The following is a 57,671-nucleotide window of genomic DNA, read 5'->3' as shown; positions in this document are numbered from 1 at the left end:
GGTAGGGACGAATGTGCAGGTCAGAGACCTGTTTCAGGGGAGCTGCGATATCTCTTGCAACGTCTCGCCAGGTTTCGCCTTCCTACCTCGGGCGCCTGCGAGCCACCACCCACTAACCAAGGGCACCGAGTGGGCGGAGTCGCCAGCCGCAAACGATTCTGAACCCTGCGGTCGCAGACCCGCCGCCCCACCCGAGGTAGCCACGGCTAGTTCCCATGGCTGCGTCATGAGTCGAAGCCCAGTCCCAGTCGGTCGAGAACTCGCAACCACAGGTTCCGCCTTCCGGTGGCGTCGTGTCGGCGCATGGCCCATTGGGTGACCTGGATGCCTAGCCAGGCAATTGGTTCGGGTGGGAAGGGCAGTGGCTTGGTGCGAACCATCGCCAGTTCGGTCCGTTCGGTCAGTTGGCCGTCCAGCAGGTCCAACATCACGTCCGCGGCGAACCGCGACGCTCCGACGCCCAAACCTGTGAAACCCACGGCGAAGGCGGTGCGGCCACGGTGCACCCTGCCGAAGAAGGCGCAGAATCGTGTGGAGGTGTCGATGATCCCGGACCATCGGTGGGTGAACTTGGTGCCGGCCAGCTGGGGAAACGTCTCGAAGAAGTGTCGGGCGAGAGTCTCGAAGGTCTCCGTGCGGTCGTAGTGCTCTTCGCGGATGGACCGGCCATAGTGGTAGATCGCGTCGTATCCACCCCACAGGATGCGGTTGTCGGCAGTCTGTCGGTAGTAATGGAACTGGTTGCCCGAGTCTGCGACGCCGATCGCCGGATCCCATCGGGTTTTCTCGAGTTGGGCGTTCGTGAGTGGCTCGGTTGCCAGGACGTAGTCGAAGACAGGGACCACAGACCAACGAAGGCGGCGTAACGGACTGGGGAACGCGTTGGTCGCCAAGGCAACCTTGCCTGCGCTGATGACGGCCTCACCGGTCTTGACGACAACTCGGTCGCCCTGCTGACGCCGCGTCTGGGAGTCGATTCGTGCAGTCGCGCAACTCGACGCGGCGGGCGAGCTCAACCTCTTCTACGAGGGCTCAGTCCGGTTCCGCACCCCCGACGATCTCCCCGATGCCATCCACACCCTCCGCGAGTACCAACGAAAGTACGGCAGCGACCATGTGCGACTTCGGACGGTGAAGCTATTCCTTGACGGGACGAACGAGCTCGGAAACAGTGCGACCCTAGAACCCATGCTGAGACACGGCCGCAACGACAGCTGCGGCGAGATCCAAATGGGCACCGACGAACTCGCCGACTGCCTGCAGACCTGCAACGACGCCGACATCGACGTGCATATTCATCTCGTGGGCGACCGTGCCTTCCGCGTCGCCTGCGATGCCGTCCAAACGGCCCGAACGCACTTGTCGACGTCCGGAGAATCGTGGCGGATCCAGGTGACCATCGCGCACTGTGAACTCATCGACCCAGCCGACATGGGTCGACCCGAACAGCTCGACATCATCGTCAACTGGACGCCGCATTGGTCGGGCGGCTACTTCGGCGAACAGGCCAAGACCCACCTCGGGATTGAGCGCTGGAACCGGATGTACGATTTCAACCCGGTCGTTCGCACCGGCGCACGTGTCACCTTCTCCAGTGACGTGGTCACGGCCTAGGAACTAGCTAGAGCCGACCCATTTTTCGGCATGCAGGTCGGGAAGACCCGTGTCGACCCACAGATGCCACTGGACCCAACCAAGCATCCGGGAAGCGTGAGGCCCGACTCCACTGCCAGCCTGACGATCGACGTGTTGGTGAAGGGCTACACGATTGACGGCGCGCGCCAGCTACGACTTGACGACCGGGTCGGTTCGATCGAGGTCGGCAAGCTTGCGAACTTCATCGTCCTCACTGACAACCTGTTCGAGGTCGACCCGCTCGAGATCAGCGACCTCAAGCCTTCGGCCGTCTTCTTCGAGGGTGAACTGGTGTCAGGCTCAATCTCCTGACCTGGCAGCGTCTGAGGGCTTCAGGCGCGGGTCGCGCACCAGGGTGGTCCGCTGGGCTCGCCGTGGCGCAACGCGCAGTGCTCGACACACCCCCACAGTCCCAGCCCACGCGGTAGGCGCGGGCTCGCCGCCCAACGATCAGCTCGCCCCACCAAGCGGCCCGCGCGTGCGCGGGCCGGGCCGGCCGACATCGAGCTGATCGTCCCCCGGCACCAGTCGACCACCAACAGACACTGGTATGCCGCGGACGCGAGGTGCGTCCGCGGCATACCGAAGTGCGGTGGTGGAGTAGGGAAGTGGTCAGTCCTCCTTGCCGGAGGTCATGCCTTCCTTGATCAGGTTCATGACCGAGGAGTCGGCCAGCGTGGTGACGTCGCCGACCTCGCGGTTCTCGGCGACGTCGCGCAGGAGGCGGCGCATGATCTTGCCGGACCGCGTCTTGGGCAGCTCGGAGACGACCATGATGGAGCGCGGCTTGGCGATCGGCCCGATCTCCTTGGCCACGTGGTTGCGCAGCTCCTGCACCGTGTCGTCGCCGTGGTCCTCGTGGCCGCCACGCAGGATGACGAAGGCCACCACGGCCTGGCCGGTGGTCTCGTCGGTGGCGCCCACGACGGCCGCTTCGGCCACGGACGGGTGTNGAGGGCGGACTCGATCTCGGCGGTGGAGAGCCGGTGGCCGGAGACGTTCATGACGTCGTCGACCCGGCCGAGCAGCCAGATGTTGCCTTTCGCGTCGTACTTCGCGCCGTCGCCGGCGAAGTAGTACTTGGGTCCGAACCGCGACCAGTACGTCTCCTTGTAGCGCTCCTCGTCGCCCCAGATGCCGCGCAGCATGCCCGGCCACGGCTTGGTCAGCACGAGGTAGCCGACCGCCTCGGGGTCGTGCAGCGGGTTNCTCGAGGTCGGTGACGCCGGGCAGCGGGCTGATCATGATGCCGCCGGTCTCGGTCTGCCACCAGGTGTCGACGATGGGTGCGTGGCCGCCGCCGATGTTCTTGCGGTACCAGAGCCACGCCTCGGGGTTGATCGGTTCGCCGACCGAGCCGAGCAGCCGCAGTGACGACAGGTCGAACTTCGCGGGGATGTCGTCGCCCCACTTCATGAAGGTCCGGATCGCTGTGGGCGCGGTGTAGAGGATCGTCACGCCGTACTTCTGCACGATCTCCCACCAGCGGCCCTGGTGCGGGGTGTCGGGGGTGCCTTCGTAGATGACCTGGGTGGCGCCGTTCGCCAGGGGCCCGTAGACGATGTAGGAGTGCCCGGTCACCCAGCCGATGTCGGCGGTGCACCAGTAGACGTCGGTCTCGGGGTGCACGTCGTGCACGATCGAGTTCGTGTAGGCCGCCTGGGTCAGGTAGCCGCCCGTCGTGTGATAGATGCCCTTCGGCTTTCCCGTGGTGCCGGAGGTGTAGAGGATGAAGAGCGGGTGCTCGCTGTCGTGGGCCACGGCCTCGTGCTCGTCGCTGGCCGAGTCGACCACGTCGTGCCACCAGACGTCGCGGTCGTCGTTCCACTCCACGTCGTCCTTGGTGCGCTGCACGACCAGCACCTTCTCCACGGTGCTGTCGCCGTCCACTGCGGCATCGACAGCGGGCTTGAGCGGAGCCGACTTGCCGCGCCGGAACTGGCCGTCGGCGGTGATGACGAGCTTGGCCTCGGCGTCGGCGATGCGGGTGCGCAGGGCGTCGGCCGAGAAGCCTCCGAACACCACCGAGTGGGGGGCGCCGATGCGCGCGCAGGCCAGCATGGCCGCGACGGCCTCGGGGATCATGGGCAGGTAGATGGCGACCCGGTCGCCCTTGGCGACGCCGAGTGACTCCAGCGCGTTGGCGGCCTTTGCCACGTCACGCTGCAGCTCGGCATACGTGATGGTGCGGCTGTCGCCGCCCTCGCCCTCGAAGTGGATGGCGACCCGGTCGCCGTTCCCCGCCTCGACGTGGCGGTCGACGCAGTTGTAGGCCGCGTTGACCTCACCGCCGACGTACCACTGGGCGAACGGCGCATCGCTCCAGTCGAGGGTCTGGTCGAAGTCCTTGGCCCAGCTGAGCCGCTGCCGCGCCTGGTCGGCCCAGAAGCCCTCGAAGTCCGCCTCGGCGGCGTCGTAGAGGTCGGCCGTCCCGTTGGCCTGCGCGGCGAACTCGGGTGTGGGCGTGAGGTCCAGACCCTCGGTCTGGCTCGTGGACTGGCTCGTGGACTGGCTCTCGGACGACTCGGACACGGTGGTTCCTCCTTTGTTGGCATACCGCGTATGCGACGAGACGTCGTCAATCGACAGCTGGCTGGGCCGCAATACGATTCCGGACTCCCGCCAGGTCACGTGGTCGGAACTGCGTCTCGGTCGCGACCAGCTGCGAGAAGGCACCTGGCAGTTACATCGGCAACGTCCCCGCGACCATCCACGATCTTGAGGATGCCGCGGGCGTGATAGATCTCCATGAGTGGCTCAGTCTGTTCGCGGAACACTTGCTGTCGGTGTGAGATCACGGCCTCCGTGTCGTCCACGCGACCTTCAGACGAGGCGCGCTCGAGCAGCCGTCGCACGAGTTCTCGCTCGGGCACACCCAGAACGATGGCTAAGTCCAGCGTGTGGCCGCAGTCCCGGCAGAACCTGTCCAGTTCGTTGACCTGGGATGGGGTCCTCGGATAGCCATCAAGTAGCCAGCCGTGGCGTGCATCGTTCTGGGCCAAACGATCCCGAACCATGTCGTTGGTTACCCGGTCAGGCACGTAGTCGCCCACGTCGATGTACCGCTTGGCCTCTCGTCCCAGGCCGGTGAGCGCGGCGACGTTGGCGCGGAAGATGTCACCGGTGGAGATGGCTGGGACGCCAAGTCGCTCCGCGAGTCGGACTGCCTGGGTGCCCTTTCCTGCTCCGGGGGGTCCCATCAGAAGGAGTCTCATGGCATACCCACCCAGAACAGTTCGGCGCGCACTGTGCTGTCAACACAGCTCGCGTCATTGCCAATGGGTGACCGATGCCACGATCTTGCCTGCCCACCGGATCGACGCAACTGCGGGTCTCTATGGCCGAAGTTGCCCCGGCCGGCTGGGCGTTCAGTCGTCACCTGACTCGTCATGCGATCCCCACGTAGGTCGTCTCGAGGTATTCCTCGATGCCTTCGAACCCGCCCTCTCGCCCGAACCCTGAGGCCTTCATCCCGCCGAACGGGGCAGCCGCGTTGGAGACGATGCCCTGGTTGACGCCGACCATGCCAAAATCCAGACTTTCGGCGAGCCGCAGCACTCTGGACAGGTCACGGGTGAAGACGTAGGCCGCGAGCCCGTACTCGGAGTCGTTGGCTCGCGAGATGGCCTCGTCCTCGGTGTCGAACGTGGCGATCGGCGCGACGGGGCCGAAGATCTCCTCGCGCAGGAGACGCGCATCGGGAGGGACGTCCGTGAGGACGGTGGGTGTGTAGAAGTAGCCCTTCTCCCCAAAGGCTTTGCCTCCACACGAGATTCGGGCTCCACGCAGGACCGCGTCATCCACCAGTTCCTCGACCTTGTCTCGGGCCGAGGCATCGATCAGTGGCCCCACGTCGACGCCGGCATCGGTGCCCCGCCCGATGGACAGCTGCTCCATTCGTGCCGTGAACCGGGCAGCGAACTCGTCAGCCACACCCGACTGCACGAGGAACCAGTTGGCCGCCGTGCACGCTTCGCCCATGTTGCGCATCTTGGCCAGCATCGCGCCATCCACCGCTGCGTCGAGGTCGGCATCGTCGAACACCACGAACGGGGCGTTGCCACCCAGCTCCATGGAGACCCGGAGCAGCTGGGTCGCGGACTGCTCCACCAGCGTGCGCCCTACGGGCGTCGACCCGGTGAAGGTGAGCTTGCGGGCGCGAGGGTCGCGCACGAGCGGCTCCACCACCTGCGCTGTCCGGGTCGTCGTGATGACATTCAGCACCCCCTGTGGGAGCCCTACCTCGTCGAGAAGCGCGGCTAGGGCGAGCATCGTTAGTGGTGTCTGCGTGGCGGGCTTGACGACCATGGTGCAGCCGGCGGCGATGGCAGGCCCGATCTTGCGGGTCCCCATCGCGAGCGGGAAGTTCCACGGCGTGATCATCAGGGTGGGCCCGACCGGCTTCTTCATGGTGAGCAGCCGGGTGGCGCCGTTGGGTGCGGTCATCCACCGTCCGGAAATGCGCACGGCTTCCTCGGAGAACCACCGGAAGAACTCGGCGCCGTAGGCCACCTCGCCCCGAGCCTGCGAGAGGGGTTTGCCCATCTCGAGGGTGATCAGGGTCGCGAAGTCCCCGGCTCGTTCGGTGAGCAGCTCGTATGCCGCGCGTAGCAAGTCGCTGCGTTGACGCGGCGCGGTGGCGGCCCAGCTCGCCTGAGCCGCCGAGGCTGCGGCAAGGGCGTCGCCTCCGTCGGTCACGGTGGCGTCGGCGACGGTAGCGAAGGCCACGCCGGTAGAGGGGTCTTCCACCTGCACACGAGCGCCATCGGAGGCCTCGCGCCAGGTGCCGTTGATGAACAGGCCGGTAGGGACCGAGGCGACGAGCGTATTCTGGGCCGAGGTCAGTATCACTTGTTGAATCTCCCTGTGCTGCAGCGGTTGTCAGGCGTGAGCTGCGAAGGCCTGCTCGAGGACGTCGAGACCTTCGTGCAGCAGCTCGTCGGGGATGGCCAGGGGCGGCAGGAAGCGGAGCACGTTGCCGTAGGTCCCTGCCGTCAGCGTGACCAGGCCCTGCTGGTGACAGGCCGCGTTGATCCGCGCGGTGAGACCGGGGTTGGGGGTGTCGTCGCCCGCGCCGGTGACGAGCTCAACGGCCAGCATCGCGCCACGACCTCGGATCTCCCCAACGACGTCGAACTTCTCGGCCAGCGCACGCAGCCGCCCCGTGAACAGGGCCTCGACCTCACGGGCGCGACCGCACAGGTCTTCCGCCTCCATGGTCTCGATCGCGCCGAGCGCCGCGGCGCACGCCACTGGGTTGCCTCCGTAGGTGCCGCCGAGGCCGCCTGCGTGCACGGCATCCATGATCTCGGCACGACCGGTGACCGCCGCGAGGGGCAGGCCGCCCGCGATTCCCTTTGCTGTCGTGATGAGGTCAGGGACGACACCCTCGTGGTCGCAGGCGAACCAGTCACCCGTGCGGCAGAAGCCGGTCTGGATCTCGTCGGCGATGAAGACGATGCCGTGTTCGCGGCACCAGTCGGCCACTCGGGGCAGCCAGCCCTCGGGCGGCACGATGAAGCCGCCCTCGCCCTGGATCGGCTCGATGATGACGGCCGCGACGTTCTCCTCGCCTACTTGCGCGTGCACCTGCGCAGTGAAGGCCTCGAAGGCCTCGTCCGCCACCCGCGTGCGGTCGCCGGCCCAGCGGTACGGGTAGGCCATCGGGACCCGGTAGACCTCGGAGGCGAACGGCCCAAAGCCCTGCTTGTAGGGCATGTTCTTCGCGGTCAGGGCCATGGTGAGGTTGGTGCGCCCGTGGTAGGCGTGGTCGAAGGCCACGACCGCCGTCCGGCCGGTGAACACCCGCGCGATCTTGACGGCGTTCTCGACGGCCTCGGCGCCGGAGTTGAACAGCGCCGACCTTTTCTCGTGCGTGCCCGGCGTCAGTGCCGCGAGCTTCTCGCAGACCGCGAGGTATTCCTCGTAGGGCGTCACCATGAAGCAGGTGTGGGTGAACTCCTCCACCTGCCTCTGCACGCGCTCGACGACCCGCGGCGCCGAGCTCCCCACGGTGGTCACCGCGATGCCGGAGCCGAAGTCGATGAGGTGGTTGCCGTCGACATCGACCAGGACTCCCCCGGCAGCGCGCTCGATGTACACCGGCAGACCCGTGCCCACCCCAGCGGCCACGGTCGCCACCTTCCGCGCATGCAATGCCTGGGACCGCGGTCCGGGGATGGCCGTGATGAGGCGCCGATGCTGCTCGACGACTGCGGACATGGAATCTCCTTGGGAGACAGGCGAAGGGCCGAGGCATGACGGGTGGTCGCCTTAGAGCCTCAACCCCGCGTGCCATGCTGTCCAATACCTATTGGGCCTTAGTCCGATGCCTTGGAGGCATGTCATGGAGATCCGCACCCTGCGATACCTCGTCGCCGTGGCCGACAACGGATCGGTGACGGCGGCCGCCGCCGCTGTGCACGTCACCCAGCCCTCGTTGTCGCGTCAGCTGCGCCAGTTGGAGCGTCACCTGGGGGTCGACCTCTTCCTCCGTGACGAGGGTCGGCTGCGGCTGAGCGCCGCCGGTGAGGAGTTCCTCCCCGTCGCCCGGTCGCTTGTCGCCCAGGCCGAGACAGCACTGGACATCGCCGCGGCGCTGGCCGCCGGTCGACTGCAGCGGGTCACGATCGCTGCGCCAGGAACCACCCTCACCGACGTTGTGGCTCCCTTTCTCGCCACCCTGGAGGCGGACGACCCGATGCCCGCCGTGCTGGAGGAGGTACCGGGGTCGGTCTACACGACCCTCACCCTCGGGGCGGACCTGGCGATCGGCACGACACCGCCCCCACCGCAGTTCGCCGGAATGGCCCTCGCCGACCTGCCCGTGTGGGCCTACGTCCCGCCCACCCACGACTGGGCTGGTCGCGGCAAGGTCCCTCTCGCAGAGCTGGTCGAGCGACCCATCCTGACCCAAAACCGCGACTACCACCCGCGTCGCGCCCTCGACAGCGCGATGGCGACGGCACACCTCGGCTACACGCTGCTCCACGAGTTCGGCTCTCCGGAAGTAGCCCAGGCGGTTGCTGCCGCAGGCCGCGGGGTCGCGGTGGTCTCGGACGACCCGCGCTTCGGCCTGCGACCGCTTGGGATCGACGGCCCCACCGGCCCGTTGGGGATCAGCCTGTATGCCGCGTGGCACCCTGACCACCACGCTGCGGCGACCATCGAGCGGCTGGCCGAGCGACTGGCCGCCTTCTGCGTGACCCGCTACGGCGAACAGGTGACGCCACCAGGACGCGGCGCACAGCGGCAGACACCTGCCCCCTGAACGCTCAGAACGCCTTCCTTCGACGCACCATCCGTACAAGTACGTATTGATGGCGCCTTGGACACCGCCGACACTCGGAAACCAAGGCACTCCAGCCCTAGGTGCTCGTCCCATTGTTGGCACGAACGGCTGCAGACATCGAGTCCCCCCGGCTCCGAAAGGTACACGCCATGACTGAGCGAACTGATGCGAAAGCGGTCGCAGGAGAGCATATGGACACTGAGAACGCGAGGCTGAATGAGTTGGGCTACAAGCCCGAACTCTCCCGATCTCTCAGCCTGGCCGATGTGGTCATCTACGGCCTCATCTACATGGTGCCGATTGCGCCGATCTCGGTCTTCGGTGTCGTCTACAACCTCTCGGTGGGGGCAGCTGGTGCGGTGTACCTCATTACCGCCCTGGTCATGACATTCAGCGCCCTCAGCTACCGGGAGATGGCACTGCAGTTCCCTGTTGCCGGCTCGGTGTACTCCTACGTCCGCCTGGGCACCTCGACCTTCGTCGGCTTCATTTCAGGGTGGGCGATACTCCTGGACTATCTCCTGCTCCCTGCATTGCTCTGCGTCTTTGCCTCCCTCGCCATGGCCTCCCTGGTCACCTTCGTGCCTGGCTGGGTGTGGGTGATCCTGTTCGTTGCGGCAACGGCGCTCATCAACATCATGGGTGTCTCAGTGACGGCGCGGATGAACAAGATCTTCCTGTGCATTCAGCTTGCAGTTCTCACTGTCTTCGTCGGATGGGCGATCGTGCTCATCGCCTCCGGCGACGCGCATCTTTCGCTCGACGTTCTCATTCCCTCCTCGAATTCCTCTTGGGCTCTGGTGGCGTCGGCGGTCCCCATCGCGGCTCTGAGCTTCGTCGGTTTCGATGCGATCTCGACGCTGAACGAGGAGGCTGAGCACGGGGGAGCCACCGTCGCACGCGCCACGATCTTGGTGATGTGGTGTGTCGGCGTGCTGTTCGTTCTTCAAGTCTGCCTGGCCGCCGTGCTCGTTCCCACCGGCACCACCTTCGCTGAAGGCGATGACACCAACAATGCCTTCTACGACATCGTGAGCCATTCCATGTCGTCGTGGTTCGGCACCGTCGTGCTCCTGACCAACGCCCTCATCGCCCTTTTTGCCAACGCGATCGCGTCCAACGCCACATCGTCACGCCTCGTGTTCAGCATGGCCAGGGATGGCCAACTGCCCCGGTTCCTCTCGCGCGTCAGCGACCGCATGGTGCCGAGGAACGCGATGCTCTTTATCGCGGTGCTGTCGGTCGGAGTCGGCGTGCTGGGCGTCGAGCAGGCTGGCCTGTTGATCACCCTGGTCACGTTTGGCGCCCTGACGGCCTACATCCTGTTGAACGTTGCGGTGGTTAATCACTTCGTCATCCGTGGAAAGAGCCGCCGTATCTTCCTGCACCTGATCTCCCCGGTTGTGGGAACCGCGATCCTGCTCTTCGCCCTCTGGAGTGCAAATCCTCACGCGAAGATCTTGGGCATCAGCTGGGTCGTCGTCGGGCTCGGAGTGGCCGCGTACTTGAAGGCCTCTGGTCGTTCCATGCAGCAATCGGACCTCTGACGCGACTCCAGGCGGCCATCGTGCGAACTCAAGAGATCCCTCGTGCCACGTGCTCCGCACCCGTCATCCCTGGCCAGTACCTCGTGACGGGGCAGGCGATCGCATCGAAGCTGCTGAACCCGCCAAGCGAGTCGTCGGTCGGGTTTGGCCCTCACGCAACATCTGACCGTCAGCTGATCACAGGAGAAAACCAATGACGCGTACGGCGGCAGACAGAGTCGCAGAGCTGCTCGAGGTCTTCACCCAGCGGAGCCTGACGCGCCTCCGCGCCGAGTTCACCGAGGAAGTCGTTGCGCAACATGACGCCGACCCACTCTGGATCTTGCAGGACGGCGCGAACCGAGTGCTGAGGATCTTGCGTAGTCAACCGATCCAGGGCAAGCACCTCATCTACGCCAATGGCCCTGACGGGCCTTGGTCCCTCGGCCTGGTAACGCACGGAGTTCCCGGGAACCTGGTCCTCCAGCCCGGTACGTACCAGGACTACGAGGACGCGATGAGGGCCGTCTTCCACGAGCGAAGGGCGAAGTACCTCGAGGCCAACGCCGTTCCTGCAGAGACCCAAAGAATTGGAACAGGATCATGAACTCGCCAATCAGCAACAGCCAGAAGGTGTTCGGCTACACCGATCGCTTGTCGGCCCGGCCCGGTGAGCAGATCCAGCTCCACGTAAGCTGTGAGGACATCGACTCGTACGTCACAAGCGTCGTCCAGCTACATCACGGGTTCGACGGTTCCGCAGGCCCAGGCTTCGAAGAATCGCATGTCCCTACAGCGGTCGAAGGTACCTATCCAGGACAGCGATACGTCTGCCGGCCCGGATCCTTCGTTGAGGTTTCAGACCCGGCCGGAACCCTCAAGGATCCGGCAGGTTTCCAAATACGTGTAGCCGTCTTCCCCACGCTGCCGCGTGACGATCGTGCGGGGAGTCTGGGCGCCTATCGGGTCAGCCACAGTTCCGTCGCGTTCCGCGGCGAGCATCAGACTGTGTTGGGAACATGGGACGCCGAAACGACGACGGGTTGGGCGCTCACCATCGAAGAGGGTCGACCCACGTTCATGTGGAGTGAGTGGGGACAGCCCTGCACCCTTCAGCTCGACACCGCCCTCATCGCACACCATTGGTACGAACTCGTTGTCGACGTACCGCCCAATGGCGGAGATGTGACGCTGCACTGCACGCCCTTGAAGCATGCGTCGGATCTGGTCGCACCAGCCTCAGCACGACTCGCATCGGAGTCCGCGACCTTGCAGACGACGAGCGCCTGGGTCGCCTCCCAGATGCCTTTCCGCATCGGCGCGCTGGCTGCTCGTGCGGACACGCGGCTCGTCGCTGCATCAGCCTTCAACGGAAAGATCGGAGGCGTCACGATTCGACGGCAGGACGGCGGTGGCAACCGTACGGTGGCCAGATGGCACTTCGGTCGAAGCGACCGTGACGATGGCCTGCTGCTCTCCACTGTCGTAGACGAGTCACCCAACGGCCTAACCGCCCACTGTGTGAATGGACCAGTGCGTGGCGTGACCGGGCCTACATTCCAGGGTCACGTGGAGGATTTTCGCCTTGCCCCGGACGAGTTCGATGCCATCCACTTTCACGACGACGACATCTCGGACGCCGAGTGGCCCGTTGCCCTGACATTCGATATCCCAGAGGACATGCCCAGCGGGGTGTACGCGTTCCGCCTGAAGGCAGACGGCAGGGACCATCATGTGCCGTTCTTCGTGGGGCCCGGCCAACGCTCGCGCGACGTGGCCGTCCTGTTTCCCACGGGGTCCTACCTCGCATACGCGAACGACCGAATCGCCTTTGAGGCCGACGGCATGGAGATGCTGCTCGGACACACACCGATCGTTCACTCCGAAGACCTGGTCATGCAGGACCACCCAGAGTTCGGGCGCTCCTGCTACGAGATCCACAACGACGGTTCCGGCGTCATCTTCAGCACTGCGCACCGCCCCCTCATCACCATGCAGCCCCGGTACCGAGCGTCCTTCATGAGCGAAGGACCGTGGGGTCTCCCCGCCGACCTATGCCTCACCCACTGGTTGGAGGAGGTCGGCTGTGAGTTCGACGCACTCACCGATGAAACCCTGGACCTCGAGGGCTATGACCTCATCTCGAAGTATCGCGTTGTCATCACGGGCAGTCACCCGGAGTACATGACCCGAGCTGAGCTCGATGCGCTGGCGGAGTTCACCGCGGCCGGCGGGCGCCTGATGTACCTCGGCGGCAACGGGTTCTACGCCACGGCGTCGTTCGACCCCGATAACCGACACGTACTCGAGGTCCGTCGCGCTGACGGAGGTACGCGACCGCACCAAACCCCGTTCGCGGAGCGGCGCCACACGACCTCAGGCGAGTCCGCCGGCCTTTGGCGCAACAAGGGAAAGGCGCCGGAACGGCTGGTAGGTGTCGGGATGTCCGCCCAGGGCTTCGATCGCTGTACCTACTATCAGCGACTCGAGGACAGCTTCGACGCGCGTGCTGCCTTCATCTTCGAAGGGATCGGAGCCGAGGAACTCCTCGGAGACTTCGGCATCATCGGCGGAGGCGCGGCGGGATCCGAGATCGACTTCTACAACCCGAGCCTCGGATCGCCTCCGGACACCCTCGTGCTGGCCACGTCCGGACCGCTGTCGGACGCTTACCTCCTGGTCACAGAGGAGCTGTTCGAGCAACTCCCCGGTCTGGGAGGAACAGAGCAACCCTCGGTTCGCTCTGACGTCGTCTACGCGGCCCTCGACGGCGGCGGAGGCATCTTTTCGGTCGGTTCAATCGCGTGGACCGGATCGCTCTCATACAACGGATACGACAACAACATCGCCCGTTTGACCTCCAACGTGTTGACGCGATTCAGGGACCCTGAGCCACTCAAGTAGGCCTGTGAAGGCTGCCCCGCCCGGTCAAGGCGGTCGTATCGACCTCCAGATGACACAGGTATTTCGATGGTCTGTCCGGGGGCAGCCAACGACAGTGCCCGTGCCGAACACGACGGCAGTGCCCTGACCGGCTGGGAGTTTCCCGCTGCCCGCTCGACGCGCGATCACCACCAACACGAAGGAGGTAAGGCCATGGAGGAGTATGCGGTCATCGATGACTACGCCGTCATTGACCCAGCGACCGGCGAGCGGCTGCGAACGTTCCCGCAGGCGTCGCAGGCCGAGATGGATGCTGCGCTGGACCAAGCCGCATCGGCGTGTGTGACCTGGGGCCGAACGACGATGGCAACTGAGCGCGCCGCACTGCTCCGGCGAGTGGGAGAGCTCCATGGTGAACGGCGTGAACATCTCGCATCCGTCATCGGGCGGGAGATGGGAAAGCCGCTGGATCAAGGGCTAGTGGAGGTCGACTTCTGCCGCGAGATATACGAGTTCTACGCTGACAACGCGGCGGGGTTCCTCGCCGACGAGCAGGTGCCGCTCCTCCAAGGAAGTGGCACAGCCGTCATCCGTCGCAGCCCGGTGGGCGCATTGCTCGGCATCATGCCGTGGAACTTTCCCTACTACCAGGTGGCCCGGTTCGCTGCACCCAACCTCGCTATCGGCAACACGATCGTGCTCAAGCACGCGCCGCAGTGTCCGGAGTCGGCTGCGGCGCTGCAAGAGATCTTCGCCGACGCCGGGTTCCCTGATGGGGCGTACGTCGCTGTCAATGCAACCGTGAACCAGGTCGCAGAGATGATCGCCGACCCCCGCATTGCCGGGGTGTCGCTGACCGGGTCCGAGCGGGCTGGATCAGCGGTCGCTGAGATCGCTGGGCGCAACCTCAAGAAGGTAGTGCTTGAGTTGGGGGGCTCTGACCCGTTCGTGTTGCTCAGTACCGACGACCTCGAGGCCGTGGTGGCGGCAGCCGTGGCGGCTCGCATGGACAACGCCGGTCAGGTCTGCAATGCACCAAAGCGCTTCATCGTCGCCGAGGAGCTCTACGAGCCGTTCCTCGATCAGTTCACGACGTCGATGCTTGCGGCGGCCGACGGCGGAGCCCCAATGTCTTCGCTGCGGGCTGCCGAGGGACTGCAAGGACAGGTCGACCGCGCCGTGGCGCAAGGAGCCACCCTGCACACCGTGGGGCAGCGCTCGGGGGCGTTCTTCCCTCCCGCCGTGCTGACCGGTGTCGTTCCGGACCAGGACGTGTTTGCCCAAGAACTATTCGGCCCAGTCGCGATGGTCTTCCGGGTCTCCTCGGAGGCGGAGGCAGTCGCCTTGGCCAACGACACTCCATACGGCTTGGGAGCCTACGTGTTCACGACTGACCCCGAGCAGGCCGAGCGCGTGGCGGACCAGATCGACGCCGGAATGGTCTTCGTCAACGGCGTCATGCTCGACGCAGCAGAGCTTCCCTTCGGTGGCGTGAAGCGCTCCGGTTTCGGCCGAGAGCTTGGCCATTTCGGTATGGACGAATTCGTCAACAAAAAGCTCATCCGCACCCAGGCCAACCGTTGACCGAAGGGGACAGCATGACCACCCAACCCGCAGGTGCTGGAAAAGGAAACCGAAAGGCGAGTGCGACCACGAAAAGGGCCACCAAGCCTCGGGGTCGTCGGGCGGCGTCTGCGCCGGTTGCCGTTCCAGTGGCTCCTCCCATCGGCTCCGAACCCGTGGCGACCATGGCGACCGACGCGGCGTTCGGCCCGGCGGCGCTTGCCGAGAGTTCCCGGAGGCCGCTGAGGAACATGTCCGAGGTGCGCCACTTCTTCCGTACCAACGATGTGCCGATCTACTTCGTGGGTGCGACTCCTTTCAACCTGTTGGGGCTCGACCGCTGGGTGCGCAACTTCACCTACATCGCCTACTACGACGCGTGGGACGGCGCGCATCCGCGAGTGTTCACGCCTGGAGACAGGCCGTTCGTCGACTTCGAGAGCGGCGAGCACATCAACAACTGGCTGCTGGAGAACTCGGAGGTGCGGGCCTTCATTGCCAGCCGGGCCAGACTCGGGGTCCGTCCCAAGATCGCGATGGTGTTCTTCGATGAGGAGACCGAACGCATCTGCGATGAGCTCGGCTACGACCTGATCCTGCCGAAGGCCGAGCTGCGGACGCACTTGGACTCCAAGCTCGTCACCACTCGCCTCGGCAACGAGGTGGGAGTGCCGAGCGTGCCCAACGTGGTGGCGATGGTCGAGGACTTCGACGGCCTCATGAGGGCAGCCGAGGACGCGGGCCTTGGGACCGACCTGGTCGTCCAGACGGCATACGGCGACTCGGGCAAGACGACGTTCTTCATCGCCTCCGAGGCGGACTGGAGGAAGCACAGCAAGGACGTCGTGGGCAACGAGGTCAAGGTCATGAAGCGAATCAACAACCGCCCGGTGGCGGTGGAAGCGGTGCTGACCAAGTGCGGCACCGTGGTAGGTCCGTTCATGTCCGAACTGACCGGCCACACGAAGCTCACCCCGTACCGGGGTGGATGGTGCGGCAACGAGATGTTTCCCGAGGTGCTTACGGGAGACCTGCGCGCACGCGCCTCTGCACTGGTACGCCGGCTGGGTGAGCGGCTCGGCGCGGAGGGCTACCGAGGCTTCTTTGAGGTCGATGTGCTGATCGATGTCGACACCGATGAGGTCTACCTCGGTGAGATCAACCCGCGCATCAGCGGCGCGTCCTCGATCACCAACGTCACTGCCGGTGCGTATGCAGACGTGCCGCTCTTCCTGTTCCATCTGCTGGAGTACCTCGATATCGACTTCGACCTCGATGTCGAGGAGATCAACGAACGCTGGCAGGAGCTCGCGACAGTCGATCTGTGGTCGCAGATGATCATCAAGGAGACGGGGCCGGGAGTGGAGCGGATCGACACCGCGGCGCCCACCGGGGCGTACAGCGTCGACGGTGCCGGTGCCCTCGTGTACCGGCGGGCTGCCCTCGACTGGCATCAGCTGCAGAACGAGTCCGAAGCGTTCTTCCTGCGGATCTATGGTCCGGGCGACTACCGATGGAAGGGCGCCGACCTCGGCGTTGTGGTCACCAAGGGAAGGCTGCAGACCCAAGTGCCGGGGAGGGCGGGGAGCCTGACGATTCGGGCCAAGCACCTCATCGACTCCATCCGAGCCCACTACACCGGCACCCCGGTGATGCCACCCCAGATCCAGCAGCCAGCAGTTGAAGATACCCAGTGGAGCGCCGTTGCTCAGAGCTAGGCTCAGCCGAGATCAGGATGACGCACGGAGAGCCCTCAATAGGGGAAGGGCTGAAAATGCGGTGGTACTAGGGGAGAAGGCAAGCCGTCCACCAGGAGCTGTGACCCTGGACAACTGGCAGGTCGCTCCGCAGCTGCACTGGTCGTTCCAGCACATCGAGGACCTGTTCCCGACCGCCATCATTGCCCGTGGCACCGACCCCGCGGCCGAGCTACCTCCTAGCCGCTCGGCCGTCGGCGACCTCGCGGTCCCCCAGCCCGACGGGTCCACCCTGACTGTGGCCGAGACCATGGCGGCCACCAACACCAACGGGTGGATGGTTTGCCGATACGGACGGATAATCGCCGAGGAATACCCCGGAGGGATGGACCCCAACACGCGGCACCTGCTCATGTCCGTGAGCAAGTCTCTGGTCGGTGTCGTGGCCGGCGCGCTGGTCGCGGGCGGTGCGCTCGATCCCCTTCGACCGCTCAACTCGTACGTGCCGGAGCTGGCATCAAGCGGCTACTCCGGCGCCGTCGTACGCCACCTGCTGGACATGCGATCGGGCATCCACTTCTCCGAGGACTACCTCGACCCACAGGCCGAGGTGCGCGTCCTGGAACAGGCGATCGGCTGGGCGCCTCGCCAACATCCCCTAGTCCCTCACACGATGTACGACTTCCTCCTGACGCTGCAGCAGAAGGCACCCCACGGCGGACCCTTTGAATACCGCAGTTGCGAGACAGACGTCCTCGGTTGGATCTGCGAGGTCGCCTCCGGACTCCGGATGCCCGAGCTGATGTCGCAACTGCTCTGGTCGCGGCTCGGAGCCGAGAACGACGCAACGATCGCCGTGGACTCGGCCGGCTCCGGCATGTACGACGGGGGAATTTGCGCATCGCTTCGCGACCTCGCCCGCTTCGGCAGCATGCTGGCACAAGGAGGGGCCTCGCTATCTGGCAACCAGATACTTCCCCCTTCTTGGATCGAGGAGACCTTCCGTGGCGAGCCCGACTCCCGCGCAGCCTTCGCTACAAGTCCAACCCAGACGCTGATGCCGGGCGGGATGTACCGCAACCAGTTCTGGCTCCCCTACGCCGACCGCGATGTGCTCCTGTGCCTCGGCATTCATGGACAGATGATCTACGTCAACCCGACCACGGGTGTCGTCGCCGCGAAACTGTCCAGCTGGGCTGAGCCTCAGCACGCATGGAAACTCTTCGCGACCCTGCGCGCCTTCGACGAAATTTCGAGGCATCTGGTCTGACGCCGACGGGATCTAATGCAGACGCGCACATGAGGACGTCCTCGAACTCCGCGGGGTGGGTGAAGTCAGCAGTTGGCCGCCCCTTCGCGTCGGGGTAGCGGTACAATCAAGCACTCGAACGGGGCCAAGAAGGGCGTCGCATGATGGACATCGTCCCCCCAGACGCCAAAGGCGCCGCCTTCACTCTCGGCGAGACGCAAGTGCTGGTCGACTGCGCCTATGCCGCGGGGTCGGGCCGCGCCAAAGAGGCGGCGGTCGAAATCCTGGACCAGCTGCAAAGAGTCGTCCACCAAGATGCAGGCGCGCTCCTGGCCTGGGACCCCTTGGCGGGCAAGCACATGGTGCTCGGCAACTCAGCCTACGACGAAGCAACTCTGGTCGGGCTGGGCGAGCGGTACGTGCAAACTGAACCTCATCGAAGGATGCTCGAACAGCATCGACCGCTGCGGATCACTGATCTGCCCTATGACTACAGGGCGACGGAGCTCTTTCAGGAGGTTCTCCGTCCGGCGGGTTTTGCAGACGGAATGACCTCGTGCCTCTTCGCTGTGGACGGCGGATATGCGGGGATGCTGCATATGTCCGCAGGGTCACGGACTGCCTTCGCGTCGAGGCATGTGCAGATGATCTCGGCGCTCACCTCAAGCCTCGGACAGCTCTGCAACCTGCGGCGTCTCAGGTCAGCCCCACTTCTCGCCGGCGAGTTCGCGCGTGCCAGCCTGCTCGACCACACTGGTAAGGCGAGGTGTGTCGATGAGTACGAACCGGCGAGCTGCGTCGAAGACCCCGACTTCAGCCGGTTCGCAGAGCGCCTTCTGAACTATCCATCGCGTGCCGTGTCGGGTGTCTGGCCCTCGCATCCAAGTTGGCTCGCGCTCACGATCGAACACGTCCAGGACCCCCTCTTCGAAGGCCAAACCGCCCTTCTGGTCATCGAGTCTCCGTGGGAGGCGCCGTATGGACTCTCCGCGCGTGAGCTCGACGTGCTGAACGGACTGGCCCAAGGGGCGTCCAATCAGCGCATTGCATCCGAACGATCCATCTCAGTCCGCACTGTCACCACGCACGTTGAGCGCATTCTCGTGAAGCTCGGACAGGAGTCGCGTGCGGGGGCGGCAGCCAAGGCAGCTCGCGAAGGATTCCTGCGTCTCGATCTGATGGCCACGCTTTCGGTGTCGCCGGTACGGGGCCGGGAGAACGAAGAGCGCGACCATCAGACGTTTCTTCCGCGTGGGGTCATGCATGACCGCGCCATCCCGCTCCTCCACGACGCCTGAAGGCGAATTCGACGCCTCTCTTGATGCCGCCGGGTGAGACGTTTCCTTACTGGTTCAAACGCGGTTTCGCCGCAACCGCGCCTGCGGCGCGGCCGTGCCGGCTCATGACCCACGACTTCGAACCGGGCGCCCGGCTCAACATCGAAGAGCTCGCCCGCAACCTCGGCGTCTCGCCGACCCCGGTGCGCGAGGCGCTGGCGCGCGTCGAGGCTGACGGTTTGATCGTGAAACAGCCAGGTCGCAGCTACACGGTGGCGCCACTGATGGGGATCGAGCAGGTGCGCGAGCTCATCGAGCTCCGGTTGCGCGTGGAACCCGCGTTGGCCGCCAAGGCCGCTGCCCGGGCGGCGCCGGACGAGATCAAGGAGCTGCGCCGCGCTGCCCGGGCCGGTGGAGCCGGCGGCGAGATCACGGCTGCGGCAAACCGGCTGAACATGGTCTACGACGCCACCTTCCACGCCATGGTCGCCGACCTCGCCGGCAACCGCATGATCAGTGACATGTTGACCCGACTGCGCAGCCACCTGCACACCTTCCGGCTCAACTACCACGCAGGCCTGCACTCCGTGACGAAGAACGAGCACCTGGCGGTGGTCGACGCGGTCGGCCGGCAGGATCCCGACGGGGCCGAGGAGGCGATGCGTGCGCACCTGGTGTCAGCGCTGGAGCGGCTCGAGACGTTTGTCGTCGGCGGGAGTGCCGCCGATGCAGCCAAGCGCATCCCCAAGCAGGGTGGCGCTGGCGGTGGGTGAGGGGACGCTCAGCAGACACCGTCCGGCTTCGGTGGTCGTCGAGAGTCTGTGGCGAACTCGCGGCCAAGTCCGCCGGTGACCTGAGAAGCCCTTGGTGGGAGGGCGGCATACGCCGGGTCTGTCAACCCATTGCGAAATGCGATGCCCGGCGTCGCCGGCCCGCCCTCTGAAACGATTCGCCTTTCGGCTCGTCGGGACCTGGAAGGGCGGGCCTATCAGTTCTGAGACGAGGGTTGATTGTGCGCCCAGACCGCGCGTAACGTTTCGCCCACGCGGTGTCGGAGCACTATTCCGAGCCTTCGTCGATGGGACACGCAACGGTGCACACACCTCCGCCCGACACGGGTACGTGGTTGCGCACGGCGTTCCGCGCCGCCCGCCTGGAGCGCATCCTCGCGCTTCCCCGGACCAACCGAGCGAGGGCGGCACGTCCCCAGACGCTCTACGCGCGGTTGGTCGGAACCCCCTGAAAGGAAGAGACAATGGAGTACTCGACCACCTCACGAGGCACCCGAGTTGTCGTACGACTTCTCGCTCCGGTGCTCGTGTTGAGTGCACTCGTACTAGCGGGTCCACTCAGAGCGGACGCCGCGACGGTCACTGCTGCGGACACCTTTGAACGCGCCGACGGAGCCCTCGGGAGCTCTTGGGCGTCGAACCGCGGCACCTGGAGCATCGCGAGTGGTGCCGCGCAGTCGACCAGTGCGACGGGCAATGCAGTCGCCACCTACAGTCCACTCGCCCTCGGCGACGACTACACCGTCTCCGCGCGGATCAATATCGTCACGACCGGAACCCCGGGAGGAGCCGAGTGGGTAGGTGTGGCGGGAAATGTTCAGGGCACCAGCGCCTCAGCTCTGAACTACTACCTGCTTCGTGTGACGACCGGCTCTGGAACGGGCACGAACGGACGGTGGCAGTTGCTGCGGATGTCCAACAGCACCTCCACGGGCCTGCTCGCCAGCGGCACGATCGTTGCAGCGTATGGCACGCAGCTCGACCTGACGCTGACCCGCACGGGCAACACTCTTCGCTCGCAGGTCAGCAAGGCGAGCTCGGGCGCCACGCTGGCGGATCAGACGTACACGCCCGCAGTGGCTGACCCCCAAGTCTCTGGAGGAAAAGCTGGGCTGTATTCCAACTCCGGAAACCTGCGGGCGCAGACCTGGAGCCTTTCGACGACCACCCCTGCCGCTTCGCCTCCGGGCCCGCTCAACTGCGCACCGGGTGGGGAAAGCTACACCTACCCGGATCCCAACCTGACTGTCGTTTCGACAAGCACGGTGGGATCGACCTGGGCCGGAATGCAAGTGACGCAGCGACTTCTCACCGATGGAAACGACCAGTACGTCGCGTACTACGCCGTGAACCGCGGCCTGACAGTCGCCAAGCACACGATCGGCGGCGCCTGGACCTACAAGACACTTCCGTCGACTCTCGGATGGGACAGCCACAACTACGTCTCGCTGGGGCTTGACCGGGATGGAAACCTTCACGTCTCAGGCAACATGCACAACGTTCCGTTGGTCTATTTCCGCACCACGACCCCGGGCGACATCAGCACGTTGGTCAAGGTCAACACCATGGTGAGCAGCGCCGCGGAGGACTCCGTCACCTATCCCGAGTTCGTCAACCGCTCGGACGGAAGCCTTGTCTTCAACTACCGCGACGGTGGGTCCGGCGATGGCGTGACGTACTTCAATGTGTACAACGAGTCGACGAGCTCGTGGTCGCACATCGTCTCCGCGCCGATCTTCGACGGGAACGGGTCCTCGAGCAACCCTTCAGGAACGTGGAGCTCGTACTTCCAAGGTCCGACGAAGGGACCCGACGGCTGGTTCCACATGATCTGGGTCTGGCGCGACAGTCCTGATGCAGCGACGAACAGCATGCTGACCTACGCCAAGAGCCTGGATCTCGTGAACTGGGTGACCAACAACGGAACGCCTTTGACGACGCCTCTCCAGTACGGCCAAGGCGACGTGATCGACCCGGTCCCTGATCATGGTGGATTGCTGAACGGCAACGCGCGGATCGGCTTCGACGCCGCCGGCAAGGTGCTCATCACCTACCACAAGTACGATGCTCAGGGCCGGTCGCAGGTGTACGCCGCGCGTCCGACTACCTCCGGCACGTGGCAGATCAACCAGATCACCAACTGGGTCGGACGATGGAGCTTCGGGGGTGGCGGGAGTCTCAACTTCCAGGTCGCCATGCAGGGTTCTCGCGTCCTGTCCAACGGTGACATCAGCGTTGACTTCTTCTGCAACGGCACCAGCGGCAGGCAGTCCATCATCATCGACTCGTCGCTGAATCGGATTGCCCAGGTACCCTCCCAGCCCCTGCCCGCCTCAGTGACGACCGTGACTGGGACGTTCCCGGGGCTAGAGGTCAAACTCGAGAGCGACCTCGCCGGCGCAACGGCCGATGGGCAGTACGTACTGCGCTGGGAGACGTTGCCGGGCAACGACGACCAGCCGCGGTCCAGCTATCCGACAGGAGGAAGCACCTTGCAGGTAATCCTGCTCGATTAGTGGCCAATCACTAGGGAGAACGGCCTCTGCCTGGCGGCGAGGCCGTTCTCCCCGCGGCCCCTTGACCGCATCCATACCCAGGAGAATCACGTCTGCGAGCAGAGGAGTTCATTGCATGATCCATGGTCACGTTGCGCCAGGCTTCGGGGCGGTCGCCGATGCTTTCGAGCGCGGACAGGCACACCACCCTGGCGGCGCCCAGCTGTGCGTCTATCAGGGGGACAGCACGGTGGTCGATCTGTGGGCAGGCTACGACCCTGAGACCGGCGTCGCCATCGACGGAGACTCCCTTTTCGTGTTGTGGTCCACGACCAAAGGCATGGTCGCGATCATTGCAGCGCAGCTCATCGAACAGGGCCAGCTCGACCCTGATGAGCCGGTGTCTCGGGTGTGGCCGGAGTTCGGCGTGGGCGGCAAGGATCAGACCACGGTCGCGCACTTCCTCAGCCATGCCGCAGGTCTTCCCTTCTTTCCCTCTGCGGCGGGGATCGAGAGTCGTGACCTGCCCAACTGGGCGCTGTGCGTCGAGGCGCTGGCCACCGCCGAACCGCTCTGGGCACCAGGGACCGCGTCGTGGTACCACCCATTCACCTTCGGCTATCTCAACGGCGAGGTGATGCGCCGAGTGACCGGCAAGACCCTGAGCGAACTCTTCGCTGAGCGAGTCGCCAGACCCCTGGGAGTCGACTTCTGGATCGGCGGGCTCCCGGCGGATCGGGAGACCCGCGTCACGCATCGCAGTCGCTTGAACCCTCCTCCCACCACGAGTCCTGCTGACCTGTGGTCACGGCACGGAGTGGATCTCTCGGATCCTGCTGTCCAGGAGCTCCTCAGCGAGGTGCAGTCGATTCCAGACATGGTTGAGTTTCTCAACACGCCTGAGGGACACCAGATGGAATTCGGCGGGGCAGGGGGAATTGCGAGCGCACGTTCGGTGGCGAGGGTCTATGCCGCCACCATCGGTGAGATCGACTCCGTTCGGCTGATCTCACCCGAGACCCTCGAACTCGTGACTCGGCCACGCACCCTGGCCTTGGGCCCCGTTCCTGAGTTGGCCGCTGTGCCCAACCAGCAGCTTGCCGAGTTCGGGCTGGGATTCTGGCTGGGATCACCATTCGCGAGTGGACGATTCGCATCCGGTGGGACGTTCGGTCACCCCGGGGCGGGTGGGAACTTCGGGTTTGCTCATCCCGAGTCGAAGATGGCCGTTGCCTACACCTGCACCGGGATGTGGTCGGACGACTCGCGACCGGACCCGCGGATGGGCTGGGCGGACTCGCTCGCGGATTTGGCTGGCGCCTAGCAGGGGGTAGCGGATCCGGTCGGAGTAGAGCGGAACAGGTCGCTACTCAAAACGCAGTATCGGCCGCAAAGAGCAGCGGGTCGGCGCGTAGGTCAGTCCTGGACGAGGACGACGTGCAGCCGACGCGGTCCATGGACGCCCTCGACCCGGGACAGCTCGATGTCGCTGGTCGCCGAGGGCCCGCTGACCCAGGTCTGCGGGCGCTCGGGGTCGAGGCGCGCCAGCGCGTCACCCACGTCCGCCACCACCTGGACCTCCCCGACGATGCAGATGTGCAGGTCCGGCAGCAGCGTCACTGCCCGGCGCCCCTGACCGGGGCCATGGTCGAGCACGACCGTGCCGGTCTCGGCGATCCCGACGGAGGCCCGTGTGACGACGGCCTCGATGCGGTCGAGCTCCGCCGGGGAGAGCCCGTTGTCCACCCGGGCGCCCGGCACCTCGAGGCCGAGGCCGGGCGGGACCACGACCTCGCGAGAGCCGTCCAGGATGGCCACCACGAGCTGACCCAGGTCTGCGGCTGCGCACCGGGTCACCTCGGCCCGGTAGTCCGCCACCCGCTCGGCAAACAGGGCCAGCAGTTCCTGGGGGTCGCGGCTGCGCGCAGGCACTACCGTCTCGACGCCCGCAGTCGGGGCGTCCGGGTCCGGCATGAGGGCCGGTCGAGCTGACGTTGTCGGGGCGAGGGCGGCACGCACTGCGGCGAGCACCTCCTGGCGGGCGGTCATGAGGAGCCCTCGCCGCGGCCGACCCTGCGCCACCACGCGCGGAATGACTCCACCGGCGGCACCGGCAGGTCCCGGGCCCGGGTCCATTGCGACCCTGGCCACGGCAGCCAGGAGACGACGGGGCGGTCCGTGCCTGCACGGGACCGGCGCAGCAGCCAGGTCGCGGCGCCGACGAGGCGTTCGCCGAACCGCATCCGCCCGGCGCCGGCCATCCCCCAGGAGGCGGCCCTCATCGCGAGCGCCTCGGCCTTGGGCCGGCCGTCACCTCGGTGGGCGTCGACGACCTTGCCCCGCAGGTGCACCAGGATGCCGGGGATGTCGATCGCGACCGGGCACACGTCACCGCAGGCCCCGCACAGCGTGGACGCGTAGGGGAGGGCGTCCGTGGCAGGGTCCTGGCCCACCCCCCTGAGCAGCGGGTTGAGGATGGCGCCGATCGGGCCGGGGTAGACCGAGCCGTAGGTGTGTCCGCCGACCCGCTCGTAGACGGGACAGACGTTGAGGCAGGCCGAGCAGCGGATGCAGCGCAGGGCCTGGCGGGCGAACTCGTCGGCCAACGCCCTGCTCCGACCGTTGTCGAGCAGTACCACGTGCACCTCCTCCGGTCCGTCACCGGGGTTGACTCCGGACCAGGTGGAGGTGTAGGGATTCATCCGTTCGCCGGTCGATGACCGTGGGAGCAGGGTGAGGAAGGACTCCAGGTCGGCCCACGTGGGGACGACCTTCTCGATCCCCACCACCGAGACGAGCACCTCGGGCAACGTCAGGCACATCCGCCCGTTGCCCTCGGACTCGACCACGACGAGGGTCCCGGTGTCGGCCACCGCGAAGTTGGCGCCCGAGACCGCCATCCGCGTCGAGAGGAACTTCTCGCGCAGGTGCAGCCGGGCCGCGCCTGCCAGCACGCCCGGATCGTCGGTCAGCCCTTCTGGGGCGGCCCGGCCGACCGCTCCCATGCGCTCCTGGAAGATGTCCCGGATCTCGGTGCGGTTGCGGTGGATCGCCGGCACGAGGATGTGGCTCGGCAGATCGTCACCCAGCTGCACGATGAGCTCGGCGAGGTCGGTCTCCCACGCCGAGATCCCCTCGGCCGCAAGGGCCTCGTTGAGCTGGATCTCCTGAGTGGCCATCGACTTCACCTTGACTACGTCCCGTATGCCGCGTGCGCGGGCGACCGCTGCGACGACACGGCAGGCGTCGTCGGCGTCCCGGGCCCAGTGCACGATCGCGCCACGGGCCATGAGTGACGCCTCGAGCGCGAGGAGGTGCTCGTCGAGGTGGGCCAGCGTGTCGTCCTTGATCCGGGCAGCCTGCTGCCGCAGGCCCTCCCAGTCGTCGAGCTCGTCGATGACCGCGGCCCGCTTGGCGCGGATGGTCCCCGTCGCGTGGGCGAGGTTGCGGCGCAGCTGGGCGTCACCCAGGGCGGCGCGCGCAGCCGTCGGGAACGGCGGCATACCGAGGAAGATCGCGGGACCCGTCTCTGCGCTCACCGGGCCACCGGACCCGAACCGTCAGGCGCCTCGGCAGGCTCTCCCGCGGTGTGGGCGAGCACCTCGGCGAGGTGCATCGTGCGGATGCCTGAGCGTTCGCGGGAGAGTAGCCCGCCCACGTGCATCAGGCAGGAGCTGTCGCTCGTGACGAGCACCTCGGCCCCCGTCGAGCGCACGTGGGCCGCCTTGTCGACACCCATCGCCACGGACGTCTCGGCATTCTTCACGGCAAAGGTGCCACCGAAGCCGCAGCACTCCTCGGCGCGGGGCAGCGGCACGAGGTCGATCCCTCCCACTGCGGCGAGCAGCCGGGTCGGGCGGTCGCCCACCCGGAGCATCCGCAGCGAGTGGCAGGTCGGGTGGTAGGTCACGCGGTGGGGGAACCACGCGCCCACGTCGACGACACCGAGCTCGTCGACGAGGAACTCGCTCAGCTCGAGCACGCGCGGCGCGGTCCGCTCGACGGCGTCGGTGAGCGCCGCGTCCCCGGCCCGGGCTGCCACCAACCCGTGCTGGTGGCGCACCGAACCGGCGCACGAGCCCGAGGGGACGACGACGTGGTCGAACCCCTCGAAGGCGGAGACGAAGTTGCGGACCAGTGGCACGGCCTCGTCGAGATACCCGGTGTTGATCATGGGCTGGCCACAGCAGGTCTGTGTTTCCGGCACCTCGACCGTGACGCCCAGCCGGCGCAGCAGGCGCACCGTGGCCCGCACCGCGTCCGGGAACATCGCGTCGCCAAGGCACGTCGACATGACCGCTACGCGCATGTCGGGCCCCTCGCGGTGTCCCGTGCCCGTCGACCGGCGCCGGGCACCACGGTCAGGCCCACGCGGCGCCGCCCGGGTAGGCGAAGCGCTCGCGTGACGCGTCGTGCATCCGCGCCGAGAAGCCTGGGGCCGTGGGCGTGACGTACCGCCCGTTCCGCACGACCGCAGGCTCGACGAAGTGCTCGTGCAGGTGGTCGACGAACTCCACCACCCGGTCGTCCATGGAGCGGCTCACCGACACGTAGTCGAACATCGACAGGTGCTGCACGAGCTCGCAGAGCCCCACACCTCCGGCGTGCGGGCACACCGGCACCCCGAACCGGTGGGCGAGCAGCAGGATGGCGATGTTCTCGTTGACCCCGGCCACGCGCGCGGCATCGAGCTGGAGCACGTCGATCGCCCCGGCCTGGAGGAGCTGCTTGAAGACCACGCGGTTCTGCGCGTGCTCGCCGGTGGCCACCTTGACGGGGGCCACCCGCCGACGGATGGCCGCGTGGGCCAGCACGTCGTCCGGGCTGGTCGGCTCCTCGATCCAGTAGGGGTCATAGGGGGCGAGCAGGTGCACCGCACTGACGGCGTCCTCGACGTCCCACCGCTGGTTGGCGTCGATGGCGATCCGGATGTCCGGCCCGACGGCCTCCCGGGCGAGCTTCATCCGCCGTGCGTCGTTCTCGGCGTCGGCGCCCACCTTGAGCTTGATCTGGGTGTAGCCGTCGGCCACGGCCTCGCGCGCCAGCTGGACCATCTTCTCGTCGCTGTAGCCCAGCCATCCGGGAGAGGTGGTGTATGCGGGGTAGCCGGCCGAGCGCAGGTGCTCGGCCCGCTCGCGACGAGTCGGCTCGGCCGCGCGCAGGATGTCCAGCGCCTGCTCCCGGTCCAGGGCGTCGCTGAGGTAGCGGAAGTCCACCTGGTCGACGAGCTCCTCGGGGCTGAGGAACGCGAGGTACTCCCACAGCGGCACCCCGGCCGCGCGGGACTGGCGGTCCCACAGGGCGTTGAGCACGGCACCGATGGCCATGTGCATGACGCCTTTCTCCGGTCCCAGCCACCGCAGCTGGCTGTCGTGGAGCAGTGCCCGGGCTGTCTCGGCCAGGTCGTGGGGTGTGCCGACAGCACGGCCGACGAGCAGCGGCTCGACGGCCTGCAACGCGGTCACCACCACCTCGTTGCCCCGTCCGATGGTGAAGACGAAGCCGTCGCCTTCGGAGTCGTCGTCGCACGCGAGCCGCACGTAGGCGGCCGAGTAGTCTGGGTCCGGGTTCATCGCGTCGGAGCCGTCCAGCTCCCGCGAGGTGGGGAACCGGATGTCACTGACGGTGATCGAGCTGACGCTGCTCACAGCACTCCTTCGACGATCTTCGCTGCCTCCGGCCAGACGGCCTCGGGGACGGGCGTGGACAGCCACTGCACCGCGGACCTGACGTGCCCGGGTCGGGACTGGCCGGTGACGACCGCCGCGACGGCGGGGTGCTGCAGGGGGAAGGTGAGGGCAAGGTGCGGCAGGACGGTGCCGTGGTCGCGGGCCAGGTGGGCGAGCTCTCGGGCGGCAGCCAGCAACCGCGGGTCCGGTGCCGCGTAGTCGAAGTGGGTGTCGCCCCCAGGGTCTGATCGCGAGAGCAGGCCGGTGTTGAAGGGCGCGGCGGCCAGCACCGAGACGCCCCGGCGCTCGCACTCGGCGAGCAGCGGCTCACCCGTGCGGTCCAGCAACGTCCAGCGGCCAGCCACCATGACGACGTCGAGGTCGCTTTCGCGGACGAACCGCAGCGGCGCCTGCCACTGGTTCATCCCCACTCCGATGGCGCCCACAACACCTTCCGCCCGCAGGCGCACCAGCTCGGGCAGCGCCTCGGCCAGGACCTGCTCGACGTGGTCGTCCGGGTCGTGGACCAGGGCGATGTCGATGCGGTCGAGCCCGAGCCGATCCAGGCTCTCCTCGATGCTGCGCCGGACCCCGGACGCGGAGTAGTCCAGGAGCCGGGTCAGGTCGTCCGGAGTGTCGAAGCCGTCGGCGAGGTCGTCCCCGACGGGGTGCTCATTGGGCACGAGCAGCCGGCCGACCTTGGTCGACAGGACGAGCTCGTCGCGGGGGCGCCCGGCCAGGGACTGGCCGAGGCGGCGTTCGGACAGGCCGAGGCCGTAGTGCGGTGCGGTGTCGAAGTAGCGGACCCCGGCGTCCCAGGCGGCGTCCATCGTCGCGCGGGCGGTGTCGTCGTCCACCTTGCGGTGGAGGTTGCCGATGCTCGCGGCGCCGAACCCCAGGGTGGTGACCTCGAGGGCCGTCCGACCCACCCGTCGGCGTTCCAGCGCGGGCGTCGTGCGGGCGGTGGGGGTCGCTGGGGCCGTGGCGGTCGGTGCCTGCTGATGCTCAGTCATGGTGGAACACCTGCTCCATCGGCGCCCACTGGCTGTCGGGCGAGGTGGCCATCCGCTCCTGGCACAGGTCGGTCAGCGCCCACCACTCGCGGGTGTGCGGGTCCTGGGCGATGGCCTCCATGTCGGCGTCGTAGTCGGAGCCGACGTACTCCAGGTAGGAGAACAGCAGTCCGTCGCGCAGGAAGATCGTGAAGTTGCGGATGTTGCTCCTGGTGATGCGGTCGAGCACCTGCGGCCACACCTCGGCGTGCAACTGCCGGTACTCCGCCTCCTTCTCAGGACGCAGCCGGACCACGGAGCCGAAGCGCTTCACGACGGGGGGTTCTCCCGCGGCCGCAGCCGCAGGCGGTCCATGCCACCGTCGACCGCGAGCCAGGTGCCTGTGGTCGAGGCGGACAGGGGCGAGGCCAGGTGCGCCACCGCGTGAGCGACCTCGTCGGCGGAGACGAGGCGGCCGTGGGGCTGGCGCGCCTCGAGGGCAGCCCGTTCCGCTGTCGGGTCCTCGGCCGCCCCGAGGAGCCGCTGCACCCACGGGGTGTCGGACGTCCCAGGGGTCACGGCCGTGACGCGGATCCCCTCGTGCAGGTGGTCGGCAGCCATGGCCAGCGTGAGCGACAGCAGCGCACCCTTGCTCGCCGAGTAGACCGCACGGGCGGGCAGTCCTGACGTCGAGGCGATGGAACAGACGTTGACGATCGCGGCGTGCCCGGACTCCCGCAGAGCAGGCAGCGCCGCACGGCTCACGCGGGCCGGGCCGACGACGTTGACGTCCAGGACGCGGTGCCACTCCTCGTCGGTCGCGTCGGCGACCGAGCCGACAGCGCCGGCCCCGGCGTTGTTGACGAGGACGTCGAGGCCACCGAGCTGCTCGACCGCCGAGGCCACGGCCGCACGCACGGAGGTGTCGTCCGTCACGTCGGCCACCACCACCACGAAGTCATCGGCACCTGCCCCTGCGGCCACCCGGTCGAGGATGGCGACCTTGGCGCCTCGGGCCGCCAGCGTGCGGGCGACTGCGAGGCCAATTCCCGAGGCGCCGCCGGTGACGAGGGCCTTGATTCCGTCGAACTCCTGCATGGTCAGGCCTTCCCGAAGATCTGTCGCTGGCGCCCGAGTCCGTCGATCTCCACCTCGACGACGTCGCCGGGGAGGAGGTACGGCGTCCCCGGCACCCCGAGGGCGACCCCCGCCGGGGTGCCGGTGTTGATGACGTCACCGGGGTAGAGGGTCATGAACTGCGAGAGGTAGTGGACGAGGTGGTGCACCGGGAAGACCATGTCGGCCGTGGTGCCGTCCTGCTTCAGCTCGCCGTTGACCCACAGGCGCAGCCCGAGGTCCTGCACGTCCGCCACCTCGTCGGCGGTCACGAGCCACGGGCCGAACGGGTTGAAGGTTGCGCAGTTCTTGCCCTTGTCCCACTGGCCGCCGCGCTCGAGCTGGAACTCGCGCTCGGACACATCGTGGCTGATCGCGTAGCCCGCGATGTGCGCGGCCGCGTCCTCCGGTGAGGAGAGGTATGCCGCCGTGGTCCCGATGACGACGGCCAGCTCCACCTCCCAGTCGGTGTGCGTGCTCCTCCGGGGCACCAGGACCTCGTCATCGGGACCGACCACCGTGTCGGGGGCCTTCATGAAGAGGACGGGTTCGGGAGGCACGGTCGCGCCGGTCTCGGTCGCGTGGTCGCGGTAGTTGAGCCCGATGCACACGATCTTGCCGATCCGGGCGACGGGCGGCCCGAAGCGGCCGACCGTGACCTCCGGCAGGTCGCCGGCTCGGGTTGTCCGGATGGCCTCGAGGGACTGCGGCGTGACCGTGGTGGCGTCGAGGTCCTCGACGACGCCGGTCAGGTCGCGCCAGGTGCCGTCCTCGTCCTGGACAACTGGACGCTCAGCGCCGGCGGGGCCGATTCGGGCGAGTCTCATGGATGGGTTCTCTCGGGTCAGGCGGGCGGTCGGGGCTGGCGGCCGTCGGGCTCGCAATGGGCGCTCAGGGTGAGGTTCTGGTGGGGTTGTCGACCGCGCCGACGACCCGGTGGTCGCGCCTGACGAGCACCCGGTCAGCCAGCGACCTCTCGAGACCTGCGTTCGATGACGAGAATCATCTTTCGTCATACGTATCTTGTCAAGGCGCACAACGGATATGCTCGGGCCATGCAAGATGACGTGGCTCCCGACGACGCGGCTGCGGCCGGGTGGACAGCGTGGCCGCGACGCCCGCGGCGGCTGGCGACGAAGGTCGTGGACGAGCTCGTCGACCGCCTCGTGGGCGGTGAGCTCCCGATCGGCGCCTCCCTGCCCACCGAACCGGTCCTCTGCGAGACCTTCGGCGTCTCCCGGACCGTGGTGCGCGAGGCCGTGAAGGCTCTCGAGACGATGCGCCTGGTGACTGCGCAACAGGGCCAGGGCACGCGGATCCGGCCGCTGGCCGACTGGGACCTGCTCAACCCCACCGTGTTGTCGGCGGTGGTGCGCCACGACGCGGGCAACGCCATCCTCGAGGACCTCGTCGACGTACGACGCGCCCTCGAGGGGCGGATGGCCGGCCAGGCGGCGAGGAACGCGACCGAGCAGGAGCGAGCCGACATCACCGCTCGCATGCGCGAGCTCGACGCGAGCATGGACGACCCCGTGACGTACCTCAAAGCCGATGTCGCCTTCCACGACTCGATCATGGCGGCCTCCAGAAACCGCTTGGGGCGGGCCATGATCCACAACCTCACCGTTGAGGCATACCGCTCCCTGCGCTACGTCGGCGACCCCTCGCCGGAGCACATCCGCCTGACCAACCAGGCCCACCAGGAAGTGCACGACGCAGTCATGTCCGGCGACGAGGAGGCCGCCTCCCGGGCGATGGACGAGCACATCATCGCGTCCTGGGAGCGTCGTCGGCGCACCCGCTGACCACACTCCGCGACCTGGTCGCGTGACCCCACCTGGGCGACGCCTACTCATCCTGCCCGGTCCCATCAGTCGGGCAGGGCGTACCACGCCACTGCGGTCGCGCCCCAGACGGCACGACGGTCGTCGTCGCTGGCACCGGGCACACGGTCGAGCGCGTCCTCGACCGTGTCGACCACCTCGGCGTACGTCATCGACATCGACGACACCGGCCAGTCGCTGCCGAACATGAGCCGATCCCGGCCGAACGCGTCCAGCGCAGCTCCGACGAACCTTGGCAGCAGGCGTCGCACTACCTCGGGGTCGCTCGCGCGCGCCGCGACGCCGGAGAGCTTCAGCGCCACGTTGGGGGATGAGGAGAACCCGCCGACGCCGGCCTGCCACCGGTCTGCTGACGATGCCGCGAAGTCCACGTTGCCGAAGTGGTCGAGCACGAAGCGGGTCTGCGAATGGCGCGCCACCGCACGGGCTGCCGCCGGCCACTGGTCGGGTCGAAGCAGGAGGTCGACCACGAGTCCAGCCGCGCCGCACGCTTCGAAGAGCGCTGCAGCAGCAGCCCCGTCCGCCCAGTCGGCCTCCGGCCGGTCGGCGCTCTGGTCGCGTACTCCCACGAGGCGGTCCGCGCCCGGCAGCCGGGTCAGAGCCTGTACCTGGGATGCGACGTCCCCCGGACCGCGGTCGAGGTCGACCCACCCGACGACCCCACGCACCAGCGGCACTCTTGCTGCAACCTCGAGGAACTCGACGGTCTCACTGGGGTCGCGAACGGTCTGCACGAGGACCGAGCCCTGCACGCCGCACGGGACAGCGGCGGCGGCCCAGTCCGGGAGCAGCTGGTCGTGGCCGATCCGCGCGTCCTGCTCCGCCGTCATCCAGGTCTGCGGACGCCGCTGCACCTCCCAGGTGTGATGGTGGGAGTCGATCCGGACGGTCTCGAGGACATCCCTCGTCATGCCGACACGTTCACCATTTGATTTGCCCTCCGTCCATCAGCACACCGATCTCCTGAGGTCGTCAAGGCTTCTCATTTCCCATCGGTCGGAGCTCCGTCGAGTCGCTTAAATCGGCCGGAGCTCCGTGGCGTCGCTTCGGGGGAGGCTCGAGGCTTCACTCTGCGATCTGTCTCGCCGCTGGTCTTGTCAAATGTACCACCATCACGTAACGTTTCGCTCAGTTCGCGCCCTGCTATCCGGGCCCGCCGATGCACCTTCGGAACCCCTTCGGCTGCCTCAGGCCGAGGTGTCACCCGGGGAGCGGACAAGCGGACCCTCCGTCGCTCCTCGCACCCCCTGACGCGTGCGGCGGGGGGTCCGCACCCACCTGGCCCCAACGTGGTGGTACACCCCACCTACCATGTGGAGTCACGACGAAGGGACACCATGACGACGCGCCGCAAGTCCTCCGCGACGTATGCCGACATCCAGCGGCTCACGGGTCTCTCCCTTGCCACGATCTCGAAGTATTACAACGGGGGAAACATCCTCGACGAGAACCGGGAGGCGATCAGGGCAGCCTCCGAGTCGCTGGGCTTCCGGCTCAACCGGAATGCGAGCAGCCTGCGTCGGGGCGCGTCGAGGACGATCGGAGTTCTGCTCCCGTCTCTCCTCAGCAGCTTCCACCTCTCCATCGTCGCCGGTGCGGAGGTGTATCTGAGATCCCAGGGCTTCAGCGTCCTCATGGCCTCGGACGAAGGAGGGCCTCTCGGTCGCAGCAACGATGCGCTCGATCTCCTCCTCGGTCGACAGGTCGACGGCATCATCACGATGCCGTCGTCCTCCGACGTGCCGGCGCTGAACAAGGTGATCGAGTCAGGCATCCCCGTCGTTGCCGTTGACCTCTGGCAGCCTGATCTCAACGCCGACTTCGTCTGCCTCGACAACTTCGGAGCGGGACGGATGGCAGGACAGCACCTCGTCGACCACGGGCATGACTCGCTGGCCGCCATCGGCGGTGACCCCGCAATCTCGACCGTGAACGAGCGCGCCGCTGGGTTCGCGTCCGCGCTACCGACAGCGGAGGCGTTGCCCGCCGAGCGCGTCCTGACCGGGCCGCTCACCTCGCAGTGGGGCCACGAGGCGATGAACCAGCTGTTGTCGATGTCACCGCGACCCACCGGGGTTTTCACGGCCAACTATGACCTCACCCTGGGCGCCGTGATCGCCGTCAACGAGTCCGGCCTCAGGCTGGGGCGGGACATCTCGCTCGTGGGATTCGACGCAGTCGAGCTCGCGCGAGCCACCCGACCCCCGCTCACCGTGGTGAGCCAGCCGGTCGCGGAGCTCGCGGCGGCCGCCGCACGAACCCTGCACATGCGACTGCGTGGAGAGGGCCAAGGTGCGGCTCCTCCGACGATGGAGCGGCTGCCCGCATCGCTCGTGGTCGGCGCGTCCGTCGCCTCCCTTCGCGACTAGAAACCGACCCGTCCGGCCGCACAGCCGTACGGATTGAGCCCGCCGGCGTGGCGCGAGATGTCCGCGCCAGATAAGCCGGGGTCCTTGCGACGACTGCCCGGGTGGCGATTGACATCGTGCGAGCGCGAAGACACACTTGTGCCTCAGCGCGAATCGTTTTGCTCTGCTCTCGTGAATGGTCCCGCACGCTTGCCGGCTCAGGTCACCGTCCTGGTTGGCGGCCACCGACCAGCCGGCCGGGGGCGCGGAGGCACCGCCGGATGCGGCACGGACCCTAACTGTCCGATCTGACACCGGGAGTGCTGGTCACGGCGCGTGGACCGACGGATGCCCTTCGAAAGGAAGACCACGACAATGACCGCAGCCTCCCCACTCCCACCGTGGGCGCTCGACGCCAGTTTCGGGATCTTTGTCCACTGGGGTGTTTACTCCGTCCCCTCCTGGGCGGAACCGACAGGCGCATGGGGCGCGGTCGACGAGGAGTGCTGGTTCGCCCACAACGCCTACGCGGAGTGGTACTCCAACACGATCCGCATCGACGGTTCGCCGGCTGCGGCGCATCAGCGCGACGTCTACGGCGGATCCGCGTATGACGACTTTCTCGACGCGTGGCAGGGGGAGGCGTTCGATGCCGGAGCCTGGGCTCGCCTCTTCGCCCACGCCGGCGCTGACTACGTGATCCCCGTGACCAAGCACCATGACGGCATCGCGCTGTGGGATGCACCTGGCTCGGGAGGACTTAACACCGTCGCCCGCGGACCGCAGAAGGACATCATCGGGTTGCTCGCAGAAGCGGTACGGCGGGAAGGCATGCGCTTCGGGGTGTACTACTCCGGGGGGTTGGACTGGGCATTCACGAAGTTCCCGCCGATCGAGAGCATGCAAGACGTCAACCTCTATCGTCCAGTAGATCCGGGCTATGCAGAGTACGCGAACCGCCAGGTGAGGGACCTGATCGAGCGTTTTCGGCCTTCGGTGATCTGGAACGACATCGACTGGCCTGACTCGGCGAAGGACGACGGCAGCCTGCTCGAGCTTCTGTCGCACTACCGACAAGCGGTGCCGGACGGCATCATCAACGACCGTTGGGGAGCTCCTGTCGGCGGGTACCCGACCAGCGAGTACGCGCACGACCTACAGAACGAGCGCGGGGTCGGGTGGGAGCACAACCGTGGGCTTGGATTCTCCTTCGGGTTCAACCGCCTCGAGGACGAGTCCTTGACCATGACGACGCGCGAGCTCGCCCGTCTCTACGCCGACGTCGTGTCCCGGGGAGGCAGACTGCTGATCAACGTCGGCCCGACAGCTTCGGGCGAGATCCCCAGCGTGCAGCGCAGGACCCTGGAGGGATTCGGGCGTTGGGTCCGCGATGTGAAGCCCTTCACGACCGGGCGTTCGCTCAGCGAGCCCGGTTCGCTCACGAGGAGCGACATGGCCGGCGACGCCGGATGGTTCCGGGCGTGGGAGTGCGACGGCCGCGCCATCGTGGTCGCCGACGACTCGACGTGGGTTCGGCATGAAGGTGGACGCGACGTCGTGCGTATCGAACTGCCGGCGGAGTAGGTGCCTTGCACCGATGTCTAGCCTTTCGACTCGCAGCACGAATCGATTCACGCTGTTTGCCTCGATCCACGAGGGGATGTCTCATGCGAGGCTCCCGATCAGCGAATTTCTGCTTGCTGAAAGGGTCTTGTAACTTGAGAGACCATCGGTCATACTCTTCCCACGCGCTCTCTGAGTCCGGACCGCCACCCTTTTTTTTGGGACTAGCGCAAAACGATTCGCGTTCTACCTCGAGCGTCCCTCTCACAAAGGAGTGAACGTGTACCACCGTCCCATCTCTCGTCGCCAGGTCGCTGGCCTGGCAGTCGCCACGTCCGCCGCCATGCTGCTCGCGAGCTGCTCTTCGTCGGACCCGTCGGGTTCGGACACAGCCAAGGACCTGAACCTCACGGTCCAGGTCCAGATCGAGCAGATGCCGGCGTTCCAGTACGCGGCAGGGCTGCTCGAGAAGAAGCACCCCGGGCTGAAGGTCAAGCTGCAGACCATCACCGGGGATCAGAAGAACACCACCAACGCCCAAGTGCTGTCCTCCAGCAACACCCCCGACGTCGGCATCGTGCCCACCAATGCACAGCCCTACTTCGACCTCATGAAGGCCAAGAAGCTGGTGCCGCTCGACGACCTGTGGAAGAGCTCCGATCTGGAGTCGCGTTACGGCAGTACGGTTGCCAACTCCCTCAAGTGGAACGGCACCCCGTACCTCGCACTCTTCGACACGACCTACTACAACATCGTCTTCTACAATAAGGACGCCTTCGCGAAGGCCGGCGTCACTGCACCGGCGAACCACCAGGTGGCGAGCAACGCGGACCTGTACACCATGGTCTCCAAGCTCAAGAGCGCCGGCTACGACGGCCTTTCCGTCGGCGGCAGCTCGGGGTTCCACCTCGGTTGGCTGGTCGATGCGCAGCTGCAGGCGAACGCGTCCGATGCCGCCCTGAAGGACTTCCTGACCTCGTGGCAGGCGGGCAACAAGCAGACGGTCGAGTACACCAGCCCCGAGTTCACCGACTCGCTCGCTCAGCTCGAGGACTGGAAGAAGAACGCCGTTTTCCAGTCCGGCTTCGTCGCCGCGAAGGCCGACCAGGCACAGGCGGCCTTCACCTCCGGGAAGGCCGCCATGATGATCGGCGGCACCTGGATCCCCTCGGTCCTCAAGAAGCAGAAGTTCGAGTACGACTGGCTGTTGCTGCCTGGGGCGAAGGGCACGCCGACGGTGCCCAGCCTCTATGCGGGCGACACCCTGGCGGTCCCCACGGCGTCCAAGCACCAGTCGTTGGCCAAGGAGTTCATCGCGACGTATTCCTCCGACGAGGTCCAGACCTACGCCGCCGAGAAGGTTGGTTCTCTTCCCGCGGTCCAGACGGTCAAGGCCTCCGACGTCGAGGGCCTCGGCCCGCTCGTGCAGCAGATCGTGGACTTCGCGGCTACCAAGGTAGGCATCGGATGGACGAGCACGCTGCCCGGCTCGCTCGGACAGGTCTTCGTGGATGCGGAGGCGCAGAAGCTCCTGAGCGGTCAGGTCACTGTGGAGAAGGCTGGACAGGACCAGCAAAAGCAGTTCGAGTCGTACAAGTCGCGGAACGGCTGACGCTCCCGTGGGGTGTCGTACCCTCCCGAGTACGGCACCCCAGGGCTCCCTATCAGTGACTGGAAGTCAGGAAATGTCCACAACCTCATTCAGCAAAACCTCTGCCGCGTCGCCCGTCGTACCCCCAGCGCAGGCACGACGGAGGAGGTCCGTGCGGGACTCCCGGCTGGTCCTCCTGATGCTGACCCCTGGGCTCGTCCTGATCCTCCTCTTCTTTGGGTTCCCCATCGTCGATCTGGTCCGGGCTTCGCTCTCCAACTGGACCGGGGTGGGCGACCGTGAGTTCATCGGCGGCGACAACTACGTCGCCCTGCTCAGTGACGGGGCAACGCAGGCCGCCCTCGGCCGCTCCGTGCTCCTTGGGCTGGGGACGGCCATCGGCATCAGCATCATCGCGACGCTGCTGGCAGCGCTCGTGTCCGGCGGGATAGCCGGCAGCAACGTCTACCGCATCGTCTGGTTCCTCCCGGCAATCGCCCCGCCCTCTGCCGTCGCGGTCTTTTGGGCGCTCGCCGTCCAGCCGACGTCCGGCGCCGTGAACGCGGCCCTGCGGGCGGTCGGTCTGGGCGACGACCACGCATGGCTGGCCGATCCGCATACTGCGCTCTGGGTGGTGATCGCGGTGGCCATCTGGCAAGGAGCAGGCTTCGCCTTCCTCGTCATCCTCGGTGCGATGGAGGAGATCCCCGTGTCGGTCTACGAGGCTGCGGCGCTCGACGGGACGGGTCCGGTGCGTCAGTTCTTCCTCATCACCCTTCCGTTGACCCGACCGGTCCTGTCGATGATGTTGCTGCTCGAGGCGATCTGGGCATTCAACGGGTTCACCCTGGTGTGGGGGATGACTCAGGGCGGGCCGGGGGACGCCACGGCGATCCTTCCCGTGCAGGTGTACAAGGAAGCTTTCCAGTTCGGGAACTTCGGCGCCGCGGCTGCGATCAGTGTCGTGGGGGGCGTCGTTCTGCTCGTGGTGGGCTTCGTCGGAAACTGGTTGGGATCGCGAAGGGCGGTTGACGAATGAGCCGACGTCGGAAGGTCCGGGCCACCACTGCGGTGGCGCAGTTCGGGGCGGTCGCCTGGAGCGTGCTCGCCGCAGTTCCCTTCGTGCTGATTGTGTTGCTCGCGTTCAAGTCCAGCACTGACATCTACAGCAACCCGCTCGGGGTCGTGGGCGTCGACTGGAACCTGCAGAACTTCGCGGATGCCTGGAACGGACCACCCGGAGGGCAGGGATTCGCGGTGTACCTCTTCAACTCGGGGGTCGTGGCGATCATCGCCATCTCGGGGTGCGTGCTCGTGGGCGCGATCACCGCGTACTTCGCGACGCTTTCTTCGCCACGGGTGCGGACCGTGGTGATCCGCGGCTTTCTGGTCGCCACGACCCTGCCCCTCATCATGTTGCTCATCCCTTACTACTCGGCGTTCAACTCCCTCGATCTGCTGAGTCGCCCCTGGGCCACTGGGATCGTCTACGTCGCCATCTGTCTCCCGACGTGTGTGTTGATCCTGCACAGCTTCTACCTCGGGTTCCCGGGAGAGCTGCGGGAGGCGGCGTCACTCGACGGACTCGGCCCGGTGCAGACCTTCGTGCGCATCGTGCTCCCGTTGTCGAAGGGGCCGATCGTTGCTGTCGGCATGGTCAACGGGTTCTTCGTCTGGGGAGAGACCCAGCTCGCCATCGTGCTGCTCCAAGACCCTGAGAGCCGGACGATCCCGGTCGGACTCCTTGACTTTCAGGGACAGTTCAGCGCGAACACCGGGGCCATTTTCGCCGGGTTGACCATGGCGACGATCCCTCTCATCGCGCTGTACCTCGTCTTCAACCGCTCCATCGCCAAGGGGGTCGCACTCGGTGGCGTCTTCCGATGAGGGTTCAAGCGCCGCGGAATGCGACAACGGGACGGATCGGCCCATGACCAGCTTTGACGACATTGCGGCCCAGCTGGATGACCAAGCGATCGAGCTGCCTTCCTGGGCGTTCGGCAACTCGGGCACCCGGTTCAGGGTCTTCGCGACTCCGGGCACACCGCGCACGGTGGAGGAGAAGCTGGCGGATGCGGCGCAGGTGCACGCGCTGACGGGGCTCGCCCCGTCTGTGGCGCTGCACATTCCGTGGGACCGGGTGGACGACTACGACAAGCTCGGCCGGGTGGCCGAGGACCTCGGTGTGCGTCTGGGCACGATCAACTCCAACACCTTCCAGGACGACGACTACAAGTTTGGCAGCCTGACGCACGTGGATGAGCGCGTCCGGGCCAAGGCCATCGCCCACCACCTCGAATGCATCGACATCATGGACGTCACTGGCAGTCGTGACCTGAAGATCTGGCTGGCCGACGGCACCAACTACCCGGGTCAGGGCGACCTGCGCGACCGCCAGGACCGGCTGGCCGACAGCCTGCAGCAGGTCTACGCGCGCCTAGGCCAGGAGCAGCGCCTCGTCCTCGAGTACAAGTTCTTCGAACCCGCCTTCTACGCCACCGACGTCCCCGACTGGGGCACCTCGCTCGTCCACTGCCTTGCCCTCGGGGACCGCGCCGTCGTGTGCCTCGACACCGGGCACCACGCCCCTGGCACGAACATCGAGTTCATCGTCGCGCAGCTCCTGCGGCTGGGCCGGCTCGGCTCGTTCGACTTCAACTCGCGGTTCTATGCCGACGACGACCTGATCGTCGGCGCGGCGGATCCGTTCCAGCTGTTCCGCATCCTCTACGAGGTGATCCGGGGCGGTGGCTACGGCGACGCCAGCGACGTCGCGTTCATGCTCGACCAGTGCCACAACGTCGAGGACAAGGTCCCGGGCCAGATCCGGTCCGTCCTCAACGTCCAGGAGATGACGGCGCGCGCCCTGCTCGTCGACCGCGAGGCACTCCGCGAGGCAGAGCGCGCCGGTGACGTGCTGGGCGCCAACGGGGTCCTCATGGATGCGTTCTACACCGATGTGCGCGCCGACCTCGCGGACTGGCGTTCCAGCCGCGGGCTGCCGGCCGACCCCATGCAGGCGTACGCCGCCAGCGGCTACCAGGACCAGATCGCCGCCGACCGGCTCGGTGGCACCCAGGCCGGCTGGGGCGCCTGACCGCGCACCCACACCGCAGCCATTCGACCTCCGCACGCTCTCCCGCTCGACCGAGAAAGAACCCGATGACGAACAACGCCGTTGCAGACCTGATTGCCCGCTCCAACCGGCTGGGCGCCGACCCGAGGAACACCAACTACGCGGGTGGCAACACCTCAGCCAAGGGGTCCGAGACCGACCCGGTGACCGGTGAGCAGGTCGAGCTGCTGTGGGTGAAGGGCTCCGGCGGTGACCTCGGCACGTTGACGGAGTCCGGTCTGGCGGTCCTGCGCCTGGACCGGATGCGCTCCCTCGTCGACGTCTACCCCGGCGTGGACCGTGAGGACGAGATGGTGGCCGCCTTCGACTACTGCCTGCACGGCAAGGGCGGTGCCGCGCCGTCGATCGACACAGCCATGCACGGACTCGTCGATGCCGCCCACGTGGACCACCTGCACCCCGACAGCGGCATCGCCATCGCCACCGCCAAGGACGGCGAGCAGCTCACCAAGGAGATCTTCGGCGACAAGGTCGTCTGGGTGCCCTGGCGTCGTCCCGGCTTCCAGCTCGGTCTCGACATCGCCGCCATCAAGACGGCCAACCCGCACGCCGTGGGCACCGTCCTCGGTGGCCACGGCGTGACCGCGTGGGGCGACACCAGCGAGGAGGCCGAGGCCAACTCGCTGTGGATCATCCAGACCGCCGAGGCCTACCTCGACGAGCACGGCAAGGACGAGCCGTTCGGCCCGCAGGTGCCCGGGTATGCCGCCCTCCCGGACTCCGAGCGCCGCGCCAAGGCCGCCGCCCTGGCGCCGCACCTGCGGGCCGTCGCGTCCCAGGACAAGGCGATGGTGGGCCACTTCAGCGACACCGACGTCGTCCTCGAGTTCCTGGCCAGCGAGCAGCTCGCGCCCCTGGCCGCACTCGGCACCTCGTGCCCGGACCACTTCCTGCGCACCAAGGTCAAGCCGCTCGTCGTCGACCTCCCGGCCGACGCGGCAGTCGAGGAGATCGTCGCCCGCCTCGCCGAGCTGCACGCGGCATACCGCGAGGACTACCAGGGCTACTACGACCGTAACGCCACCCCCGACTCCCCGGCCATCCGCGGCGCCGACCCGGCCATCGTCCTCGTCCCCGGCGTGGGGATGTTCTCCTACGGCAAGGACAAGCAGACCGCCCGCGTCGCCGGCGAGTTCTACACCAACGCCATCAACGTGATGCGCGGCGCCGAGGCCGTCTCCACCTACGCCCCCATCGACGAGTCCGAGAAGTTCCGCATCGAGTACTGGGCCCTCGAGGAAGCCAAGCTCGCCCGCCTGCCCAAGCCCCGCTCCCACGCCGGCCGGATCGCCCTCGTCACCGGCGCCGCCTCAGGCATCGGCAAGGCCATCGCCACCCGGCTCGCCGCCGAAGGCGCCTGCGTCGTCATCGCCGACCTCGACCTCGCCAAGGCCCGGGCCGCCGCCGCCGAGCTCGGGAGCACGGATGTCGCCGTCGGCGTCCAGGCTGACGTCACCGACGCCGCCGCCGTCCAGGCGGCCGTCGACGCCACCCTGCTCGCCTTCGGCGGGATCGACCTGCTCGTCAACAACGCCGGACTGTCCATCTCCAAGCCACTGCTCGAGACCACCGAAGCCGACTGGGACCTGCAGCACGACGTGATGGCCAAGGGCAGCTTCCTCACCTCCAAGTCCGCGGCGGCCGCGATGATCGCCCAGAAGCTCGGCGGCGACATCCTCTACATCTCCTCCAAGAACTCGGTCTTCGCCGGCCCCAACAACATCGCCTACTCGGCGGTCAAGGCCGACCAGGCCCACCAGGTGCGGCTGCTCGCTGCCGAGCTCGGCGAGCACGGCATCAAGGTCAACGGCATCAACCCCGACGGAGTCGTCCGCGGCAGCGGCATCTTCGCCGGCGGCTGGGGCGCCAAGCGCGCCGAGGTCTACGGAGTCGCCGAGGAGGACCTGGGCGCCTACTACGCCAAGCGCACCCTGCTCGGCCGCGAGGTCCTGCCCGAGCACGTCGCCAACGCCGCCGCCGTCCTCACCTCCAACGAGCTCAGCCACACCACCGGCCTCCACATCCCCGTCGACTCCGGCGTCGCCAACGCCTTCCTCCGCTAGACCATGGCACCCAGGGTCTTCGGCGCCATCGACATCGGCGCCTCCGGTGGCCGGGTCATGGCCGGCGTCGTCGACCCGACGAGTGGCGGGACCCAACTACACACCCTGCATCGCTTTGCCAACGGAGCGGCGATGCAGGGTGGTCACCTCCGCTGGAACCTCACCGGACTCTTCTCTGAGGTGCTCACCGGCCTGACCGCACTGGCAGCCCAGTTCCCCCTGGTCGAGTCCATCGGCATCGACACCTGGGCCGTCGACTACGGCGTGCTCGACGCAGACGGACGCCTCCTCGCCGAACCCATCTCCTACCGCGACAGCCGCACCGACGGACTCCACGAGCGGGTCCACGACCGGATCAGCCAGGACCAGCTGTACGCGATCACCGGGCTGCAGTACCTGCCCTTCACCACGATCTATCAGCTCGAGGCCGAGCGGTCGTCCAAGCAGTGGGAGCAGGCAGCCCACGTCGTCCTGCTGCCCGACCTGCTCTCGTATTGGCTGACGGGCGAGCTTCGAAGCGAAGCGACCAACGCCTCCACCACGGGGCTGTTCGATGTCCGCACTGGAGAGTGGTCACCAGCGATCATGAGCGCCCTGGACGTGGCCCCCGCCCTGTTCCCGGAGATCCAGCAGCCCGGACAGCTCCGCGGCAGGATCCTGCCCGCGATCCGCGACGCCACCGGCCTGCTCAGCGGCACGGTCGTCACCACAGTCGGCTCGCACGACACCGCCTCCGCCGTCGCGGCAATCCCTGCGGTCGGACGCCGGTTCGGCTACGTCTCCAGCGGCACCTGGTCGCTGGCCGGGCTCGAGCTCGACAAGCCGATCCTGACGGCGGAGAGCCAGCAGGCGAACTTCACCAACGAAGGCGGTGTCGACGGGCGAATCCGCTACCTGCGCAACGTCGGCGGTCTCTGGCTCCTTCAAGAGTCCATGCGAACCTGGCGTGAAGGGGGCCTCAACCTCGACCTGCCCTCTCTGCTCACCGAAGCCGAGACCCTCCCGCGCGGTGGTCCCGTCATCGACGTGGACGACCCGGACTTCATCGCTCCCGGCAACATGCCCGAGCGGATCGCCACGGCGGCTGCTCGACGCGGGCCCAGGCCGACAGAGCCCGCCGCAACGGTGCGGTGCGTCCTGGACTCTCTCGCGACGGCATACGCACACACGCTCAAGCAGGCCGAAAGTCTCGCTGGCGAGGAGATCGAGATGATCCACATCGTCGGGGGTGGCAGCCAGAACGGCCTGCTGTGTCAGCTCACCGCCAACCTCGTCGGTGTGCCCGTGACCGGCGGCCCCGTCGAGGCCACAGCCCTCGGGAACATCCTCGTCCAGGCCAAGGCGTACGGCGCCGTCCCTGACTCCCTCGAGGCCATCCGCGCCGACCTGCGGGCCACCCAGGAAGTGCGTGTCCATGTCCCTACCTGAACCAGCAACGTGCCCCGACGACACCTCGAGTCCCCGGCCGCGGCGGACGCCACGTGCTCTAGGAGCGAGCCGCGAGGGCGCCAGGCCCGGCGAGCGCGGCACCTTCCCCCGGGGGATGGGAGCAGCCATGGTCTCGGTGAGCATCAAGGACGTCGCGGCCGCGGCAGGAGTGTCCGTCGGAACGGTGTCCAACGTCCTCAACCGGCCCGAGATCGTGCGCCCCGCAACTCGGGTGAAGGTGGGAATGACCATCACCAAACTCGGATTCGTCCCCAATGCGTCTGCGCGCCAGTTGGCTGCCGGACGCAGCCGCACGCTGGCCTATCTCGTCCTCGACGCCTCGAACCCCTTCTTCACCGACGTCACCCGGGGGATCGAGGAGGTTGCCAAGGCCGAGAACCTCTCGCTCTTCCTGTGCAACAGCGACCTCGACACCGACCGCGAGAACGGCTACCTCGAGCACCTCACCCAGCTGCGCGTACGAGGGCTCCTCATCACCGCGACCGACTACGCGAACCCACGGCTGACCCGGCTTCGCGAGCAGGGCGTGCCCGTCGTCCTTGTCGACCGAGCACCGCAGGGCACCCACGACTGGTGCTCAGTCGGTGTCGACGATATCGCCGGCGGCGACCTGGCCATGACCCACCTGCACGAGTTGGGCCACCGGAAGCTCGCCTTCATCGGCGGGCCCCTCGCGATCCCTCAGGTTGCCGACCGTTACGCCGGTGCCCTCGCGGCGCTATCCAGCGTGCGCCTTGGAGCTGACGACCTAGTCCTCTTGGAGACCGGCGGTATCACCGTCGCTGAGGGGCGTCGCGCGGGGGAACGTTTGCTCGGTCTTCCACGCCACCGCCGCCCGACTGCGGTGTTCTGTGCCAACGACTTGCTGGCGCTGGGACTTCTCCAGCACCTGGTTCAGCACGGCGTCTCTGTGCCCGACGACATCTCGATCGTCGGCTATGACGACATCGAGTACGCCGCAGCGGCTGCGGTTCCCCTCACCACTGTCGCCCAGCCTCGGCAGCTCCTGGGCCGCACGGCGGCGCGGCTGCTGATGGATGAGGCGGCCCACGGCTCTGAGCACCGCCACGAGCACGTCGTCTTCTGTCCCGAGCTCATCGCCCGGGCGTCCACCACACCAGCACGGAGGAGAGCCTGATGAAGCGCGTGTGCTTCCAGCTGCAGATCCGCCCCGAGGCGCTTGCCGACTACATCGAGCGGCATCGGGCCGTCGACACGCAGGTACTCGACGCGATCCACGAGTCGGGTCGGCGTAACTACTCTCTGTTCGTCCGACCTGACGGTCTGTTGATCGGGTACTACGAGGTCGACGACGACGCTACGGCGGCTGCAGCCCTCGCCAAGGATCCGCGAACCGCGAAATGGGAAGAGGAGTCCCGCGAGTACTTCGCCAACCTCACCGGTCGCGCTGACCAGAGCGCGCCCGGCCTCACCGAGGTATTCAACCTCGAGGACCAACTCTTGGCTGCTTCCCAGCAACGCCAACCGAACTACCGCAAGAACCCGCCGCCGCCCTGATCGTCTGCTCGAACCGCTTGGACGCGGACCGAAAACAGGGACAGCGCCATCAGCAACAGCTCGCGAAGGGCGGCGAGACCTATCCGTCACCCGCTGGCAAGGGCCGGTGGACGTCGAGTGTTTGTGGCGAATTCGCGGCGAAGTTCGCCGGCGAGCCGAGAAGTAGCAGGTCAGCGGGCGGCTTACGTTGGTCTGTAAATCCATCGCGAAAGCTTCGAAGGTTCGAATCCTTCACCTGCCACCCAGTGCACGAGAGGGCGCCTGACATGCGGAGACGTGGATCGGGCGCCCTCTGTCAGTACCTGGTAGGGGTATGTCACGCAGGAAGATTTACGGTCGAATCGCCAGGCCTCTGACCTGCGGAAACGCTGCGCCGATTTGGGCGCGCGGTGAATGCGCGGGGAAATGCAGATTCCGAAGGCGGTGACAGTCGGACTCCTGGGCCGCTGACCAGCGCGGATGCGTTGGGTGGAGGTATGCATTCGCGATGGAGTTTCGCACCGTGGCGATTCTCGGTAACCCGGGTCAGGGGGCTGAGCTGCGAGCCGGATCAGGGTGTTTTCCGTTGCCCCTGTCGGCGACGAGCGCGACGATGAGGCTCCGCGTAGACACCAGGGCCCAGACGCCTTCGAGGAGTAAGAAGCCCCACTGGTGGTCCCGAATCGCAATGACGCTCAAGACCACCGAGCCGGCCACATTGAGGGCGAGGTAGGTCAACCCTCTCGTATCGAGGCGGCCGGCTTGAATTGCTACGAAGGCGCTGAGAATGCACAGGGTGCCGACGACAGAGATGACTTGTTCCACGACGAACCTCCGGTCAAACGCCGTCGTCGCACCGGGTACGGCGTTCACTCTCGTCCGGAAGATCTCAGGATGGCCCAGATCTCGTCGTGAGATTAGCAGGGCGCCCCGGCTTCGAGACGTACGGTGAGGAACCGGCGTAAGGCGGGCGGATGTGACGGGCTGCTGCGAGATAAGTCGTCGACCCCTCTTGACGAACCTACTAGACACTCGTAAGTTCCGGGAGAGCCCCGGGCGAGCCGAGGACAAGAACCCTAGGACTACGATGTCAAATCAAGAGCCGCGGCGACTCAATGCCGCACATCTGTTGTTCTTCGTGATCGCGGCAGCAGCGCCCCTGGGCTTCTCGGTCGGTACGATCCCCTTGGCCTTGGGACGAGGGAGCACCGGCTACGCGTTGGCCGTGGTCGTCACCGCTGTCGTCCTCGGCATCTTCGCTGTCGGGTACGTCGCGATGTCGCGCCACATCAGTCGCAGAGGTGGACTCTACGAGTTCGTGACGGCAGGCCTTGGTCGAAGCATGGGAACCGGTGCCGCCTTCATGGCCGCCGTGACGTATGCGTGCGCGGCTACGGGTGCGGTCGGTGTCCTTGCCGTGCTCGCGGGCAACTTCGCTTTGGACACCTTTGGCCTGGACGCGCCGTGGTGGGTGTGGGCGCTCCTCGGAGCGGTGGTGATGGGAATCCTTGGGGTTCTCAATGTTGAGCTGAACGCTCGCCTTCTTGGTGTCGTGATCACGATCGAGGTCGCCATCCTGCTCATCGTTTGCACGTCAGTCCTCGTTCAAGGTGGCGCAGGCGGTCTGACGCTGGATCCTTTCAAACCGGCCGTGTTGTTTGACGGGAGCGTGGGAACCACATTCGCCCTGGCGATCGTCGCCTTCGCCGGGTTCGAGGCGACCGTGATCTACTCGTCCGAAACGCGAGATCGTGCTCGGACGATCCGCCGTGCCGCGATCGGCGCCTTGGTGCTGATGTCTGTTCTGTACGCCTACGTCAGCTGGGCGATCGTGGTGGCGTTGGGTAGTTCTGCGACTGTAGAGATGGCCAACGCCAACCCAGTCGGTGTCTTCTTCGCTGTGACGGACAGATACGTGGGCAGCGGGATGCGCCACTTCGTCGAGCTGATGGTCGTATTCAGCTGGTTCGCCTCAGTGTTGGCATTCCACAATGCAACCGCGCGCTACCTGGCCGCCATGGGCAATGACGGGTTGATTCCCCGTTGGTTCGCTGTGTTGAGCACGCGAACTCGCGCTCCGTGGCGCAGCAGCGTCGCCCATACAGCGCTCACCATCGGTGCCGTGCTAGTCACGATCGCTCTGGGCGCCGACCCGTTCCTTGATCTGTTCGTTCTCGGGAGCTCGCCGGCTTTGATCGGGATCCCGGCCCTCGAGATTGCGGCGAGTGTCGCGATCGTCGTCTTCTTCGCGAAAGATCGTCGCGGCCATGGTGTTTGGGAGGTTCTTGTGGCTCCGACCGTGGCGGCGACGTTGCTCGCGGTGTTCCTTTGGCAGATCGTGGATCAGCTGGATCTCTTCACTGGACGAGGTGGGCGCGTGAACGCCATCATCATTGGCTCGGTGGCTGGCGCATTTGTGCTTGGGCTCATACGCGGTGCGTACCTGGATCGGCGCGCGCCACGCGATCTCGCGACCGTAGTCACGCCTGTCGATGATCTAGTTTGAGAGAACCAGCGCGCCCCTCGTCGGGGTAGGGCGGACTGGGGTGGCTGCCGGCCGGTGGGTCCAAACGGCCGGCAGCCGTCCCTTGCCCAGGCTGGAATCGCAGTGCGCTGGCAAAACGGTGCTACCCGTTGGGAGACTTGGCTCGCGAGGCGAGCTGTTGCACGTGGGCGTCGGACCACGAACCGGGGGGGATCGTCTCCACCCAGATGACACGGGCCTCGTCCTCCGACTCGTTGCTCCACGAGAAGCGCGTCTGTGCGGGAACAAGAAGCGAGTCCTCCTCACGGACCTCGAGATGCTGGCCGGCGACGGTGAAGCTCATCAATCCCTTCAGCACAAACGCAAACGTGTCACCGACGCGCGAGTACTCGCCGCCGCTGCCTTCGCCTCCTGGAACTGTCACAAGTGAAGGAGCAAGTCCATGACCGGGAAAGGCGAGTTCCTCCCAGGTGACGTTTCCACGGCCGGTTGGCCGATCATCCCTGCGGATGACCAATTGCTCGGATGGGCCATAGGCGACCAATGCCGCCATTGGCATTTCATAGGCGTCCGCGATGCGTGAGAACAGTTCGGTGGATACGGTCGCCTGACCGCGTTCCACAGAGGAAAGCAACGCCGGCGAGACGCCGATGGCCGCAGCCGCCCGACGAAGGCTGAGGCCTCGACGATTTCGTGCCGCGCGGAGCATCCGGTTCTCCCGATCAGAGTCAGGCTGGGTGGCTCCGGGTGCTTCACCGAGAGCTGTTCGGATGGCGGCGGGGTTCCACCCGTGCTGACGCCGTAGTGCGGCGATCTGGGTCGCTCGTTGGACTTGGCTCGTCGAGTAGCGGCGTTGACCGCCAGCCGTCCGCTCCGAAGTGATCAGTCCCTGGGCCTCCCAGGTGCGCAACGTCTGGGGACTCACGCCAACTTGTGCGGCGAGTTCACCAACGCTCACAACGTCAAGCGCGCTGTTTTGGCTCATGCGCCTCAAACTAGCGCACCGATCCGCGCCTTCCGCTGCGACAGGAAGGAGGTCCAAGTCCCTAGACAAACCTACTAGAACAAAGTAGGTTTCGCGGAGATCCCACGGAGGGTGAACCACAAGTTGACGGCGATCCGCCCGAACGACAACGGAGACAAGACTGATGGCAAGCGACACGAAAGTCTGGACCCACGAACGAGGTACGCGTGCCGTGACAGTCCGGCGGCCCCTTTCGGTGGTAACGGCACTTCTGGCTGACCCGACCCGGTACTCGGAGTGGGCGATCGACTACTTCACGAGTCCGGTCGTGATGATCGACGAATCGACGTACCGCGTCTCGACGGTCCCGGGTGAGCGCCGATTCCGAGTCGACACCGATCTCGATCGCGGGACGTTTGACCTCTACCTCGCGCCGATCGATGGGCCCTACAGCTATCCGCTGCCGATCCGTGTCCTGGCTAATGGCGAAGGGGCAGACGTCGTCTTCACGGTTACTCGGGAACCCGAGCTCTCGGATGACGACTGGCGCTCGTCCCTGCTGTCCCTGGAGAACGAGTTGAACGCACTCAAGCGTCTGCTCGAGTCCTGACCCCTGTCTTCGTCGCATCTCACGTCACAAGGAGCATCAATGTCATACAGGCTAGGCATCGACGTCGGCGGGACGTTCACCGACTTCGTGGCCACCGGTGGGGGCCAACCGTTCAAGGGCAAGGTGCCGACCGTACGAGGCGATGAATCGGTCAGCGTCCTCCAGGCCGTCGACGCCGCAGCGGCGCACTACGGTCTGACCCGGTCGGCCCTGTTGGCGGACATGGAGCTCATCGTTCTCGGTACCACGGTCGTCACCAACACGATGCTCGAATACAACGGATGCAAGACGGGCCTCATCACGACCGAGGGATTCCGCGACGTCATCGAGCTCCGGCGGGGCTATCGAGAGAGCCTCTTCGATCTCAGTCTGCCTGCACCCCATCCAATCGTTCCGCGTCGCTTCCGTGTGGGCGTGCCTGAGCGAATCGATGAGGACGGGCTCATCGTCAAGGCTCTCGACGAGGACGCAGTTCGCCAGACTCTGAAGTACTTCGGCGAAGCCGGCATCGAGGCAATCGCGGTCATGCTTCTGTTCTCCTTCGTCAATCCCGAGCACGAACAACGGGTGAAGGAGATTGCGGCGGAGGAACTGCCGGGTGTCTTCGTGACCTTGTCGTCCGACGTGTTGCCGCAAATTCGAGAGTTTGAGCGGGTCAGCACGACTGTCGTCAACGCGTACACAAGCCCGCAGTTGAAGGAGTACCTCAACAAGCTCGAGGGCAGTCTTCGCGACGCAGGCCTGGCCGGGTCACTGCTGATCATGCAGTCAAACGGTGGCGTGATGGACGCCGCATATTCGGGTGACCACGGCGTCGATGCTGTGTTGTCCGGTCCGGCCGGAGGCGTCGTGGCGGCGACCCGCCTCGGCGAGCAGTCGGGCTACCGGAATGTGATCACGGCCGACATGGGCGGGACCAGCTACGACGTGTGTCTCATCCATGACGGACGCCCGGAGGTAGCGACCGACCAGTGGCTCAGCCGATACCGCATCGCCGTACCTCTGATCGATGTCCACACGATTGGGGCGGGCGGTGGGTCCGTGGCTTGGGTCGACAGCGCGGGAGCTCTTCGCGTCGGCCCGGAGAGCGCGGGAGCCTTCCCCGGACCTGCCTGCTACGGCCGTGGCGGAGAGCGCCCGACCATCACGGACGCCAATGTCGTGCTTGGTTACATCGAGCCCAGCTTCTTTGTGGGCGGAGCGATCGAACTCGACGTCGAAGCCGCTCGCAGAGCCATCGAAGAGCACGTCGCGAAGCCACTTGGCATGTCGATCGAGGAGGCAGCGGTGGGGATCAGCCGCATCGCAAACCACGCGATGTCCGACGCGCTCCGATTCGTGTCGGTGTCCCGCGGTCGCGACCCTCGCGACTACGCCCTCATGGCCTTTGGCGGCGGTGGTGCCATCAGCGCTGGCGTCCAGGCGCTCGATGTGGGTATCAAGACTGTGCTGGTGCCCAAGAATGCCTCCGTGCTCAGTGCACAGGGCGGGCTGATGGCCGACTTCAAGGTATCCAGGATTCGTACCGTTCTGCAGAACAGTGAGAAGGTCGAGCTGGACCTGCTCAGCGATGTCTTGGTCGGCATGCAGGATGAGGCCGAGGGTCTGCTTGACAACGCAGGGTCCACCTTGGGAGTGCAGGTGGACCGATTCCTCGACATTCGATATCCCGGTCAGGTCCAGGAAGTAGTCGTTCCGCTCAAGAGCCGAACTCGTCGGATCACCAAGGTGAATCTGTCGCGGGCCATCCGAGACTTCCACGATCTGCACCACCAGCTGTACAAGTTCTCCCGACCCGGCGAGCCGGTCGAGATCGTGTCGGCACGCCTGGAGCTCACGGGAGAGCGTGAACCCTTCATTGGCAAGGCGCTCCCGTTCGATGGGGAGAGCTCAGACGCGGCGCTCGTCGGATCGCGCACGGTCTACTTCGAGAGCATTGGCTTCAACGACACCCGGGTATACGACGGAAACAAGTTGAAGCCGGGCAACCTCATTCTCGGCCCTGCCGTCATCCACGAGCCCGACACCACGATCGTTGTTCTGCCCAACCAAGAAGCAGTCCTCGACCAGTTCGAGACCTATGTCATCGAGGTCGTGGAGTGACTGCTTCCGAGACCGGAGTGGTCGACCTAGAGATCCTTCGTCACAAGCTGCAAGCCGTCACCGTTGAGATGGCTTCGATGCTGTCGAGTGGCGCACTCGCGCCGAGCATCAATGAGGAGCGAGACTTCGCTGTCGGGATCGTCAGTCCGACCGGCGAAGTGGTGGCGCTCGACAACCCGCTGCGGTTGGGCGCCCTGGAAGAAACCGCCCGCGGTCTGACTCGGTACTTCAAGTTCGACATGCAAGACGGTGACGTGGCCCTAGTGAGCGATCCGCACCGCGGTCCCCGGACAGTGCACGACTGGACCGTGCTGATGCCGCTCATCATCAACAGCACGACCGTTCTTCACCTCATTGCCGTCGGGCATGTAAGAGACGTCGGCGGAATGCTTGGCGGCAGCTACTACCCGCCCGCCGAGGACGTGTGGGGGGAGGGGGTGCCCCTGTCACCCGTGAAGGTGCGCCGCTACGGCCGGCCCGTGCGTGACATCGTGCAGACCGTGCTGCTGAACAGCCGACTGGAGGACGAGGTCGCCCGTGACCTGGAGACGCTTGTGGCGAGTCTGCACCTCGGGCGCGACAGGTTGAACGACCTCGTCCAGAGGTACGGCCTCGAGCTCGTCAAGGCGGCTGCCGACTACACGCTGGACTACACGGAACGCCGAGTACGGTCGCTGGTCGCAAGTTGGCCGGACGGAACTGGTCAGGGCGAGGCTGTCCTGACACACAACGGTGTGGAGTCGATCCGGGGACTCGTCAAGGCGCGGTGCACGATCGACGGCGAAAGGTTGACGATCGATCTGTCGGACTCGGATCCGCAGGGGATTGGTTTCGTCAACAGCACAGCCGGCAACACCACAGGCCTTGCACTCGCGCCGTTGCTCTGTGTGTTGGGGCGAGACATCGCGGTCAACTCCGGGTTGACCCGCGTTGTTGACATCGTCCTGGCACCCGGCTCACTGGTCCATGCGGATCGCCCAGCTGCCGTTGGTTGGTCGCCTTATCACTGCGGTTCAGAGATCGTCGAAGCCGTCTCCGAAGCCTTCGCAGGCGCTCTGTCTGCAGTGGCGGTGAACCCCGGCGCTTCACGCCCACTGGTCGTCGTCGCGCCGGATGTCGATGTCATGCGACGGGTCGACCCGGGACAGTTCGCGATCGGTCGGGGTTGCGCGATCGATGGCGTCGATGGCTGGGGTGCCGCTGCAACGTTGGCCCGTGCATCATTCCCGTCGATTGAGGCGTGGAACTCGACAAGTGACCTGCCGATCCGTCGAATGGAGTTGGTTGAAGACAGTGCGGGGTCGGGCGAATGGCGCGGAGCGGCGGCGGTCGAGGTACTCATCGACATCCCGATCGACCGACCAATCACGTTGTTCGCGCCGCCCTCCAACTCGGGGGAGCGACGTGGAGCCGGCGGCTTTGTGCGCTTCTCGCAGGACGGGGTTGACATGCCGACCCCGGCCGTCGTCGTCAACGAACCGATGCGCTATCGGTCTTTGAGACTGGTGTCCGCTGGTGGTCCCGGTTACGGCGATCCACTTCTTCGCGACCCATCCGCCGTACAGGCGGACGTCCTGGACGGCCTCATCTCGCCGCGAGACGCAATCCGCACCTATGGACTCAACTCACCAGACCGCACTCCGTCTTCTTCGCAGAGACAAGGGACGGCCTCGACACCGAGGGGGACTCATGGCCGCTGATCCGGTGACCACGGAGATCATTCGCAACTACATGGAGACGGTTGCTGCAGAGGTCGTGCAGACCATGGTTCGCACGGCAGTTCAGCCGATCTTCAATGAGGCCCACGATTGCTCGGGAGGGCTCTTCTACTACAACAACGAAGAGGTCAGCCTGATCGCCCGAGCAGACGCGGTTCCCAACCAAGTCTTTCCGAGCCTTCAATCGGTGGAGGAATGTCTTCGGTTCTTCGCGGGTGATCTCAGCGAGGGCGACGTCATCATCGTCAGCGACCCGTACCACGGTGGAAGTCACATTCCTGACTACACGGTGGTCAAGCCCGTCTTCTTCGATGGTGAACCGCTGTTCTTCCCTGCGGTTCGTGGACACGTGCTCGACGCGGGCGGTCCTGTAGCCAGCTCCATGAACCCCCATGCGACCGAGATCTGGCAGGAGGGCTTTCGCTTCGCTCCACTCAAGCTCTACGAAAAGGGTCAGCTCCGGCGTGAGGTCTGGTCTCTCATGCTGTCCAACACCCGTATGCCGCAGATGATGGAGGGAGATTTCGGTGCCATGATCGGCGGCTGCACGGTGGGCGAGACTCGGCTGAGGGAGTTGGTCGAGAAGTATGGAGTCGAAACCGTCCGCGACTCGGTCGAGGGCCTCCTCGACTACACCGAGCGCCGCTTTCGCGACATCGTTCGGGAGTGGCCAGACGGTATCTACCACGGTGAAAGCTCCCTCGACACGGATTACCAAGGACACGAGAACATCACCGTCCGGGTGAAGGTCGAGATCGAGGGCGATCGGATTCGCGCGGACTTCTCGGGCAGCGATCCGCAGACGCCGAGTGTCATCAACAGCACGCGGGCGAATACCTTGTCCTACCTGTACAGCGGTCTGTCAGCGCTCGCGCCGGATCTGCCGATCAACTCGGGCGTGTATCGGTCGGTGGAGTCGGTGACGGTACCGGGCTCAGTCGTTCACTCTCTCCCGCCTGTGGGTGCAGGTCTTGCGACAACGGCTATCGGCGCAGACGTGGGCGAGGCCGTCATGGCCGCGTTCGAGCAGTTCGCCCCCAGGAGCGTGGGGACCACGGTGATTGACCTCGCAGATCTGTGGTCTGTCGGAAAGGACGGCCGCAGCGGCCAGGACGAAGACTTCATCCAGTTCGACTACCACGCATCGCCCTGCTCCGCCGGAGGCACCTACGGTGTGGATGGTTGGGGTGCATGGACGCCGATCTTCTCGGCCCTGCAAATCAACTCGATCGAGATGAGCGAGATTCAATACCCCTGCCTGTACTGGCAGGCCGAGTACACGACGGACACCGCGGCGCCAGGCCAGTGGCGGGGCAGCTCGGCGTACATGCTGCGTCGACAGCCCTACAGGGCCAGCGGGCCGACCTATCACACCGGAATCGTGCAGGCGACGATCAATCCGCTCAGGGGCTTCCAAGGTGGAAGTCCCGGGGTGGGCAACTACATGGTGTTCCGTGAAGGTTCTGACGACGAGCTGATGATCTCGAGCGCCGAGATGCAGATCGCCGTCCATGAGGGGCAGGTGGTCGTTGCCCAGAGCGGCGGTGGCGGTGGATGGGGCGACCCGCTCGATCGCGATGTTCAGATGGTGCTCTCCGATGTGCTGGACGGCTACGTGTCTGTCGCGGGAGCACGCCATGACTACGGCGTGGTCATCGACGAGGCACACATGGCGGTCGACGAGGAAACGACCGTCAGCCATCGAGCCGCCTTGAGCCTCGAGCGTGCTGATAAGCCATGGACGTCCCTCGGCCGGCTCGAAACCTTGCGCACTATCGGACTACTCCCCACGGACGGCGAGTAGCAGTGACGGGGTCAAACTCGGACATTGCCGATGGACGAGAGGTATGTGACCTCCTGATCCTTGGGGCGGTGGTGGTGACAGCCGACTCGCAGCATCGCGTCCACCGAGACGGTGGTGTCGCGATCAGGGCTGGGCGAATCGCTGCGGTTGGCGAGAGTGCTGAGTTGGCTGCTCGATTCGATGCGGGTCGGCGCGTCATGGCCAGAGGGAAGGTCGTGACGCCCGGCCTCATCAACGGGCATCTCCACGTCAGCCAGCACCTTCTGCGGGGCTTCGTCCCGTTGGCGGTCAGCGACACCAGCGCGTATCTCTTCAAGTGGGTATTTCCCTACTACGAAACCCTCACCAGTCGTGAGGAGGGCGTCGCCGCCACGCTTGCTGGGTGTGACCTCCTCACCAAGGGCGTCACGATGGTGGCTGACGGTGGAACGGTGCGCCACCCCGGCGTGGTCGCCGATGCCTTGGCGACCACCGGGATCCGTGCTCACCTTGGCGGTTGGTCTTGGGATCACGCCTCTGCGCCGCCTGGATTGTCGATGGATACGACGGAAGCCCTGGATCGACTATCGGGCGCGATGGACGAGGTCGCCGGACGGCACCCCCGGATTGCGCCCCTCGCAACGACCATAGGTCTGGGAATGAGCTCGGACGCTCTGCTCGAGGGTGCCAAGTCGCTCGCTGATCGGCATGGGACCTTTCTCGATTTCCACCATTCGTTCGACGCTGGCGAAGTCGAGTCACACCGGTCATCCTTCGGCGACGACGTGACGCCAGTGGAGCATCTCGAACGTCTGGGAATCCTCAGTGACAACGTGCGCCTGGTGCACCAGATCGTCAGTACGGCTGCGGAGCTGGATGCCATCCAGCGCACGGGCGCCTCAGTGGTCCGGTGCACCGGCACCCGTGCAGCGCGGGACTTGGCCGAGCTGCGGGGGCGAGGCATTCCCGTGGGAGTGGGCACAGACACAGTCAACGTGTCGAACACCAGCGACGTCCTTCGAGCTTTGCACGTGTTCGCAGCAGAGATCCGCGAGCCGGACAGCGATATCCCGTCCAGTGGGCTCTCGGCCGACGACTTGTTCGACATGTGCACGGTCGGCGGGGCGCGGACCCTGGGAGTCGCCAGCTTCGCCGGCTCGCTCGAACCTGGCAAGAGTGCGGATCTCGTCATGTTTGACGCGCTGCGACCTGAGTGGATTCCCATGATCGATCCCGTCAATCAGCTCGTCCTGTCGGCAGACGGAGGGAGTGTGGAGTCGGTCTGGATCGAAGGCGAGCTGGTTGTCGACCGTGGCCGTGTTATCGGTGTTGACGAGCTCGCCCTGTGCCAAGAGGCCGAAGAAGCCGCGGCAGGGGTGTTGATGCGGATGGGAGCCCGTGCGCGGATTGGACGAAGATCCCTATGCTGAATCTGCAGGTTGAGCTGCCCGATCTGCGCATCTCGGCAACGCTGGAGATGTACGACGGGCGAGCACCCCGCGTGTGCCGCGCGATCTGGGATGTTCTGTCCACGCCGTTAGAGACGACGACACAGCACGCCTGTTTCGATGGCCATGAAATCTACTGCTTCCTGCCCGCGATGGCGGACGTGCCACCGATCGAAAACAAGACGATGCGTCCGCGTCCTGGCGAGGTCATGTTCTTCCACGCGGCCAAGAACGATTTCGCCGTCCTCGACTCGGACCGTCTTGCGCCCGGAACGGGGCCCATGTTCGAACTGGCGTTCATGTATGGCGAGGTGGACCTGCGTCACCTCTGGGAGGAGGGCCTACACGGCTCGCTTGTGGGGCGTCTGTCGACAAACGCTGACAAGTTCGCGGACGCGGCTGGCCGGACTCTGAACGAAGGGGCGACTTCGCTACGCATCAGTCGCCTGCCTCGGTAACCGACTCGATGGCGCAGGGAAATCAGGGGAGTGCGATGGGTGAACCTATCGTCGGGCGCTTGCACCAAGCGTTGGTCTTCAGGAACATCACGTACGGGCGAGCCGAACGCTTTGCCCCTGCAGAACTGTTGCCGTTCGAGGATGCAGTTCCTCAGGGGACGCGAGGGCCTCTTCCGCCCCAGCAACCCTCTCGGCTAGCGATTGCCTTGGGCCCGCAGGCCCCCCTCACCCAGCGCGAAGACTGTCAGGTGCTGTCCATCCACACGCCGGACCTCAGGGGGACACGACCTGTGCTGGTCTGGTTTCACGGTGGAGCGCACGTCAGTGGCGGTGGGGAGCTTCCGTGGTACGACGGTGCGCGATTGGCGACGGAACAGGACGTGGTAGTTGTCGCCGTAACGTTTCGACTTGGCGTGCTGGGTCACTA

At 66.2% G+C, this 57,671-nt stretch carries 46 protein-coding genes and 3 pseudogenes (1 of these 49 only partly in view); 31 read left to right on the top strand and 18 right to left on the bottom strand.

Annotated features, from left to right (window positions below; all coding sequences use genetic code 11):
• Positions 1-224 precede the first annotated feature (224 nt).
• Positions 225-1,016 carry an FAD-binding oxidoreductase gene (locus ASG95_RS17720; RefSeq protein ID WP_082592819.1) on the bottom strand — a complete coding sequence of 264 codons (792 nt, stop codon included), beginning with the start codon at positions 1,014-1,016 and terminating at the stop codon, positions 225-227.
• Between ASG95_RS17720 and ASG95_RS22135 the strand changes: the two are divergent.
• Positions 976-1,947 (top strand): annotated as a pseudogene (locus tag ASG95_RS22135) (amidohydrolase family protein). The gene ASG95_RS17720 and the pseudogene ASG95_RS22135 overlap by 41 nt on opposite strands.
• A 300-nt stretch (positions 1,948-2,247) precedes the next feature.
• On the opposite strand, the pseudogene ASG95_RS22130 reads toward ASG95_RS22135, so the two are convergent.
• From ASG95_RS22130 to gabT, 6 genes and pseudogenes are all read right to left on the bottom strand, one after another.
• A pseudogene (locus tag ASG95_RS22130) lies at positions 2,248-2,587 on the bottom strand (acetyl-coenzyme A synthetase); the annotation flags it as partial.
• A gap of 1 nt (position 2,588) precedes the next feature.
• Positions 2,589-2,843: pseudogene (locus ASG95_RS22125) on the bottom strand (acetyl-coenzyme A synthetase); the annotation flags it as partial.
• A gap of 1 nt (position 2,844) precedes the next feature.
• A partial coding sequence (locus tag ASG95_RS17705) for an acetate--CoA ligase (protein ID WP_235544244.1) occupies positions 2,845-4,110 on the bottom strand: 1,266 nt, incomplete at its 3' end.
• Between the two features lie 152 nt (positions 4,111-4,262).
• Positions 4,263-4,850: an adenylate kinase gene (locus tag ASG95_RS17700; RefSeq protein WP_057378304.1), complete on the bottom strand. Its 588-nt coding sequence runs from the start codon at positions 4,848-4,850 to the stop codon at positions 4,263-4,265.
• A gap of 172 nt (positions 4,851-5,022) precedes the next feature.
• Positions 5,023-6,483 (bottom strand): NAD-dependent succinate-semialdehyde dehydrogenase, encoded by a 1,461-nt coding sequence (locus tag ASG95_RS17695; protein WP_157582496.1) that lies wholly within the window; start codon positions 6,481-6,483, stop codon positions 5,023-5,025.
• 33 nt (positions 6,484-6,516) lie between these two features.
• Positions 6,517-7,857: a 4-aminobutyrate--2-oxoglutarate transaminase gene (gene gabT / locus ASG95_RS17690; RefSeq protein WP_057378303.1), complete on the bottom strand. Its 1,341-nt coding sequence runs from the start codon at positions 7,855-7,857 to the stop codon at positions 6,517-6,519.
• Positions 7,858-7,981: 124 nt separating this feature from the next.
• Here gabT and ASG95_RS17685 point away from each other — a divergent pair, with 124 nt between their 5' ends.
• The 11 genes from ASG95_RS17685 to ASG95_RS17635 all read left to right on the top strand — a co-directional run bounded on the left by ASG95_RS17685 (position 7,982) and on the right by ASG95_RS17635 (position 23,731).
• The gene (locus ASG95_RS17685; RefSeq protein WP_057378302.1) at positions 7,982-8,905 is read left to right on the top strand and encodes a LysR family transcriptional regulator; all 924 of its coding nucleotides are present in this window, start codon (positions 7,982-7,984) and stop codon (positions 8,903-8,905) included.
• Positions 8,906-9,075: 170 nt separating this feature from the next.
• On the top strand, positions 9,076-10,473 hold the full coding sequence (locus tag ASG95_RS17680) for an APC family permease (RefSeq protein ID WP_200961933.1): 1,398 nt from the start codon (positions 9,076-9,078) through the stop codon (positions 10,471-10,473).
• A 193-nt stretch (positions 10,474-10,666) separates the two neighbouring features.
• Entirely contained in the window at positions 10,667-11,059 is a 393-nt protein-coding gene (locus tag ASG95_RS17675) for a hypothetical protein (RefSeq protein ID WP_057378300.1), read from the top strand.
• Complete coding sequence (locus ASG95_RS20995) at positions 11,056-13,356, top strand: N,N-dimethylformamidase beta subunit family domain-containing protein (RefSeq protein ID WP_082592813.1); 2,301 nt, start codon at positions 11,056-11,058, stop codon at positions 13,354-13,356. Before ASG95_RS17675 ends, ASG95_RS20995 begins: the two co-directional genes overlap by 4 nt.
• Positions 13,357-13,566: 210 nt before the next feature.
• Positions 13,567-14,919 carry an NAD-dependent succinate-semialdehyde dehydrogenase gene (locus tag ASG95_RS17665; RefSeq protein ID WP_057378980.1) on the top strand — a complete coding sequence of 451 codons (1,353 nt, stop codon included), beginning with the start codon at positions 13,567-13,569 and terminating at the stop codon, positions 14,917-14,919.
• Positions 14,920-15,083: 164 nt separating this feature from the next.
• Positions 15,084-16,616 carry a biotin carboxylase gene (locus ASG95_RS17660; RefSeq protein ID WP_157582495.1) on the top strand — a complete coding sequence of 511 codons (1,533 nt, stop codon included), beginning with the start codon at positions 15,084-15,086 and terminating at the stop codon, positions 16,614-16,616.
• 277 nt (positions 16,617-16,893) lie between these two features.
• Entirely contained in the window at positions 16,894-17,865 is a 972-nt protein-coding gene (locus ASG95_RS17655) for a serine hydrolase (RefSeq protein WP_235543995.1), read from the top strand.
• A 140-nt stretch (positions 17,866-18,005) separates the two neighbouring features.
• Complete coding sequence (locus ASG95_RS17650) at positions 18,006-19,142, top strand: helix-turn-helix transcriptional regulator (RefSeq protein WP_057378296.1); 1,137 nt, start codon at positions 18,006-18,008, stop codon at positions 19,140-19,142.
• A gap of 104 nt (positions 19,143-19,246) precedes the next feature.
• The gene (locus ASG95_RS17645; RefSeq protein ID WP_057378295.1) at positions 19,247-19,894 is read left to right on the top strand and encodes a GntR family transcriptional regulator; all 648 of its coding nucleotides are present in this window, start codon (positions 19,247-19,249) and stop codon (positions 19,892-19,894) included.
• 482 nt (positions 19,895-20,376) lie between these two features.
• The gene (locus ASG95_RS17640) at positions 20,377-22,428 is read left to right on the top strand and encodes a BNR repeat-containing protein (protein ID WP_057378294.1); all 2,052 of its coding nucleotides are present in this window, start codon (positions 20,377-20,379) and stop codon (positions 22,426-22,428) included.
• Positions 22,429-22,543: 115 nt separating this feature from the next.
• Positions 22,544-23,731: a serine hydrolase gene (locus ASG95_RS17635; RefSeq protein ID WP_057378293.1), complete on the top strand. Its 1,188-nt coding sequence runs from the start codon at positions 22,544-22,546 to the stop codon at positions 23,729-23,731.
• A 92-nt stretch (positions 23,732-23,823) separates the two neighbouring features.
• Here ASG95_RS17635 and ASG95_RS17630 read toward each other — a convergent pair whose 3' ends face one another.
• From ASG95_RS17630 to ASG95_RS17595, 8 genes are read right to left on the bottom strand one after another with little or no spacing between them, the layout of a single operon-like run.
• Complete coding sequence (locus ASG95_RS17630) at positions 23,824-24,456, bottom strand: LUD domain-containing protein (RefSeq protein WP_057378979.1); 633 nt, start codon at positions 24,454-24,456, stop codon at positions 23,824-23,826.
• Positions 24,453-25,910 (bottom strand): lactate utilization protein B, encoded by a 1,458-nt coding sequence (locus ASG95_RS17625; RefSeq protein ID WP_057378978.1) that lies wholly within the window; start codon positions 25,908-25,910, stop codon positions 24,453-24,455. Before ASG95_RS17625 ends, ASG95_RS17630 begins: the two co-directional genes overlap by 4 nt.
• Before the next feature lie 32 nt (positions 25,911-25,942).
• Positions 25,943-26,716, bottom strand: a complete 774-nt coding sequence (locus ASG95_RS17620; protein WP_057378292.1) for a (Fe-S)-binding protein — start codon at positions 26,714-26,716, stop codon at positions 25,943-25,945.
• 52 nt (positions 26,717-26,768) lie between these two features.
• On the bottom strand, positions 26,769-28,055 hold the full coding sequence (locus ASG95_RS17615) for an enolase C-terminal domain-like protein (protein ID WP_057378291.1): 1,287 nt from the start codon (positions 28,053-28,055) through the stop codon (positions 26,769-26,771).
• Positions 28,052-29,089: an aldo/keto reductase gene (locus ASG95_RS17610; RefSeq protein ID WP_082592807.1), complete on the bottom strand. Its 1,038-nt coding sequence runs from the start codon at positions 29,087-29,089 to the stop codon at positions 28,052-28,054. The genes ASG95_RS17615 and ASG95_RS17610 overlap by 4 nt, the downstream gene beginning before the upstream one ends.
• A complete protein-coding gene (locus tag ASG95_RS17605; RefSeq protein WP_057378290.1) occupies positions 29,082-29,402 on the bottom strand; it encodes an L-rhamnose mutarotase in 321 nt (106 codons plus the stop codon). Before ASG95_RS17605 ends, ASG95_RS17610 begins: the two co-directional genes overlap by 8 nt.
• Positions 29,399-30,166, bottom strand: coding sequence for an SDR family NAD(P)-dependent oxidoreductase (locus ASG95_RS17600; protein WP_057378289.1), 768 nt, complete (start codon positions 30,164-30,166; stop codon positions 29,399-29,401). The genes ASG95_RS17605 and ASG95_RS17600 overlap by 4 nt, the downstream gene beginning before the upstream one ends.
• Before the next feature lie 2 nt (positions 30,167-30,168).
• Complete coding sequence (locus ASG95_RS17595) at positions 30,169-31,011, bottom strand: fumarylacetoacetate hydrolase family protein (protein ID WP_057378288.1); 843 nt, start codon at positions 31,009-31,011, stop codon at positions 30,169-30,171.
• Positions 31,012-31,239: 228 nt separating this feature from the next.
• Here ASG95_RS17595 and ASG95_RS17590 point away from each other — a divergent pair, with 228 nt between their 5' ends.
• A complete protein-coding gene (locus ASG95_RS17590; RefSeq protein ID WP_057378287.1) occupies positions 31,240-31,989 on the top strand; it encodes a FadR/GntR family transcriptional regulator in 750 nt (249 codons plus the stop codon).
• A 65-nt stretch (positions 31,990-32,054) separates the two neighbouring features.
• Here ASG95_RS17590 and ASG95_RS17585 read toward each other — a convergent pair whose 3' ends face one another.
• The gene (locus tag ASG95_RS17585) at positions 32,055-32,939 is read right to left on the bottom strand and encodes an amidohydrolase (protein WP_057378286.1); all 885 of its coding nucleotides are present in this window, start codon (positions 32,937-32,939) and stop codon (positions 32,055-32,057) included.
• Positions 32,940-33,365: 426 nt separating this feature from the next.
• Here ASG95_RS17585 and ASG95_RS17580 point away from each other — a divergent pair, with 426 nt between their 5' ends.
• The 10 genes from ASG95_RS17580 to ASG95_RS17535 all read left to right on the top strand — a co-directional run bounded on the left by ASG95_RS17580 (position 33,366) and on the right by ASG95_RS17535 (position 45,696).
• The gene (locus ASG95_RS17580) at positions 33,366-34,397 is read left to right on the top strand and encodes a LacI family DNA-binding transcriptional regulator (RefSeq protein WP_057378285.1); all 1,032 of its coding nucleotides are present in this window, start codon (positions 33,366-33,368) and stop codon (positions 34,395-34,397) included.
• Between the two features lie 354 nt (positions 34,398-34,751).
• Entirely contained in the window at positions 34,752-35,960 is a 1,209-nt protein-coding gene (locus ASG95_RS17575) for an alpha-L-fucosidase (protein WP_162259418.1), read from the top strand.
• A gap of 259 nt (positions 35,961-36,219) precedes the next feature.
• Positions 36,220-37,551, top strand: coding sequence for an ABC transporter substrate-binding protein (locus ASG95_RS17570; protein ID WP_057378283.1), 1,332 nt, complete (start codon positions 36,220-36,222; stop codon positions 37,549-37,551).
• 151 nt (positions 37,552-37,702) lie between these two features.
• Positions 37,703-38,569 (top strand): carbohydrate ABC transporter permease, encoded by an 867-nt coding sequence (locus tag ASG95_RS17565; protein WP_057378282.1) that lies wholly within the window; start codon positions 37,703-37,705, stop codon positions 38,567-38,569.
• The gene (locus ASG95_RS17560) at positions 38,566-39,417 is read left to right on the top strand and encodes a carbohydrate ABC transporter permease (protein WP_057378281.1); all 852 of its coding nucleotides are present in this window, start codon (positions 38,566-38,568) and stop codon (positions 39,415-39,417) included. The genes ASG95_RS17565 and ASG95_RS17560 overlap by 4 nt, the downstream gene beginning before the upstream one ends.
• A 43-nt stretch (positions 39,418-39,460) precedes the next feature.
• Positions 39,461-40,627, top strand: coding sequence for an L-rhamnose isomerase (gene rhaI, locus ASG95_RS17555; protein ID WP_057378280.1), 1,167 nt, complete (start codon positions 39,461-39,463; stop codon positions 40,625-40,627).
• 65 nt (positions 40,628-40,692) lie between these two features.
• Positions 40,693-42,729, top strand: a complete 2,037-nt coding sequence (locus ASG95_RS17550) for a bifunctional rhamnulose-1-phosphate aldolase/short-chain dehydrogenase (protein WP_057378279.1) — start codon at positions 40,693-40,695, stop codon at positions 42,727-42,729.
• Positions 42,730-42,732: 3 nt separating this feature from the next.
• Positions 42,733-44,157, top strand: coding sequence for a rhamnulokinase family protein (locus ASG95_RS17545; RefSeq protein WP_057378278.1), 1,425 nt, complete (start codon positions 42,733-42,735; stop codon positions 44,155-44,157).
• Between the two features lie 115 nt (positions 44,158-44,272).
• The gene (locus tag ASG95_RS17540; RefSeq protein ID WP_057378277.1) at positions 44,273-45,316 is read left to right on the top strand and encodes a LacI family DNA-binding transcriptional regulator; all 1,044 of its coding nucleotides are present in this window, start codon (positions 44,273-44,275) and stop codon (positions 45,314-45,316) included.
• On the top strand, positions 45,316-45,696 hold the full coding sequence (locus ASG95_RS17535; RefSeq protein ID WP_057378276.1) for an L-rhamnose mutarotase: 381 nt from the start codon (positions 45,316-45,318) through the stop codon (positions 45,694-45,696). The genes ASG95_RS17540 and ASG95_RS17535 overlap by 1 nt, the downstream gene beginning before the upstream one ends.
• Positions 45,697-46,221: 525 nt before the next feature.
• Here the strand turns inward: ASG95_RS17535 and ASG95_RS17530 are convergent.
• Positions 46,222-46,500 (bottom strand): hypothetical protein, encoded by a 279-nt coding sequence (locus tag ASG95_RS17530; protein WP_057378976.1) that lies wholly within the window; start codon positions 46,498-46,500, stop codon positions 46,222-46,224.
• A 262-nt stretch (positions 46,501-46,762) separates the two neighbouring features.
• On the opposite strand from ASG95_RS17530, the gene ASG95_RS17525 reads away from it, so the two are divergent.
• The gene (locus tag ASG95_RS17525; RefSeq protein WP_082592799.1) at positions 46,763-48,181 is read left to right on the top strand and encodes an APC family permease; all 1,419 of its coding nucleotides are present in this window, start codon (positions 46,763-46,765) and stop codon (positions 48,179-48,181) included.
• A gap of 121 nt (positions 48,182-48,302) precedes the next feature.
• Here ASG95_RS17525 and ASG95_RS20990 read toward each other — a convergent pair whose 3' ends face one another.
• A complete protein-coding gene (locus ASG95_RS20990; protein WP_082592797.1) occupies positions 48,303-49,145 on the bottom strand; it encodes a MerR family transcriptional regulator in 843 nt (280 codons plus the stop codon).
• Between the two features lie 163 nt (positions 49,146-49,308).
• Between ASG95_RS20990 and ASG95_RS17515 the strand changes: the two genes are divergently transcribed.
• The 7 genes from ASG95_RS17515 to ASG95_RS17485 all read left to right on the top strand — a co-directional run.
• A complete protein-coding gene (locus ASG95_RS17515) occupies positions 49,309-49,734 on the top strand; it encodes a hypothetical protein (protein ID WP_157582211.1) in 426 nt (141 codons plus the stop codon).
• 39 nt (positions 49,735-49,773) lie between these two features.
• Entirely contained in the window at positions 49,774-51,837 is a 2,064-nt protein-coding gene (locus tag ASG95_RS17510) for a hydantoinase/oxoprolinase family protein (protein ID WP_057378272.1), read from the top strand.
• A complete protein-coding gene (locus tag ASG95_RS17505) occupies positions 51,834-53,537 on the top strand; it encodes a hydantoinase B/oxoprolinase family protein (protein ID WP_057378271.1) in 1,704 nt (567 codons plus the stop codon). The genes ASG95_RS17510 and ASG95_RS17505 overlap by 4 nt, the downstream gene beginning before the upstream one ends.
• The gene (locus ASG95_RS17500) at positions 53,527-55,359 is read left to right on the top strand and encodes a hydantoinase B/oxoprolinase family protein (protein ID WP_057378270.1); all 1,833 of its coding nucleotides are present in this window, start codon (positions 53,527-53,529) and stop codon (positions 55,357-55,359) included. Before ASG95_RS17505 ends, ASG95_RS17500 begins: the two co-directional genes overlap by 11 nt.
• Before the next feature lie 215 nt (positions 55,360-55,574).
• A complete protein-coding gene (locus tag ASG95_RS17495) occupies positions 55,575-56,768 on the top strand; it encodes an amidohydrolase family protein (protein WP_057378269.1) in 1,194 nt (397 codons plus the stop codon).
• Complete coding sequence (locus ASG95_RS17490) at positions 56,762-57,244, top strand: DUF3830 family protein (protein ID WP_057378268.1); 483 nt, start codon at positions 56,762-56,764, stop codon at positions 57,242-57,244. Before ASG95_RS17495 ends, ASG95_RS17490 begins: the two co-directional genes overlap by 7 nt.
• 8 nt (positions 57,245-57,252) lie before the next feature.
• Positions 57,253-57,671, top strand: partial view of a carboxylesterase family protein gene (locus tag ASG95_RS17485; protein WP_082592791.1) — the 5' portion only. It continues 862 nt past the right edge of the window; only the first 419 of its 1,281 coding nucleotides appear in the window; its start codon is at positions 57,253-57,255; its stop codon lies off the right edge, out of view.

The organism is Phycicoccus sp. Soil803 (genome assembly GCF_001429685.1).
In the GTDB taxonomy this organism is placed as follows: Bacteria; Actinomycetota; Actinomycetes; order Actinomycetales; family Dermatophilaceae; genus Pedococcus.
Note: the sequence above shows the minus strand (reverse complement) of the source record. Positions and strands in the feature narration are given on the sequence as shown.

Bases quoted from the DNA above. Each gene is read 5' to 3' on its own strand.
- ASG95_RS17630 (WP_057378979.1), bottom strand. From the start codon at position 24,456: ATGACCGCCCGCCAGGAGGTGCTCGCCGCAGTGCGTGCCGCCCTCGCC.
- ASG95_RS17680 (WP_200961933.1), top strand. From the start codon at position 9,076: ATGACTGAGCGAACTGATGCGAAAGCGGTCGCAGGAGAGCATATGGAC.
- ASG95_RS17645 (WP_057378295.1), top strand. From the start codon at position 19,247: ATGACCCACGACTTCGAACCGGGCGCCCGGCTCAACATCGAAGAGCTC.
- ASG95_RS17660 (WP_157582495.1), top strand. From the start codon at position 15,084: ATGGCGACCGACGCGGCGTTCGGCCCGGCGGCGCTTGCCGAGAGTTCC.
- gabT (WP_057378303.1), bottom strand. From the start codon at position 7,857: ATGTCCGCAGTCGTCGAGCAGCATCGGCGCCTCATCACGGCCATCCCC.
- ASG95_RS17490 (WP_057378268.1), top strand. From the start codon at position 56,762: ATGCTGAATCTGCAGGTTGAGCTGCCCGATCTGCGCATCTCGGCAACG.
- ASG95_RS17585 (WP_057378286.1), bottom strand. From the start codon at position 32,939: ATGACGAGGGATGTCCTCGAGACCGTCCGGATCGACTCCCACCATCAC.
- ASG95_RS17650 (WP_057378296.1), top strand. From the start codon at position 18,006: ATGATGGACATCGTCCCCCCAGACGCCAAAGGCGCCGCCTTCACTCTC.
- ASG95_RS17545 (WP_057378278.1), top strand. From the start codon at position 42,733: ATGGCACCCAGGGTCTTCGGCGCCATCGACATCGGCGCCTCCGGTGGC.
- ASG95_RS17510 (WP_057378272.1), top strand. From the start codon at position 49,774: ATGTCATACAGGCTAGGCATCGACGTCGGCGGGACGTTCACCGACTTC.
- ASG95_RS17600 (WP_057378289.1), bottom strand. From the start codon at position 30,166: ATGCAGGAGTTCGACGGAATCAAGGCCCTCGTCACCGGCGGCGCCTCG.
- ASG95_RS17595 (WP_057378288.1), bottom strand. From the start codon at position 31,011: ATGAGACTCGCCCGAATCGGCCCCGCCGGCGCTGAGCGTCCAGTTGTC.
- ASG95_RS17500 (WP_057378270.1), top strand. From the start codon at position 53,527: ATGGCCGCTGATCCGGTGACCACGGAGATCATTCGCAACTACATGGAG.
- ASG95_RS17580 (WP_057378285.1), top strand. From the start codon at position 33,366: ATGACGACGCGCCGCAAGTCCTCCGCGACGTATGCCGACATCCAGCGG.
- ASG95_RS17525 (WP_082592799.1), top strand. From the start codon at position 46,763: ATGTCAAATCAAGAGCCGCGGCGACTCAATGCCGCACATCTGTTGTTC.
- ASG95_RS17535 (WP_057378276.1), top strand. From the start codon at position 45,316: ATGAAGCGCGTGTGCTTCCAGCTGCAGATCCGCCCCGAGGCGCTTGCC.
- rhaI (WP_057378280.1), top strand. From the start codon at position 39,461: ATGACCAGCTTTGACGACATTGCGGCCCAGCTGGATGACCAAGCGATC.
- ASG95_RS17625 (WP_057378978.1), bottom strand. From the start codon at position 25,910: ATGCCGCCGTTCCCGACGGCTGCGCGCGCCGCCCTGGGTGACGCCCAG.
- ASG95_RS17620 (WP_057378292.1), bottom strand. From the start codon at position 26,716: ATGCGCGTAGCGGTCATGTCGACGTGCCTTGGCGACGCGATGTTCCCG.
- ASG95_RS17640 (WP_057378294.1), top strand. From the start codon at position 20,377: ATGGAGTACTCGACCACCTCACGAGGCACCCGAGTTGTCGTACGACTT.
- ASG95_RS20990 (WP_082592797.1), bottom strand. From the start codon at position 49,145: ATGAGCCAAAACAGCGCGCTTGACGTTGTGAGCGTTGGTGAACTCGCC.
- ASG95_RS17700 (WP_057378304.1), bottom strand. From the start codon at position 4,850: ATGAGACTCCTTCTGATGGGACCCCCCGGAGCAGGAAAGGGCACCCAG.
- ASG95_RS20995 (WP_082592813.1), top strand. From the start codon at position 11,056: ATGAACTCGCCAATCAGCAACAGCCAGAAGGTGTTCGGCTACACCGAT.
- ASG95_RS17590 (WP_057378287.1), top strand. From the start codon at position 31,240: ATGCAAGATGACGTGGCTCCCGACGACGCGGCTGCGGCCGGGTGGACA.
- ASG95_RS17515 (WP_157582211.1), top strand. From the start codon at position 49,309: ATGGCAAGCGACACGAAAGTCTGGACCCACGAACGAGGTACGCGTGCC.
- ASG95_RS17610 (WP_082592807.1), bottom strand. From the start codon at position 29,089: ATGACTGAGCATCAGCAGGCACCGACCGCCACGGCCCCAGCGACCCCC.
- ASG95_RS17685 (WP_057378302.1), top strand. From the start codon at position 7,982: ATGGAGATCCGCACCCTGCGATACCTCGTCGCCGTGGCCGACAACGGA.
- ASG95_RS17575 (WP_162259418.1), top strand. From the start codon at position 34,752: ATGACCGCAGCCTCCCCACTCCCACCGTGGGCGCTCGACGCCAGTTTC.
- ASG95_RS17675 (WP_057378300.1), top strand. From the start codon at position 10,667: ATGACGCGTACGGCGGCAGACAGAGTCGCAGAGCTGCTCGAGGTCTTC.
- ASG95_RS17540 (WP_057378277.1), top strand. From the start codon at position 44,273: ATGGGAGCAGCCATGGTCTCGGTGAGCATCAAGGACGTCGCGGCCGCG.
- ASG95_RS17635 (WP_057378293.1), top strand. From the start codon at position 22,544: ATGATCCATGGTCACGTTGCGCCAGGCTTCGGGGCGGTCGCCGATGCT.
- ASG95_RS17550 (WP_057378279.1), top strand. From the start codon at position 40,693: ATGACGAACAACGCCGTTGCAGACCTGATTGCCCGCTCCAACCGGCTG.
- ASG95_RS17560 (WP_057378281.1), top strand. From the start codon at position 38,566: ATGAGCCGACGTCGGAAGGTCCGGGCCACCACTGCGGTGGCGCAGTTC.